The organism is Sphingobium terrigena (genome assembly GCF_003591655.1).
GTDB classification, from domain to species: domain Bacteria; phylum Pseudomonadota; class Alphaproteobacteria; order Sphingomonadales; family Sphingomonadaceae; genus Sphingobium; species Sphingobium terrigena.
In genome coordinates, this window is record NZ_QVRA01000028.1 from 1 (window position 1) to 50,727 (window position 50,727).

At 63.7% G+C, this 50,727-nt stretch carries 53 protein-coding genes and 3 pseudogenes; 28 read left to right on the forward strand and 28 right to left on the reverse strand.

All coding sequences use genetic code 11. From position 1 onward, the window contains the following. The 10 genes and pseudogenes from D0Z70_RS20350 to D0Z70_RS20395 all read left to right on the forward strand — a co-directional run. A pseudogene (locus D0Z70_RS20350) lies at nt 1–586 on the forward strand (hypothetical protein); the annotation flags it as partial. 171 nt (nt 587–757) lie between these two features. Then, nucleotides 758–2,176 carry a F0F1 ATP synthase subunit beta gene (atpD, locus tag D0Z70_RS20355; RefSeq protein WP_119749657.1) on the forward strand — a complete coding sequence of 473 codons (1,419 nt, stop codon included), beginning with the start codon at nt 758–760 and terminating at the stop codon, nt 2,174–2,176. Next, on the forward strand, nt 2,173–2,583 hold the full coding sequence (locus D0Z70_RS20360; protein ID WP_119749659.1) for a F0F1 ATP synthase subunit epsilon: 411 nt from the start codon (nt 2,173–2,175) through the stop codon (nt 2,581–2,583). Before atpD ends, D0Z70_RS20360 begins: the two co-directional genes overlap by 4 nt. Further along, a complete protein-coding gene (locus tag D0Z70_RS20365) occupies nt 2,580–2,861 on the forward strand; it encodes an AtpZ/AtpI family protein (protein ID WP_119749661.1) in 282 nt (93 codons plus the stop codon). Before D0Z70_RS20360 ends, D0Z70_RS20365 begins: the two co-directional genes overlap by 4 nt. Further along, on the forward strand, nt 2,858–3,124 hold the full coding sequence (locus tag D0Z70_RS20370; protein ID WP_119749663.1) for an N-ATPase subunit AtpR: 267 nt from the start codon (nt 2,858–2,860) through the stop codon (nt 3,122–3,124). Before D0Z70_RS20365 ends, D0Z70_RS20370 begins: the two co-directional genes overlap by 4 nt. Further along, nucleotides 3,121–3,825, forward strand: coding sequence for a F0F1 ATP synthase subunit A (locus tag D0Z70_RS20375; RefSeq protein WP_119749665.1), 705 nt, complete (start codon nt 3,121–3,123; stop codon nt 3,823–3,825). The genes D0Z70_RS20370 and D0Z70_RS20375 overlap by 4 nt, the downstream gene beginning before the upstream one ends. Beyond that, nucleotides 3,822–4,064, forward strand: a complete 243-nt coding sequence (locus D0Z70_RS20380) for a F0F1 ATP synthase subunit C (protein ID WP_010405656.1) — start codon at nt 3,822–3,824, stop codon at nt 4,062–4,064. The genes D0Z70_RS20375 and D0Z70_RS20380 overlap by 4 nt, the downstream gene beginning before the upstream one ends. Before the next feature lies 1 nt (nt 4,065). Continuing rightward, nucleotides 4,066–4,818 (forward strand): F0F1 ATP synthase subunit B, encoded by a 753-nt coding sequence (locus tag D0Z70_RS20385; RefSeq protein ID WP_119749667.1) that lies wholly within the window; start codon nt 4,066–4,068, stop codon nt 4,816–4,818. Continuing rightward, nucleotides 4,799–6,319 (forward strand): F0F1 ATP synthase subunit alpha, encoded by a 1,521-nt coding sequence (locus tag D0Z70_RS20390; RefSeq protein ID WP_119749669.1) that lies wholly within the window; start codon nt 4,799–4,801, stop codon nt 6,317–6,319. The genes D0Z70_RS20385 and D0Z70_RS20390 overlap by 20 nt, the downstream gene beginning before the upstream one ends. After that, on the forward strand, nt 6,316–7,182 hold the full coding sequence (locus tag D0Z70_RS20395) for a F0F1 ATP synthase subunit gamma (protein WP_119749671.1): 867 nt from the start codon (nt 6,316–6,318) through the stop codon (nt 7,180–7,182). Before D0Z70_RS20390 ends, D0Z70_RS20395 begins: the two co-directional genes overlap by 4 nt. A 132-nt stretch (nt 7,183–7,314) precedes the next feature. Here D0Z70_RS20395 and D0Z70_RS20400 read toward each other — a convergent pair. Further along, a pseudogene (locus D0Z70_RS20400) lies at nt 7,315–7,530 on the reverse strand (IS3 family transposase); the annotation flags it as partial. A gap of 22 nt (nt 7,531–7,552) precedes the next feature. On the opposite strand from D0Z70_RS20400, the gene D0Z70_RS20405 reads away from it, so the two are divergent. From D0Z70_RS20405 to D0Z70_RS20430, 6 genes are all read left to right on the forward strand, one after another. Beyond that, nucleotides 7,553–8,170: a ZIP family metal transporter gene (locus D0Z70_RS20405; RefSeq protein ID WP_239019054.1), complete on the forward strand. Its 618-nt coding sequence runs from the start codon at nt 7,553–7,555 to the stop codon at nt 8,168–8,170. A gap of 471 nt (nt 8,171–8,641) precedes the next feature. Continuing rightward, nucleotides 8,642–9,280, forward strand: a complete 639-nt coding sequence (locus D0Z70_RS20410) for an RNA polymerase sigma factor (protein ID WP_119749752.1) — start codon at nt 8,642–8,644, stop codon at nt 9,278–9,280. Between the two features lie 309 nt (nt 9,281–9,589). Then, on the forward strand, nt 9,590–10,069 hold the full coding sequence (locus D0Z70_RS20415; protein WP_239019055.1) for a helix-turn-helix domain-containing protein: 480 nt from the start codon (nt 9,590–9,592) through the stop codon (nt 10,067–10,069). A 59-nt stretch (nt 10,070–10,128) separates the two neighbouring features. Further along, the gene (locus tag D0Z70_RS20420; protein ID WP_119749675.1) at nt 10,129–10,614 is read left to right on the forward strand and encodes a Ros/MucR family transcriptional regulator; all 486 of its coding nucleotides are present in this window, start codon (nt 10,129–10,131) and stop codon (nt 10,612–10,614) included. A gap of 280 nt (nt 10,615–10,894) precedes the next feature. Then, the gene (locus tag D0Z70_RS20425; protein WP_119749677.1) at nt 10,895–11,911 is read left to right on the forward strand and encodes an IS110 family RNA-guided transposase; all 1,017 of its coding nucleotides are present in this window, start codon (nt 10,895–10,897) and stop codon (nt 11,909–11,911) included. Between the two features lie 316 nt (nt 11,912–12,227). Beyond that, entirely contained in the window at nt 12,228–13,439 is a 1,212-nt protein-coding gene (locus tag D0Z70_RS20430; protein ID WP_119749679.1) for a phospholipase D family protein, read from the forward strand. A 77-nt stretch (nt 13,440–13,516) separates the two neighbouring features. Here D0Z70_RS20430 and D0Z70_RS20435 read toward each other — a convergent pair. Further along, nucleotides 13,517–14,202: pseudogene (locus D0Z70_RS20435) on the reverse strand (IS5 family transposase); the annotation flags it as partial. Between the two features lie 84 nt (nt 14,203–14,286). Between D0Z70_RS20435 and D0Z70_RS20440 the strand changes: the two are divergent. Genes D0Z70_RS20440 through D0Z70_RS20460 form a run of 5 tightly spaced genes read left to right on the forward strand, consistent with a single transcriptional unit; the run spans nt 14,287 to nt 17,078 of the window. After that, entirely contained in the window at nt 14,287–14,544 is a 258-nt protein-coding gene (locus tag D0Z70_RS20440; RefSeq protein WP_147418805.1) for a hypothetical protein, read from the forward strand. 25 nt (nt 14,545–14,569) lie between these two features. Beyond that, a complete protein-coding gene (locus D0Z70_RS20445; RefSeq protein ID WP_119749685.1) occupies nt 14,570–15,100 on the forward strand; it encodes a hypothetical protein in 531 nt (176 codons plus the stop codon). A gap of 41 nt (nt 15,101–15,141) precedes the next feature. Beyond that, nucleotides 15,142–15,405 (forward strand): type II toxin-antitoxin system Phd/YefM family antitoxin, encoded by a 264-nt coding sequence (locus D0Z70_RS20450; protein WP_119749687.1) that lies wholly within the window; start codon nt 15,142–15,144, stop codon nt 15,403–15,405. Continuing rightward, a complete protein-coding gene (locus tag D0Z70_RS20455; protein ID WP_119749689.1) occupies nt 15,405–15,842 on the forward strand; it encodes a hypothetical protein in 438 nt (145 codons plus the stop codon). The genes D0Z70_RS20450 and D0Z70_RS20455 overlap by 1 nt, the downstream gene beginning before the upstream one ends. Before the next feature lie 33 nt (nt 15,843–15,875). Further along, nucleotides 15,876–17,078, forward strand: coding sequence for an SEC-C domain-containing protein (locus tag D0Z70_RS20460; RefSeq protein WP_119749691.1), 1,203 nt, complete (start codon nt 15,876–15,878; stop codon nt 17,076–17,078). A 608-nt stretch (nt 17,079–17,686) separates the two neighbouring features. Here D0Z70_RS20460 and D0Z70_RS25545 read toward each other — a convergent pair. From D0Z70_RS25545 to D0Z70_RS20485, 5 genes are all read right to left on the reverse strand, one after another. After that, nucleotides 17,687–20,581, reverse strand: a complete 2,895-nt coding sequence (locus D0Z70_RS25545) for an SEC-C metal-binding domain-containing protein (RefSeq protein ID WP_119749693.1) — start codon at nt 20,579–20,581, stop codon at nt 17,687–17,689. Nucleotides 20,582–20,815: 234 nt separating this feature from the next. Then, nucleotides 20,816–21,916 (reverse strand): DUF4238 domain-containing protein, encoded by a 1,101-nt coding sequence (locus D0Z70_RS20470; RefSeq protein ID WP_119749695.1) that lies wholly within the window; start codon nt 21,914–21,916, stop codon nt 20,816–20,818. A 213-nt stretch (nt 21,917–22,129) separates the two neighbouring features. After that, nucleotides 22,130–23,044: a HEPN domain-containing protein gene (locus D0Z70_RS20475; protein WP_119749697.1), complete on the reverse strand. Its 915-nt coding sequence runs from the start codon at nt 23,042–23,044 to the stop codon at nt 22,130–22,132. Between the two features lie 53 nt (nt 23,045–23,097). After that, nucleotides 23,098–23,658, reverse strand: coding sequence for an RES family NAD+ phosphorylase (locus D0Z70_RS20480; protein WP_119749699.1), 561 nt, complete (start codon nt 23,656–23,658; stop codon nt 23,098–23,100). Nucleotides 23,659–23,664: 6 nt separating this feature from the next. Beyond that, nucleotides 23,665–24,156 carry a hypothetical protein gene (locus tag D0Z70_RS20485; RefSeq protein ID WP_239019056.1) on the reverse strand — a complete coding sequence of 164 codons (492 nt, stop codon included), beginning with the start codon at nt 24,154–24,156 and terminating at the stop codon, nt 23,665–23,667. Between the two features lie 295 nt (nt 24,157–24,451). Between D0Z70_RS20485 and D0Z70_RS20490 the strand changes: the two genes are divergently transcribed. Then, entirely contained in the window at nt 24,452–24,985 is a 534-nt protein-coding gene (locus D0Z70_RS20490; protein ID WP_239019057.1) for a hypothetical protein, read from the forward strand. Here D0Z70_RS20490 and D0Z70_RS20495 read toward each other — a convergent pair. From D0Z70_RS20495 to D0Z70_RS20595, 21 genes are all read right to left on the reverse strand, one after another. Further along, complete coding sequence (locus D0Z70_RS20495) at nt 24,982–28,707, reverse strand: conjugal transfer protein TraG N-terminal domain-containing protein (protein ID WP_119749705.1); 3,726 nt, start codon at nt 28,705–28,707, stop codon at nt 24,982–24,984. The two genes, D0Z70_RS20490 and D0Z70_RS20495, sit on opposite strands and share 4 nt — an antisense overlap. Before the next feature lie 14 nt (nt 28,708–28,721). After that, the gene (locus D0Z70_RS20500) at nt 28,722–30,149 is read right to left on the reverse strand and encodes a conjugal transfer protein TraH (RefSeq protein ID WP_119749707.1); all 1,428 of its coding nucleotides are present in this window, start codon (nt 30,147–30,149) and stop codon (nt 28,722–28,724) included. Between the two features lie 53 nt (nt 30,150–30,202). After that, nucleotides 30,203–30,784, reverse strand: coding sequence for a hypothetical protein (locus D0Z70_RS20505; RefSeq protein ID WP_220475678.1), 582 nt, complete (start codon nt 30,782–30,784; stop codon nt 30,203–30,205). Then, the gene (locus D0Z70_RS20510) at nt 30,781–31,650 is read right to left on the reverse strand and encodes a conjugal transfer protein TraF (RefSeq protein ID WP_119749709.1); all 870 of its coding nucleotides are present in this window, start codon (nt 31,648–31,650) and stop codon (nt 30,781–30,783) included. Before D0Z70_RS20510 ends, D0Z70_RS20505 begins: the two co-directional genes overlap by 4 nt. Nucleotides 31,651–31,688: 38 nt before the next feature. Then, nucleotides 31,689–32,294, reverse strand: a complete 606-nt coding sequence (locus D0Z70_RS20515; protein WP_119749711.1) for a S26 family signal peptidase — start codon at nt 32,292–32,294, stop codon at nt 31,689–31,691. Further along, complete coding sequence (locus D0Z70_RS20520) at nt 32,266–33,123, reverse strand: type-F conjugative transfer system pilin assembly protein TrbC (protein WP_119749713.1); 858 nt, start codon at nt 33,121–33,123, stop codon at nt 32,266–32,268. The genes D0Z70_RS20515 and D0Z70_RS20520 overlap by 29 nt, the downstream gene beginning before the upstream one ends. Then, entirely contained in the window at nt 33,095–34,201 is a 1,107-nt protein-coding gene (traN, locus tag D0Z70_RS20525) for a conjugal transfer protein TraN (protein ID WP_420820395.1), read from the reverse strand. The genes D0Z70_RS20520 and traN overlap by 29 nt, the downstream gene beginning before the upstream one ends. Next, on the reverse strand, nt 34,198–36,060 hold the full coding sequence (locus D0Z70_RS20530) for a hypothetical protein (protein WP_119749760.1): 1,863 nt from the start codon (nt 36,058–36,060) through the stop codon (nt 34,198–34,200). Before D0Z70_RS20530 ends, traN begins: the two co-directional genes overlap by 4 nt. 266 nt (nt 36,061–36,326) lie before the next feature. After that, nucleotides 36,327–37,343 carry a TraU family protein gene (locus D0Z70_RS20535; RefSeq protein WP_119749715.1) on the reverse strand — a complete coding sequence of 339 codons (1,017 nt, stop codon included), beginning with the start codon at nt 37,341–37,343 and terminating at the stop codon, nt 36,327–36,329. Further along, entirely contained in the window at nt 37,340–38,038 is a 699-nt protein-coding gene (locus D0Z70_RS20540) for a conjugal transfer protein TraW (RefSeq protein ID WP_119749717.1), read from the reverse strand. The genes D0Z70_RS20535 and D0Z70_RS20540 overlap by 4 nt, the downstream gene beginning before the upstream one ends. Further along, nucleotides 38,028–38,261, reverse strand: a complete 234-nt coding sequence (locus D0Z70_RS20545) for a hypothetical protein (protein WP_147418806.1) — start codon at nt 38,259–38,261, stop codon at nt 38,028–38,030. Before D0Z70_RS20545 ends, D0Z70_RS20540 begins: the two co-directional genes overlap by 11 nt. Continuing rightward, the gene (locus D0Z70_RS20550) at nt 38,258–38,584 is read right to left on the reverse strand and encodes a hypothetical protein (RefSeq protein WP_119749762.1); all 327 of its coding nucleotides are present in this window, start codon (nt 38,582–38,584) and stop codon (nt 38,258–38,260) included. Before D0Z70_RS20550 ends, D0Z70_RS20545 begins: the two co-directional genes overlap by 4 nt. Before the next feature lie 5 nt (nt 38,585–38,589). Next, nucleotides 38,590–41,112, reverse strand: coding sequence for a TraC family protein (locus D0Z70_RS20555; protein ID WP_119749722.1), 2,523 nt, complete (start codon nt 41,110–41,112; stop codon nt 38,590–38,592). Next, on the reverse strand, nt 41,109–41,720 hold the full coding sequence (locus D0Z70_RS20560) for a TraV family lipoprotein (protein WP_119749724.1): 612 nt from the start codon (nt 41,718–41,720) through the stop codon (nt 41,109–41,111). The genes D0Z70_RS20555 and D0Z70_RS20560 overlap by 4 nt, the downstream gene beginning before the upstream one ends. Nucleotides 41,721–41,755: 35 nt before the next feature. Beyond that, entirely contained in the window at nt 41,756–43,069 is a 1,314-nt protein-coding gene (locus tag D0Z70_RS20565) for a TraB/VirB10 family protein (protein WP_239019058.1), read from the reverse strand. Beyond that, nucleotides 43,066–43,833: a type-F conjugative transfer system secretin TraK gene (locus tag D0Z70_RS20570; RefSeq protein ID WP_119749728.1), complete on the reverse strand. Its 768-nt coding sequence runs from the start codon at nt 43,831–43,833 to the stop codon at nt 43,066–43,068. Before D0Z70_RS20570 ends, D0Z70_RS20565 begins: the two co-directional genes overlap by 4 nt. After that, nucleotides 43,817–44,416: a type IV conjugative transfer system protein TraE gene (locus D0Z70_RS20575; RefSeq protein WP_220475679.1), complete on the reverse strand. Its 600-nt coding sequence runs from the start codon at nt 44,414–44,416 to the stop codon at nt 43,817–43,819. The genes D0Z70_RS20570 and D0Z70_RS20575 overlap by 17 nt, the downstream gene beginning before the upstream one ends. 41 nt (nt 44,417–44,457) lie before the next feature. Next, nucleotides 44,458–44,724, reverse strand: a complete 267-nt coding sequence (locus tag D0Z70_RS20580) for a type IV conjugative transfer system protein TraL (RefSeq protein WP_119749732.1) — start codon at nt 44,722–44,724, stop codon at nt 44,458–44,460. A gap of 112 nt (nt 44,725–44,836) precedes the next feature. Then, complete coding sequence (locus tag D0Z70_RS20585) at nt 44,837–45,154, reverse strand: hypothetical protein (RefSeq protein WP_119749734.1); 318 nt, start codon at nt 45,152–45,154, stop codon at nt 44,837–44,839. A 223-nt stretch (nt 45,155–45,377) separates the two neighbouring features. Then, nucleotides 45,378–46,154 carry a DsbC family protein gene (locus D0Z70_RS20590; RefSeq protein ID WP_119749736.1) on the reverse strand — a complete coding sequence of 259 codons (777 nt, stop codon included), beginning with the start codon at nt 46,152–46,154 and terminating at the stop codon, nt 45,378–45,380. Beyond that, on the reverse strand, nt 46,138–46,440 hold the full coding sequence (locus D0Z70_RS20595) for a hypothetical protein (RefSeq protein ID WP_119749738.1): 303 nt from the start codon (nt 46,438–46,440) through the stop codon (nt 46,138–46,140). The genes D0Z70_RS20590 and D0Z70_RS20595 overlap by 17 nt, the downstream gene beginning before the upstream one ends. A gap of 353 nt (nt 46,441–46,793) precedes the next feature. Between D0Z70_RS20595 and D0Z70_RS24690 the strand changes: the two genes are divergently transcribed. From D0Z70_RS24690 to D0Z70_RS20625, 6 genes are all read left to right on the forward strand, one after another. Next, nucleotides 46,794–47,237, forward strand: a complete 444-nt coding sequence (locus tag D0Z70_RS24690) for a hypothetical protein (protein ID WP_147418807.1) — start codon at nt 46,794–46,796, stop codon at nt 47,235–47,237. A gap of 130 nt (nt 47,238–47,367) precedes the next feature. Then, entirely contained in the window at nt 47,368–47,787 is a 420-nt protein-coding gene (locus tag D0Z70_RS20605; protein WP_119749742.1) for a helix-turn-helix domain-containing protein, read from the forward strand. After that, on the forward strand, nt 47,784–48,428 hold the full coding sequence (locus D0Z70_RS20610; protein ID WP_119749744.1) for a GntR family transcriptional regulator: 645 nt from the start codon (nt 47,784–47,786) through the stop codon (nt 48,426–48,428). The genes D0Z70_RS20605 and D0Z70_RS20610 overlap by 4 nt, the downstream gene beginning before the upstream one ends. Before the next feature lie 172 nt (nt 48,429–48,600). Next, nucleotides 48,601–48,741 (forward strand): benenodin family lasso peptide, encoded by a 141-nt coding sequence (locus tag D0Z70_RS25045; protein ID WP_182914057.1) that lies wholly within the window; start codon nt 48,601–48,603, stop codon nt 48,739–48,741. Between the two features lie 91 nt (nt 48,742–48,832). Further along, the gene (locus D0Z70_RS20620; protein WP_182914058.1) at nt 48,833–49,465 is read left to right on the forward strand and encodes a lasso peptide biosynthesis B2 protein; all 633 of its coding nucleotides are present in this window, start codon (nt 48,833–48,835) and stop codon (nt 49,463–49,465) included. Then, nucleotides 49,462–50,631 (forward strand): asparagine synthase-related protein, encoded by a 1,170-nt coding sequence (locus tag D0Z70_RS20625; protein ID WP_119749750.1) that lies wholly within the window; start codon nt 49,462–49,464, stop codon nt 50,629–50,631. The genes D0Z70_RS20620 and D0Z70_RS20625 overlap by 4 nt, the downstream gene beginning before the upstream one ends. Nucleotides 50,632–50,727: the final 96 nt, after the last annotated feature.

The window sequence follows — 50,727 nt, forward strand, 5'->3', positions numbered from 1 at the left end:
CGATCGACCCGAGCACTCGGCATTGCGAGCGGCATATCTCGACGGCTCGGTGGTCGTAACGCCCAATCCCCATGTCCACGCGAAATTCGCCGACAAGCGCAATCTCACCCTGCTGTCCGACACAGCGCTGCTGCAGGAATGGGGTTTCGACCGGGCCATTGTCGATACACTTGTTGCCGGCATTCCGGCAACCGAACGGGTCGACGAAGCTTCCGCCGAGCGGCTTTGGGCCGGCCGCAGGCAATTCTTCTTCAAGGCGGCCGGGGGGTATGGGAGCAAAGCGGCCTATCGTGGCGACAAGCTGACGAAATCGGTGTGGGCCGAAATCCTGGAGAGCGACTATGTCGCCCAAGCCTATGTGCGGCCAAGCGAGCGGACCATCCGGCTGGATGGAGAGACGGTCAAGCGCAAGATCGACGTTCGTCTCTACACCTATGATGGGGAGCCGCTTGTTGCCGCAGCGCGACTATATCAGGGCCAAACCACCAATATGCGCACCGCCGGCGGCGGTTTCGCGCCTGTTCTGCTGATGGCCGCCGACGATTCGCCGCAGGACTGCGACAGGTGCGCCACCGGCGAGGCGTGAGCCGGACAGAAGAGCGAAACTGTTGTCCTGGAATTCGGGACGCGTCAGACTTCGCCAGACCGGATTGCAATAGCGAACCGGCGAAGCCGCGGCGCAGAGACGAGCATCCGTATTGTCCCGCATATCGATGGCGCCCGATCTCGCTTTAGCTCCCGTTATGAGAAACTTGAGATGAGCAGCGCGGCAAGCGACATCGATAAGACGAGCGGACGCGTCTGCGCGATCCGCGGTCCCGTGCTCGACGTGGAATTTGCCGCCGGCTCGCTCCCGCCAGTCAACGATGCGCTGTGCATCGCAACCCCAACGGGAATGCACATCGCCGAGGTGCAGAGCCATGTCGATGCGCGCACCGTCCGAGCGGTCGCACTCCAGACCACCAGCGGACTCGCGCGCGGCGTCCATGTCGAGGCCACCGGTGCAGCGATCATGGTACCGGTCGGCGATGCGGTTCTGGGCCGCCTGCTCGATGCCACCGGCGTCATCGGCGACGGTGGGGCGGCGCTTCCCGTGGACGTTCCGCTTCGCCCAATCCATCGCCAACCGCCGCCACTCGATGTCCAGAGCACAGCGACGACGATGTTCGAGACCGGGATCAAGGTGATCGATCTGCTTGCGCCCCTCGCGCAGGGCGGCAAAGCGGCGATGTTCGGCGGCGCCGGGGTTGGCAAGACCGTGCTGGTGATGGAACTGATCAACGCGATGGTCGCGCGCTACGAGGGCGTGTCGGTGTTTGCTGGCATCGGCGAGCGCTCGCGCGAAGGGCATGAACTGCTCACTGACATGCGCACTTCCGGCGTGATCGCGAAGACCGTGCTGGTCTTCGGACAGATGAACGAGCCACCGGGCGCGCGCTGGCGGGTCGGTCTGACCGCGCTTACCATCGCCGAATATTTTCGCGACGAGCAGAAACGCAATGTGCTGCTGTTGATGGATAATGTCTTCCGCTTCGTCCAGGCGGGCAGCGAAGTGTCGGGGCTCTTGGGGCGGATGCCGTCGCGGGTCGGCTATCAGCCGACGCTCGCGAGCGAAGTCGCGGCGCTCCAGGAGCGGATCGCCTCGGTCGCGGGCGCATCGGTTACGGCGATCGAAGCGGTTTATGTGCCCGCGGATGATTTCACCGATCCGGCCGTGACGGCGATCTCGGCGCATCTCGACAGCAATGTCCTCTTGTCACGCACGATGGCTGCGGAGGGCATGTACCCGGCGATCGACCCGCTTGCCTCCACCTCGATCCTGCTCGATCCGCTGGTCGTGGGCGAGGACCATTATGCGCTGGCCCAAAAGGTCCGCGAGACGATCGCTCACTATCGCGAGCTGCAGGATATCATCGCGCTGCTCGGCATGGAGGAGCTGGGACAGGAGGATCGGCTGATCGTTGGCCGTGCCCGCCGACTCCAGCGCTTCCTGACGCAGCCTTTTGTCGTAACGCAGGCTTTTACAGGCCAGCCCGGACGATCGGTGCCGCTCCACGTCACACTCGACGGCGTGCGCGCCATCCTCGGCGGCGAAACCGACGACTGGCCCGAAAGCGCCTTCTATATGGTCGGAGACCTGGAAGAGGCGCGCGGCAAGGTGGGACCCAAGCCATGAGGCTGCGCATCACTGAACCCACTGCGATCGTGGTCGACCGGGAGGTCGCCGCGATCCGCGCCGAGGATGCGACGGGCAGCTTTGGCATCCTGAACGGCCACGCCGATTTCCTGACCGCGCTCGATATCTCGGTCGTCTCCTGGCGCGAGACGGATGGGCGCGCTGGCTACTGCGCGGTGCGCAACGGCATTCTGACGGTGAGTGGCGGCAAGGAGGTCGAGATCGCGACGCGCGAGGCGCATGTCGGCGACGATCTCGACGAACTCGAGACGGTAGTGCTTAGGGGTTACCGCGAGCGTGGCGATGCCGAACGCAGCGGCCGCACCGCCGCGACGCGGCTGCGCATGCGCGCGATCCGGCGCATGGTCGAGGCTCTGCAGGGCGGGCCGGCGGAGATCGGTCTATGACCGAGGATCTGCCACCCGAGCAGGAACGGCTCGTGGACGCCGTCAAACAGCGCGCCGAACGCCGACGCAGGGCGCGGGGATTGCCCTCCTTTGCGCGCAATTTCGGCCAGATTGGTGTGCTTGGCTGGCAGGTCGTCGTGCCGGCGCTGATCGCGCTCGCGATTGGCCGCTGGCTCGACCATCGGCTGTCCAGCGGTATCTTCTGGACCGCGCCGCTGCTGATCCTGGGCGTGAGCCTCGGCTGCTGGTCGGCCTGGAAGTGGATCGGGCGGCAATGACGCCCTGGGCGGTCCTCCTGTTTCTGCTGCTCGGCGCCGCTGCCGGAACAGCACATTACCTCGCTATCGCGAAGGATGCTGACCTGCTCGTCCATGGCGGATCGATTATGCTGTCGCTCGGCCTGCGGCTCGGTCGGATGCTTCTGACGCTCGGCGTGCTGCTCGTTGCCGCAAGGCAGGGCTGGCCGGACCTACTTGCGGCCGCGGCCGGGTTCATGGCGGCGCGACAGGTCGTCCTTCACCGACTGGGAGCGGTGTCGTGAAGATCGCCTCCCCGCTCGAAAGCCATATCCTCTTCACGATCGGACCGGTTCCGATCAGCCAGCCGGTCGTCACGACCTGGGGCATCATGGCGGTGCTGACGATCGGCTGTTGGTTTCTGACCCGGCGGCTCGGCCTTCGTCCCACCAGGACCCAGGCAGCGCTGGAACTGGTGGTCGATGTGACCGCGCGCCAGATTCGCGAGACGATGGAGGCGGAACCTCAGCCCTATCTGCCTTTGATCGGGACGCTCTTCATCTTCCTGCTCGTCGCAAACTGGTCATCGCTTTTGCCGGGCGTCGAACCGCCTACGGCGGCCCTCGAAACTGACGCGGCGCTGGCCTTGATCGTGTTCGGCGCGACGCTCTGGTTCGGTGTCCGGGCGCTTGGCGCGCGCGGTTATCTGCGCAGTTTCGCGCAGCCGTCGATCCTGCTCGCGCCGCTCAATCTCGTTGAGCTGTTCACCCGCAGCTTCTCCCTGATGGTGCGCCTGTTCGGCAATGTCATGAGCGGCGTGTTCATGATCGGCGTCGTGCTGAGCCTTGCAGGGTTGCTCGTACCGATCCCGCTGATGGCGCTCGAGATGCTGACCGGAGCCGTCCAGGCCTACATCTTCGGTGCGCTCGCCATGGTCTTTATCGGCAGCGCCATCAGCGAAACGAACCCATCCCCGAAAGCGCCGAACCACGAGGTCTCTTCATGAACTGGATCCACATCGTCAGCATCCTCGGCGCGGCGTTCGCCATCGCCATCGGCGCGATCGCGCCGGCACTCGCTCAGGGCAAGGCGGTCGCCGCAGCGATGGATGCGATCGCCCGCCAGCCAGAGGCGGCGAACACCGTCTCGCGCACCCTGTTCGTGGGCTTGGCCATGATCGAGACGATGGCGATCTATTGTCTCGTGATCGCGCTGCTGCTGCTCTTCGCAAATCCCTTCGCCTGACATGCGTATCGACTGGTGGACGCTGGCGCTGCAGGCGATCAACGTCGTCATTCTCGTTTGGCTGCTCGCACGCTTCCTGTTTCGTCCGGTGATGGGGGCTATCGCCGCGCGCCAGACTGCTACGGACCAACTTCTCGCCGATGCGGAGACTGCAAAGACAGCTGCGCTCAAGCTGGAAGCGGATCTCAAGGCGCAAACCGACGCCTTCGCCGCCGATGGAGACGCACGCCGGACAGCTTTGCTGGCCAGCATAGAGGCCGAACGCAGCCGCCTCCTTGATGCGGCCAGGACCGAGACCGATGCAAAAGCGAAGCTGGCGCTTGCTTCTGTCGAGGATGCGCAAAAGGGCATGGCGACACAGCTGGAGGAAAAAGCGGCCGTGCTCGCGGGGCAGATGGCGTCCGCGTTGCTGCACCGGCTACCGGCCGGGGGCACCACAGATATGATGTTCGCTGCCCTGCTCGAACGGATCGAACGCCTGCCGGTCGAGGAACGCCGGGCCCTGGCCGGTGACACTCCTCTCGCCATCGTGACGCCGGCCGCGCTCGATGGGGAGGCCCAAGCGCGGTGCGTGCAAAAGCTCGCAGAGGCGCTGCCGGGGCTAGCAGCACCGAACTTCACCGTCGATCCCGCGCTGATTGCCGGGTTCGAGCTCCATGGACCGCACATGCTCGTCCGCAACAGCTGGCGAGCCGATCTCGACACGCAGCTGGCGGCACTCAAGGAGGACGATCATGCCGGGCTCCGCGGATGAATGGCTTGCCCGGGCCGCGACGTGCGTGGCCGCGGCGGAAATCGGCGCACAGGTCCGCCAGATCGGCCGCGTCGAATCAATCGGCGATGGCGTAGCGCTGGTCTCGGGTTTGGCGGAGGCACGGCTCGACGAATTGCTGCAGTTTGCCGGAGGTCAGGCGGGCTTCGTACAAACGCTCGACCGCGATCGCATCGGCTGCGTGATGCTTGAGGATGCTGACAGCATCGAGGCGGGGGACATCGTCTCGGGCACCGGCGCAGTGGTGCGCACGCTGGTGGGGCGAGGACTGCTCGGCCGTATCGTCGATCCACTCGGCCGACCACTCGATGGCGGGGCGGCGATCATCGCCGAGCGGTTCGAGCCGGTGGAGCGTCCCGCGCCGTCGATCATCGATCGCGACCTCGTCGTTCAGCCGGTGCAGACCGGGATATTGGTCATCGACGCGATGTTCGCGCTCGGCCGCGGCCAGCGCGAGTTGATCCTGGGCGACCGCGCGACCGGCAAGACCGCGCTCGCCGTCGATGCGATCATCAACCAGCGGTCGAGCGACATGATATGCATCTATGTCGCGATCGGCCAGAAATCCTCCAGTGTCGCGCGCGTGATCGATCAGGTGCGCCGCCATGGCGCGCCGGAACGCTGCATCTTCGTGGTCGCGAGCCCGGCTTCCGCACCGGGGTTGCAATGGATCGCGCCGTTTGCCGCGTTCACCATGGCGGAATATTTCCGCGATCAGGGCGGTCATGCGCTCGTCGTGCTCGACGACCTCACCAGGCATGCCGCCACGCACCGCGAGATCGCGCTGCTGACCGGCCAGCCGCCGGGACGCGAAGCCTATCCGGGCGACGTTTTCTACCTCCATTCGCGGCTGCTGGAGCGCGCCGCCCGGATGTCGCCCGAAAAGGGCGGCGGCTCGCTCACGGCGCTGCCGATCGCGGAGACCGATGCCGGCAATGTCAGCGCCTATATCCCGACCAACCTGATCTCGATCACCGACGGGCAGATCGTGCTCGACACCCGGTTGTTCGCCGAAGGCCACAAACCCGCGGTCGATGTCGGCACCAGCGTCAGCCGCGTAGGCGGCAAGACGCAGGCTCGGGCGTTGCGGGATGCGAGCGGCACGATGCGGCTCGACTATGCCCAGTTCCTCGAACTCGAGATGTTCACCCGCTTCGGCGAGCAGCCAGAGCCGCGCGTGAAGGCCCAGATCGAGCGTGGGAGGCGGCTGCGCGCATTGCTCTCCCAGCCGCGCTTCCAGCCTCTGCGGGTTGTGGATCAGGTGGCGCTGGCAATCGCGCTCACCGAGGGCCTCTTGGATGCCGTGGCGATCCCCGACATCGCTGCGATCCGCGCGGCGCTGCCGTTATGGCTCGATGCCAATGCGTCCGCTCTCGTGGGGCAGGTCGAGGATAAGGGGACAATGGATGCGACGTTGCGCGCCGCATTGTTGGCGGCCGTAAAGCGGATGATCGCCAGCTCCAGCGCTGGCGCCGCGACATGAGCGATCGTCTGGCCGATGTCGGGCGACGGATCGCCACGGTGCGGCAACTCGGTGCGGTGGTCAACGCGATGCGCGGCATCGCCGGCGCCCGTGCCCAGCAGGGCCGCGCGTTGTTGCCCGCGATCCGCGCCTATGCCGCGACGGCGGGTCATGCGATAGGGAAGGCGCGGCAGCTACAGACAGGATCTTCGGCACCGCCGCTGAACACCGCAAAGGGCAAGACAGGTCTTATCGTCTTCGGCGCAGAGCAGGGCTTCGCGGGCGCCTTTCCAGAGCAGATCTTGAACGCCGCTGCGAGCGATTCCCAAGCGGCGCACATCTTCCTCGTCGGCGATCGTGCCGCCGCGCTCGCTGCCGAGCGGACACTGCCCGTTGCCTGGGCCACCAGTCTTCCCAGTCGCGCCGCTGCGTTTGCCGATATGGCAACCGAGCTGCTTGGCGCCCTTTACGACTATGTGGCCGTGGCCGGCGCGGTCCCGGTCGCAATGATCTATCCGGTGTGGACGGCAGGGCATGGTGCATCGGTCGTCCGCCGCAGTCTTTTGCCGCTCGATCCCGATATGTTTCCGCCGGAGCCAGTTGGGTCGATACCCCTGATCAATCTGCCGGCAGGCGAACTCGTCGAGCGCTTGGCCCAGGAATATGTCTTCGCCCAGTTGTGCGAAGCGGCCACCGAGGCCTTCGCCGCTGAAAACGAGGCTCGCATGGCGACGATGGCGGCCGCGAAAACCAATATCGACGCCAGACTCCAGGCGCTTGAACGCGAGGAACGGCTGACGCGTCAGGAGGAAATCACCGCCGAAGTGGTTGAGCTGGCGGCCGGGGCACGCGCGCACGGCCGAACCAGGACGGTATCGGAGTAGGGGGCTGAGCTGACGCCGGAAGCGACGGGATTGCCTGGCATAAGTGTGCGTCACTGCCATCGTCGTGATGCCTCAGTTCGCTGATCGCGTCGTAGATATAGACGAGCAGGGTGCATTGCGGCCCGCGTTGCCCGCGACTTCACGCATGACCACGCGGATACCAATGTGGTCTGGCGTGCGTTCACGCCGGACCGTCTTGGGATCGACACCAATCAGCACACAGGCCCGGCGCTGGGAAATCTGGTAGCCTCCCAGCACCTTGAGCACAGCGTCTGGCCGCTGGCCTGATGTCGTCAGGCTTTTCCCAGCAGATTCCTTGAGGATGACGTTGTCGAGCATGCTGTCAGCGCGTACTCATACGAGTGCTCGTATGAGTAGTCAGATCGAAGTTGCCGACCGGGTATCCGGTCGACGGCGGTGGAGCGTCGAGCAGAAGCTGGCGATCCTGCGCGATGCGTTTGGTCTGGATGGATCGGCCCCGGGGGTGACAGGCTACGCCGATCGACGCGCCCGCCAACCGGCAATGGTCATCCCACCTAGCTGTTCGCCGGATCGAAGGCTGGCGGCGATGCTGGGTGCCATTGGTATCGACATCCTCATCGATGGACTGGTGCTCGGGCTGGCGTTTGTTGCGGGCGCCAAGGCGGGCCTCTTGCTGACGATCGCGCTCACGCTCGAGGTGCTGTTCCTCGGACTGACGGTGACAGCCGAACTCGGGGAGACGGTCCGCTCAAGGCGCAAGGTGATCGCCATAACCGCCGCACTGGCACTGCTGCTTCCCGTCGGGGCGCTGGTCGCGACCCCGGTTGCGGCCTTTCCGCCGATCGTGATTGCGGGCTTCCTGAGTTTCGGACTCATGGCCCTGCTGTATCTGGTCACCGAGGAACTGTTGGTCGAGGCTCATGAGCGGCCCGACAGCCCGCTGATCAGCGCCATGTTCTTTGTCGGCTTCCTGGGCTTGCTGCTCATCGAGGAGATTATCGGTTAGGGCGATCCGCCGGAAAATCATCACGCTCGCACGCCATTCCGCGGGCGTGCGGGTTCAAGATGCCGACGCCGCATGTAGCCTGACCAACTTGGCCCGTAGTTATGAGGACTGCGTGCCTGCTGCGCTCAAACCTCGAATTACCACGCAATTCATGTACGATCTGGGAGGCAGAAGCTCTCGGTCGACGCAGGCACCCTGACCGCCTGTCACGTTGTATCGAGGAATAGCAGCAGCTATGTTGTTGAGATTGACTCGCAAGTTGGAGCGCGTGCCAGATTGGGAGATCGACCACGCGCTGACGCCGCTGGTCGCGCTACCCTGGAGGATGGACGTTCCCTTGCCCAATGAGCTCACAATATCGCGGCTCTGTTGCACTGGTCGGGATCTCGCGATCGACGAGCTTTGGGGCGCCCATCGCAGGAGCGGGGTCCATGCCGGACGGCCAACGAGGCGGCTATGCCGAGGGAGCCCGTGAAGGATAGTGGCGCTTTACCTTTTCGCGGGCAGCGCGGCGCTTCTGAACGGCGGGGCCTTGCGGTTTCCGGCGGCTCATCCCGTTCCGAGCCCATTGCGGACGAGACTCTCGAGCGTCTGCTTGCCCTGCTGGAGACAGAATATGATTTGCTGCTCGTCAGGCTCAGCGGCGCGTTGCGATCGCCAGATGCCGCGGCGGAGGCGCTCCATGACGCCTATCTCAAGCTCGAGAGGGGCCCGGCCGTCGGAGAGATCAGAAATCCGCTCTCCTATCTCTATCGAATGGCAATCAATCTCGCGAAGAACCGGCGACGTCATGAAATGCTGTTCACGCCTGCCGATGCCGCCGCAGTCGTCGATCTCACCGACGACGCGCCGGATCCCGAGCGTGCGGCAACCGCAAGGCTTGCGCTGGCGCGGGTGCTTGACGCGCTCGAGACCCTGCCGGCCCAGAGGCGCGACATCTTCCTGGCCGCCTGGCGAGACGAGAAAACGCAGGCCGAGATTGCCGCCAAATTCGGGCTCCACAAGCGTACCGTCCAGAAGGAACTAGCACGCGCAGAACGGCACCTGCGGACCGCTCTTTGCGGCGAGTCTTCCTGCGACTCTGCATCCGCCACCACCACACCACGGTAGTGCCGGAGCAAACTGACCGCTGACCGCAGCGCGCCGACGATGTGCAGGATTCGAGTCCTGGCGACCAGCGACTCCGCAAATACCTCTGCCTCCAAGAAATATTTGCAGCCGGAGGACCGCCTTTTCGTCTCGCCAAGTGTCAGGGACGACAGGGAGTATAGGGTCCTCACGCCGTGTCCTGACACGGACGCCCTTTCCAGGCGTCAATGTCCCACGCGTGGCGACTATTGGGATCGGCGATCAGACCGCGTTCCGCGTCCGTAGCCTGCCCATTGTCCCTCCGGGGGTCGCGATGGCGGCAAGGCGCGGTTGAAGGCCGGCGAGTATCCCAACGCGCGCGTTTCGCGGCGGGGCGAGTGCGCGCCGTCTCTTCTGGCACAGACGGGAAGGCGCGAGCGCCGGACGGCCTATTCGCCCGCAGGGCCTCGCCTGGCGTCGTGGCAGGAGCGGCTGGCGAAGGAAACCATGAGCGCGAAGCTCGGGGAAACGATTGCGATCTCCGACCTCGCGCGCGCTTGCCGGCTGTCGATGAGCTATTTCGTCCGGGCTTTCACCAACACGGTCGGGATCGCGCCGTACACCTGGTTTATCGGACAGAGGATTGTTCTCGCCAAGGACCTTCTGGCACAATCGCATTACCCGCTGGCAGAGATCGCTCTCGAATGCGGATTTGTCGATCAAAGCCATTTCACCAACACCTTTGTCCGGCGAGTTGGGACAACGCCGCTTCAGTGGCGACGAGCGGCATGGGGCGATCGATCATTGCCAAGATGCACCCGTTCGAAATAGCATCGGCTACCAAAGGCGGCTGCCTCGGCCGCGACGTTTTTCCATCACAAAGGAAGCTCATGAACGACACGACCGACAGCACGCTCGATCTTCTCGCGCTCACGGCTGACATTGTTTCGGCGCACGTCGCCAACAACAGCGTCGCGGTCGGTGATCTTCCGGTTCTCATTGCCAATGTCCACGGCTCGCTCGCCGGCCTCGGCGCTGGGCCGGTACCAGTAGCGGAGGAACAGCAGAAGCCTGCGGTTTCCGTCCGCACATCGATCAAGCCGGACTTCATCGTCTGCCTTGAGGATGGAAAGAAGCTGAAGATGCTCAAGCGGCATCTCATGACCCATTATCAGCTGACGCCCGATGCCTATCGAGCGAAGTGGAAGCTTCCTGCGGATTATCCGATGGTCGCGCCGAACTATGCCGAGCAGCGCAGGAGCCTTGCCAAGAAGATCGGTTTGGGCCGGAAAGGGCGGGGGACGGGGCCGCTCCCTGCGCCAGTTACGCCAGCGCCCAAGCGGCGCGGTCGGAAACCCAAGGCGACCGCATCCTGATCTCGGACCGAGGCTGGTAGCAGCATTACGGAAACTTCCAGAATTCGGGGTTTAACCAAGGAGAGAGCCCTTCGGGTGAGGTTCAGGATCAAATGCTCGCGACTGGTGTCGACCCTTCTTCGCCGCTCAGCGGCCAAATTTCGCTCCCAATTAGCGGACATCTCATTGCCGCGCTCGGGCCGGTCATCATGTCCGCTTTGTCGGACACCGCGTAATTGATTTAGCCACCCTCCTGGATGGTACGAAGTCGCCTTGGCGCTTCAATGCAGGAGGGTGACTGATGGCGATCTATGCGGGTTTGGATGTGAGTGACAAGACCACCCACGTGTGCGTGGTGTCGGACGATGGCGCGATTCAGAAGCGTGACGTTGTTGCCAGCGATCCGGTTGTTCTGGCCAAGTGGCTCGGCAAGCACTGCCCTGACCTGGTTCGTGTGGTTCTGGAGACGGGCCCTCTATCTACGTTCTTGTATCATGGTCTGACCGAGCGGGGAATTCCGGTCGAGTGCATCTGCGCCCGTCATGCCAAAGGCGTGCTGGCGGCTCGCGTGAACAAGAGTGATGTGCACGACGCGGAGGGGCTGGCGCAACTTGCCCGTACAGGCTGGTTCAAGCGCGTACATATGAAGGCTTCAGCGACGCACATCGATCGGGCTGCGCTGCGCATCCGCGCGCAACTAATCACAACCCGAGTGGCGATGGGCAACCAACTGCGCGGCCTCCTGAAGCTGTTCGGGCTACGCCTTGGGGCCGCCCGCACACCAGGTAAGCGGCGAGAGCGGCTCAGCGCCTTGTACCAGCAACGACCAGATCTCGAACCGCTGTTTGCGCCGCTCGTAGCATCGATAGAGGTTATCGAAGAGCAACTTCGTGCTTCTAACCGGCTACTGGAAAGCCGGGCTGCCGAAGACGCTGTTTGCAGCCGGCTGATGAGCGTTCCCGGGGTCGGCCCGATCACTGCGCTGACATTCGCGGCCAGCATCGAGGATCCGCGTCGTTTTGCACGAAGCGAGGATGTCGGTGCCTATGCCGGGCTGGTCCCACGACGTAGCCAGTCAGGCGAACGCGACGTCCGGGGCAACATCTCCAAGGCGGGCGATCCGATGCTGCGCCGATCGCTATACGAGGCCGCGAACATCATGTTGTGCCGCGTGCAACGCCCATTCGCGCTCCAGCAATGGGGCCAGCGCATCGCAGAATCGAAAGGTAACAAGCGTGCCAGGATTGCGGTTGCCCGCAAACTGGCCGTGTTGCTCCATTCGCTTTGGCTGAACGAGACGGAGTTCCGCTGGGCATGACGCCAGCGCCCTTCTTCCCGGTCAGCCATGCCAGGGTGATCTCGCCCGGACTGTAGAGGACACAACCTCGAGTTGGACCCAGAGACACCCACCCTTTTCGCCCGGCCGCGATCATGAAGGCTCGGACATAGTGTTACCAAACGCCGTCCGATGACCTCGAAGACAACCATTGGCACCGGGAAAAGGAATGCCCATGAAGAAATTAATTAGACAACATTCCGGATAGTCCGCTCACCGCGATGCTGTAAAATCCTATGCGCACCGCAGTGCGCTCGCTAAGTCTATCCTCAAGTAAAATCGGGGCAAAAGGCGAGGCATGAAAATATCTCTGGTCAACGCGGCATCGACGGCGCGCAAACTTTCAGCGCTCATCCGCAAGCATGACAGTATTTCGATTGCGGTTGCCTGGGGCGGCCTCACGGAAGTCGCCGAGACGCTCCTTGCCCATAGCGAGAAGTTCGAGTCCGTTCTCCTGGGTGTCGACTTCTCTGCAACCGAGGCCGCGCTCGTCGATTGCCTCGTTGATGTTCCCAACGCCTATGTCGCGAAGAACCGGCCGGGTTGCTTCCATCCTAAGATCTTTTACTTCGAGACGGGGGACAAGGCGGAGGCGATCGTCGGCAGTGCCAACTTCACCAAGGGCGGGCTGGGCCCGAATTTCGAGGCCGGCGTCCATGCGAAGGGAGCGACCGACAATCCTTTCTTCGTGCAGGTCCGCAGCCAGATCAAAGCCTACGCGCCGCTCCGCCTCACCATCACGCCAGAGCTTGCCGAGAGCTACAGGCGCCAGGCCAAGGCGGCTGCAGGCAAGCCGAGGCCGAAGAGCCCGATCCTGCCGGACGATCGCAAAGAGTGGGCACGGGTCAACTCGCCGCTCGCCAGGATGGAATGGCCCGAATTCGTGAAACTCGCCCGTCGCGATGAATATCATGACTTCGAGAAGCGCATGAAACTCGTGCGGGCCATCCAGCAGATCTTCTCGCGCACCTCCTCCTTCGCGAAGGTCTCGGCTGCCGAGGCCAAGGGCATCGCCGGGGTGCTCGGCAAGAATGAGGCCGAGGCAGAGGGTCTGGCCGATCTCGACTGGGGCTGGTTCGGCTCGATGGGCGGCGCTGGCACCTTTGCCGAGCTGATCGGTCTCGAAGACGGCGCACTTGCCGCCGCGCTCGATGCCATCCCGCGCCGTGGTGACGTGACCGAGGCCCAGTTCAACGACTATGTCGCGGCCTTCACGGCCGCCTTTTCGAAATCCTCGCGAGTGGCGCGGCTGGCACCGGCCACCCGGTTGCTCGCCATGAAGCGACCCGATGTCTTCGTCTGCGTGAACGGTGGCAACACCCCGGGCCTCGCCGAGGCGCTCTCCTTCGCGCCGACGACGATCAAGCTCGAAAACTATTGGGGCCGCGTGATCGAGTCCATCAGACAGGCGCCCTGGTACACGGCCGAGCGGCCCACCGGGCGCGACACCGAGCTCTGGGACGCGCGCGTCGCCATGCTCGACGCCATCTATTATCGGCCGACCAACTAGGCCGTAGACTCATAAGCGCGGAGCCACAGCCGCATTGAGGCGAGCTGGATCATAGCGAGGAAGTTGGCTGCGAGCTTGTCGTAACGAGTGGCGACGCGACGGAAGTGCTTCAGCTTGGAGAAGAACCGCTCGATCAGGTTTCGCTCACGATAGAGCCGCTTGCTGAAGCAGGGCTTCCACTTGCGGTTGCTCTTTGGCGGGATGTTAGGCGTTGCACCCTGGTGCTGGATCAGTTCGCGGATGCGGTCGGCGTCGTAGGCCTTGTCCGCCAGGACGATCGTGCGCGGGCCGAGATGGTCGAGAAGGCGGTCGGCGATCTGTCCATCATGCGTCTGCCCTGCGGTCAGGCCGAGCCGGATCGGGAGCCCTTGCGCATCGACGACGACGTGGATTTTGGTCGTGAGCCCGCCTCGGCTGCGACCGAGACAATGATCTGGACCCCCTTTTTTGCCGTCGCAGCCTGCTGGTGCGCCCGGATGGAAGTGCTGTCGATCATCTGGATGGCGCCGTCGTGCGCGGCGCTGATGGCGTCCATCAGCCGGTCCCACACACCTGCCTGCCGCCATCGGTTGAAGCGGTTGTAGCAGGTGGTGCGAGGGCCATAGCGCTCCGGCAGGTCGCGCCACGGTGCGCCCGATCGCAGCACCCAGAAGATGCCGTTCAGCACCCGGCGGTCATCGACGCGCGGCACACCTCGCGGTTTGTTAGGCAGCAGCGGCTCGATCACGCGCCACTCGAAGTCGGTCAGGTCATATCGGCTCATACCGATGTTGAATCAGAACCGGGCCAAGAAGAAAAGCTCAAGCGCGTGTTGCCGCTGTATGCGCACCGCCCTTATGATATCAAGATGACAGACCCGGAGCAGGTTGCGAACGATGCATGGCAGACCGCCTTCCATGAAGCGGCCTACCGCTTCTCGGTAGCGCTGAAGGAACTGCATAAAACCAATCCTTGGCCAGAAACTCAGGTCTTGGCCCCAGCCATTAATCTGCTTGCAACCGAGCTATGGGACCGGTGCTTTAGCCTGACCGAGATCACCTCCGCCCTGAAGGACGCAGCCGCCGATCTCCCTCGTTATGCGGCCGGCGAAGAGGTCCGACCCTGACCCCCGTTTATGGGTTCACGGCCTAATGAGTGGCGTTCCCGAAACCGGGAGCGGGCTGGCGCGCTGGTTCGGCAGCTTTGCTGACCTGAGCCTTGCCGACCAGCGTGCGGGCGCCGAACTCGTCAAAGCAGGCGGCGCCATTCAGGGCAGCGTCGAGGACATCCTGCCGAGGCTTCGTCGGACCAGAATGATGGCCCTACTGCGCGAAGGCGAGGGGGGCCGCATCGTTGGCGCCGGCGCTCTCAAGACACCGCTGCGGCACTATCGCCAGGGCCGGTTCGCCAACGCCGGTGCATCGATCGCCGGCTTCGAGGAGGCGCCCGAGCTTGGATATGTCGTCGTGCATAGCGATCGGCGCGGCCAGATGCTCTCTGGTGATCTCGTCGAGGCGATTTCCGCGGCAATCCATGAACCCGCTTTCGCCACGACCGACAGCAACACCATGCGCAACAACCTTGAACGGTCGGGCTTCCTGAGGGTCGGGACAGACTGGCAGGGCAGCAAGGGCACCCTATCGCTGTGGGTCATTGATCCGGGCCGCAGCCAATCCTTGTAATTTCTCCGGAAACTCCGTACTTTCCGGATAGGAGAATCGCCATGCCCCATTCTGTCAGTTCCGTTGAGGCCTCGAAGTCGTTCGGCCGCATCAGCCGCCAGGCGCTCGAAGCCCCTCTCACCATCACGCATCACGGCCATGACAGCCTGGTCCTCATGTCGCACGCTGAATATCAGCGGCTCAAGAGCCGCGATCGCGAGGTCATGACCCTCAGCGACTTCACCGATGACGACCGCGCCGCCGTCGCCGCCGCGCGCGTACCGTCCGAGGCCGCCCAGTTCGATGACGAGACCCGGGATCACTGATGCCGCTTCCAGTCCCGGTACCTGGTCTCGTGATTCGTTACTCGTTTCTCTGGAGCCATGAAGCCAAGGCTGGCGTCGAAGACGGCAGCAAGGACCGGCCGTGCGCCGTCCTGCTCACCACGACGACCAGGGACGGCCAGCAGATCGTCACTGCGCTCCCGATCACCCACACGCCGCCGGCTGACGACCGCTTTGCGGTGGAGATCCCGACGCGCACCAAGACGCGCCTCGGGCTCGATGATTCACGCTCGTGGATCGTCCTGACCGAAGCCAACCGATTCCAGTGGCCCGGGCCCGACCTGCGGCCAGTGCCCGGCGACAAGGATGGCGCTGTGGCCTACGGTATGTTGCCCGCGAGCCTCTACGATCTCGTGCGCACCAAATGGCTTGCGGCCTATGACGCGGGCCGCGCTGGCCAGATCAAGCGCACGTCCTGAGCCCCGGCGCATCCTCCAGGACAGACTATCGCCATGACAAGTTCGCCACCTCCTCCGCACGCATCGCTGACTCAACCCTTCAGCCGGCTCGCCAGGGTTTACCGGCCGAAGAGGATCGGCCGGAACGATCCGTGCTGGTGCGGAGCGCCCAAGAAATTCAAGGCCTGCCATGACGGGCGCGAGCATATGCCGCTCTTCAATCACCATCAGGCGGCCGCTCTCTACATGAAGGAGCTGCAGCGTCGCTACTGCTCCCATGCCAACGCCTTGGGCCAGCCCTGCGGCGGCCAGATCGTGAAGGCGCACACCGTCCAGAAGAGCGGCGGCCTGGAAGCCATCGCGCGCGACAGCCATGTCTATTCGCTGATCACAACCATGCCCGACCTGGAGAAGAACGGGGGCAAGCTCGTGCCTCGCCTTGTCGGCATCGGTCAGGCCTCGGTCTTCCCCGGCTTCTGCGCTGAGCATGATCGCGACCTCTTCCTGCCCATCGAAGGCAAAAACTGCACTATCGGCCCGGCGGAAGCGTTGCTCTTTACCTATCGGGCGGCCTACTTTGAGGCCTATTTCAAGCGGGCGCAGCTCGCCGCATCTGACGTCTTCTTCCGGCTCGACGAAGGCTCACCGATCGAAGAGCACGAGATGGTTCAGAATATGGCCCGCAACTTTCAGCATAGCGCGCGAAGCAGCGAAGCGAGGACGCGTGCGCGAAAGGAAGCCTATGATGCGCGCCTGGCCGCGCAGGACTTCACTGGCTTCGCCTATTCCTGGACCCGCTTCGACAAGCTCCTCCCGATCGCCTGCTGCGGCGCATTCCTCCCGGACAATGATCTCGACGGCACGCCCCTGCAGCGGCTCGCCCACGGGTCCGACCCGTTCGAACAGGTGACGCTCAACGTCACCTCCTTCGCCGGACAATCGGTCATCATCTTCGGGTGGACCGGCGCCGACACAGGGCCTGCCGCCCGTTTCGTGCAGTCATTCGATGCGCTGGACGACGATCTCAAGGCGGCGGCCGCGACCCGGCTCGCCCTCGAATATCTCGAGAACAGCTACATCACACCCGACTGGTGGGAAGCACTCTCGGGCGCCGACAAGCGCGGACTCATTCGCCATGACGCGGTCCGCAACGTCTACCAGCGGCCGCCGGCGGTCTCGCTCGGTCTGCGGCTGCCAATCGCTTCCCTCAGTGCAACCGTCATAGCCAAAAGTAGCCGGGCCGCAGGCACCGTCTGAGCTGGCAGGCGGTGGCTGTCGGCTCGCCGTGCGCGCTCTATACCGGAGATTGGCCGGAGATAGGTCTCTGAAGTGACTTCTCGATCTCGTTCGCACCATCTGGCCGTCAGCGATCCATCAATGGCGTCCTGCATTTCTCGGCATGCAGTCCATCGATATCCATGTTCTCGACCTTGGTTTGGCGATCGAATATCAGGGCCTGCCGTATATGAGCCGGTCGCGCTGTTCGGCGGGCAGGAGGGTTTCGATCTCACCCGCGCGCGCGATGAGAAGAAGCGCGTTCTCCTTGCCCGCCATGGGGTGCGGCTGCTCGAATGGCTGTTCAACGTGCCGATTGCTAGAACCGAGCTGATCGGGCAGCTCGCGGCGATTGGGATCCTAATTCCCGACTAGACGGCCAGCTACTCTATGATGCTCACCATGGAGCCTGAGGAGGACGTCAAACCCTACCACAAGCGGCAGATTATTGCGCTCCCGCGCGATCGCTGGGCCGACTGGCTCAATCCCGCGTCCCAGCAAGCGAAGCGTTGCGCGTCATACTCAAGGGCAGGCTGAACGTGTCGCAGATCTATCCACCGCCCGAACTCCAGCCATCGCTGACCTGAGGCCTAGCGGCCGTGACACCGTTTGTATTTCTGTCCTGAGCCGCAAGGGCAGCGCTCATTCCGGCCAATCTTCTTGCGTGGCTCAACGGACGGCGTTGCGCCCCTCCGCTGGTCGAACAGCGCTTGGAGCGGCGGGGGAATATCGACACGACGCTGGGGAGGCCCTCCATAGCGCCGGACATCACTGATGATCTGCTTCTGGTCCTGAAAGGCGGCGCGATGGTTGGGATCCATCGCTTCCTCATAGGGACGAAGGCGCTCGACCTCATTTGCAGCCGCCTGATGGTCGCCGCAGTAGGCCAGTACCACCGCATAGAGCGCTCGAAGTTCGAGCACGTCGGAGGTGAGGCCGATGGCCTGGATGACCGGGAAGATATTGCGTTCGATGGTGTACCGGGCGGACTCGAAGTCATTCACCCAAACAAGTTCGTCGACCAGGTCCATCCCGACGCGAACGAAGGATGAGTATGCCTGCGCTAGCTCGTAGAATTTCATCGCATGAATGCGCGCCATGGTGGAGCGCTGGCTCTTCCGGCCGGCTGCCTGCGCGAGGAGATCGAGCGTGTCAGCCAGATGTTTCAGCTGATCGGTATTATCACGGCCCTTGGGAAGGAGCGGCCGCAGCTGCGGTGGATTACGGCCCATGACATCCGCTGGTGTTAACCCCAGCGCGTCGTAATATTCTTCCACCAACTTGCCCGCTTCGGCGACAGCTGTCGTGTTGTCTCCCAGCTTGAAAAAGGCGAGAGCCCGATTGTAGCGGAATACGCGCATATGCTCGGCCTTGGCGGGCACCCGGCCTTCGACGAGCCCAAGCATTTCCTGAACCCCGGCGGCATCGCCGACCATGGACATGAGCAGCATGCGCTTCATGCCCCAGGCAAGCCACTCATCCTCACCGAGATCATGCTCGTCGAGAAGAGCCTTCATCGCATCGATACGGGTCTCGCCTGGCTCGAATTGCCCTGTGCGAAGATCGTTGAAGACAAGGCCGTCGAGCGCCCAAAGCCGGATTTCGGCTTCACCATCGACATCGGCGGCGATCGCCAGCAGGTAGGGTTCAATCTCAGGCCAGACGCCCATTTCATGAAAAAGCTCGTCAGTAGCGAACTCGACCAGGATCCTCGCATCCCCCAGTTGGCCGAACAGACGAATGAGAAGGCCGAGCTTTCCGATGCTCCAGTCCTGCCGGATTGAGCGAATGATGATGCCGCGAAGAACCTCCTGCACCTTCTTCTCAAGGTCAGGACCGCGCGCCGCCAGCTCGGCTTTGCCGAGCATCCTCACAGCGTCGTGGATCTTGAGGCCCGTCATGCCAAATAGCTCGAGCGTCCCGGTAGAGGGCAGCGCTCGCAGGCGGGCAGCTGCACCCTTCGCATCAAGACCACACGTCTCTTGCAGCAGCTGGGTCCCCTCGTCCTTGGAGAGGGCGACATCGGCAACGCTCAGTAGGGCAATGGCTTCGCGCGCGTCGGCGGGGAGACCCTCGAACGCCCTTTTCAGAATGATTTCCTGCGCCGTTTCGACGATGTGTGTCTGTGCTTCCACATCCTCGCAGAAGGCGCGGATCGCTCCGCCATAGTCACGCGCGGCGACGGTTGCCGCGTTGAGGACATAGAAGGGCAGGCCGCCCGTCAGCCGCGAAAGGCGCTCACAGTCCGCGAAATTCGCAAGGCAGCCAGCGTCGTGCGCGGCCGCTGCAATCGTATCCTCATCCCAGCCGTTGAGCGCTTCGGCCTGGATATTGAATCTGGCCTCAAGCGCAGCGACCCCTGGGCCAGGCTGACAGAGGAGCAGCAGACGCAAGTGCGGCGCCCGGCTGACGATCGCCTCAATGTCAGAGGCAGGGATGCGATGGGCGTTGTCGATGACAACGTCGGCATGCAGGCCCTCCTGGCCGAGCGTGACGCTCAAGGTCCCCAGCATGTCGAGACCACTGGCGCCCGGTAGCAATATCTCACCGAGCTTGCCGCTCGAACGCCCGTACATCCTCCCGGCGACCTCACGCGCGACTGCAGAGGCAAGCGCGGCACCGGGCATCTCGACGACATCAATATAGGTGACAGGAAGGGGGGCGTGCTGCGCGGCTTCTGCGAGCCAGGCTGTCTTGCCGGCACCAGAAAGCCCCGCGATGATGCGGACTGGCTTCTCTGCCAGCAGCGCTGGCTCGTTCATCTGCGCGCGGTAGACTGGTGGGGGTGCCGGCAACTCCTGCATCTGAACGACAAGCTGCTCGAACAGGCCGGGCAGCTCTGCCCTTGAGAAGCTGTGATCCTTGCGTGGTGGCGATCCGGCCGATGCGAGCATGACGAGGCTCGCCAGCTTCCAGGTCAGTGTCTCGGGCCGTAGCAGCGCGAACGGGAGCTGGCCCGCGAGCTCCGAGCAAACCGAGAGCGCGTCGGCGAGATCGCGTGGCGGACGGGGCAAGCAAGGCAGCGTCCGCTCTGGACCGTCGGGCCAGTGCAACTCGACATCTTCCGGCCAATCGGACGAGGCAATCTGCTTTTCCAAGGGGCCGTTCGGCGCAGCATTGGAAGCGATCACGAAACTCGGGATGCCGGGACGAGCTCCCTTGCGATGCTCCTCCCTGATGTCCTCGAAACGCTCGAGTGCGCCCGAAATGTCGCCCGCAGCGAGTTTACCGTTACGCGTCTTGATCTGAACATAGATCCGGCGGTCGGGCAGAACGATCTCAATGTCCTCGTCGCCTTCGACGACGATCCGTTGCACCTCGCCTGCTCCCGCGAGCAGCAGGCATGCCGCGCCATACAGGTGCTGATAGAGAAAGCCGCGATGGACTGCCTCGATCCGAATGAGCTGCTTTTCGTCGATGACCGAAATGCCATAAACGGGGGAAATTTCGCCGCTGGAAGTCGCGGCCTCTGAGTCTTCGGCCAAACGAACCTCGTGATCGAACAGATGGTCAGCGGAGAGTAGCGCAAGACCCCGATCATGTCACGATCCCACGGGAATGTTACGCCTCAGTTCCATTTTCTAACCTTTTTTCACAGCTATTCATCTTCTCTCGGGTCTTCGCGCTGGCGACCAGTTCGCCGCGGCTTTTCGTCGGCTGCCCTTCAAAGCCTCCTTTCAATCCTACTTCGCACAGCAAAGGAGAACGCCGTAAATGGGCTAGACCGACACCTTGCGATATCCGTCGCCGCGCACAAAACCGGCCGCCAGGCACCACTCACGCGTGAGGCCGGCACCAGTGTTGTTCGAATAGGCGCTGGCGTTTGACCGGAATCGCAAAAATGATGGCCATGAGGCGGGGCAGGGGTGGTTGGTCTTGACGTGGACCATCGCCTTTTCGCCGTTCCGGATGTCCGTTATCGGCTTTACCGAATAATATTCACCCCAATCATTGGTTTCCTCAAGCACAAGATGCGTGACGGTGTGGCGGCTTGAGGAGCGTCGATCCGCGACGAGTTTCGCGGCCGCAAGATGGTCCTCTCTGCGGTTCCAGTGTCGGAAATAGACGTTCGAGGCGCAGCCGAGGACCTGCAAGGCGTTGAGCGCTGCGATATCGACAGGCTTCGCTGCGTCGATCCAGTGCTCGCGCCCATCGTAGCTGTAGACGGCTCCGTCATATAGGATCGCGCAAAGCTGCGAGTTCAGCGGCAAGACGAAGATCGCGCCGGCCGATTTCACTCCGAAGCTGTTCGATGCCTTGTGCCGGCGTTGGAGATGCAGTCGGTTGGTCAGGATCGCAGGGTTGTCCGACGTGACGAAGGGCATGTCCGTGTGATTGCGGACCAGGCAAAGCTTCAGGTCATCGACGATCTTCATGGTGTCATTGAAGTGCAGCATCGCTGCCTGCACGGCCGCCAACATAGCCTCTCGCATCGGTGGCATCGAGATGTCGGAGCCCGGTACGTCCTGCAGCGCCAGAACCATTTCGCTAGCGGCTCGTGAAGCGGCTTCAGTCCTAAGATACTGGAGATAGGCAAAGCGCTTCAGCACGATGTTTACCCGGCCATCGACGGTTGGGTGGCCATCCTCAAGAAGCCGGACCGCTTCGCCATAATGGTTCTCGACGAAATTTATCGCGCTCTCGAGCTTTGGGTCTTTCCCGTAGAAATAATCGCTCGAACACTGGTTTTTGACCGGGGCATTCGGGATCGGCTTCATCTGGCGCAGATTAATCAGACTGATCGCCAGATTCTCACCGTCGAGGCTGAACGGCCGCAGATGAACCTTCGGTACGAAATGCTGATTCTTGTTGAACGCCATTTTCCCGCCCGCCGCTATTTCAGAGTGATATGGGCAGCACGGCGTGGGTATCCAAGCTCACCCTTGGCACCTCAACGAAGAGCGAAGGGCCTGATGTTTATGCCTCGGCCGCCCGAGCGGGGATGCTTCCCGACCAAAAGGCGAACCGACTGTATCGTGCGGGCTGGCCACATGGGGTGGGGACTGCAGTCGCCATGGTCACGACTGATCTGATCACAATGCTGCGCGTAGCTCAGCGATGCGCGCGGTGCAGACCTCATGGACGAGCGCGCCTAGCTCCTCGACACGTTCGGCAAGCCAGGACAATTCCTCCTCGGTGATACGGTAATGTTTTGAGAAGCGCGCCTTCACATATGCATCCCTCAGCTGGATGAACTGAGCCTTTTGCTGCCGTGTTTCTCTCGGCCATGCGTGGATAAGGCGTGCCGAGGTACGCTCTGCCTGCGTTCGCAGGAACTTCAGATTGTGGACGTGGGGGGTATAGAAATTCATCACCAACAGCACGCAATGGTAGAGCCGCTCGCACGCCTGATTGAGAGTGAAGGCGGCATCTCGATACGCCTTCTGGGAAAGGAAGAAGTGGTATCCCTTCTGCGCATCTGTCGCCGCGGAAAACCAGTCATCGAAATATTCCTGGGCCAATTCGTAGGCTTGTTCCGGCGTCTTGGGTTTTGGCAGGAGAAGCTCCGTATCGTCGACCTCATAGAGCACAATGCCGTCGCGCCTGACGTCGATGAAGAAGGATCGACCGTGAGCGAGGCCATCATTCACCTCCTGCAAGGTGTGGATGATGAAGTTTACCGGCGTCTTCAAATTCTGAGTGATCGTTCGTTCACGGTCCAGGCGTTCGTCTGCCTTCTCCCAGTAATCAAACCGATCGGTCAGTTCCTTCTGGTTGACGATAATCAACAGGTCGAAATCCGACTGATATCCTTTCGCCGTATGCGGTTCATCGACCCAGCCGCCCCGTGCGTATGAACCATAGAGGATGATTTTCAGGATACGGCCAAGCTTGCGTTGCCCATCCGGCTTGCCGTGCGCGTCTTCGAATTCTTCGAACAGAATCTGAACCACGCGATCGAGTTCGCGTCGCTTCGCCAGTGGGAGATGATCGAGTTCTGTTCGCATGGTGATCCTGATTCTAGCTCTTCGCGACTATGCCGCATTCCTCCGGTGTCGCATCATGGTTCGATATATTGTTTGCCAAAATGCTCGGCGAGTTGCGTTGCCTGCGCTGGTGTTAGGGGTATCTTCCGGATCGCGGTTTCGGCGATGGCGTCCGATGCCCGGTCGAACAGGGCGACACAGCGCTGATTGTCGAAGCGGGACGTGTAAAGGATGCCATCGGCCATGGTCGTGGCATAAACCTCCGCACTTACCGCCCAGGTCTTCTTGTATGCGTCGCCATGCAGGTCCGTGAAGGACAGGCCATGCGCCGACACGCCGGCATCGACCAAGGGATAAAGTTTGAGCGCCCTCGTCGTTTCGAGTTCGCTGCGGACACGCACTTCGACCGCACTGGACAACACATAGGAAACCGCGGGCAAGCGGACCAGGGTCTCGCCAAAGGCTGTCTCAAGCGATCGCGCCGCGTAAAGTACCTTGTAGCTGCCGTCCGGAGAATCAAATCGGAACTCGGGGAGAACACCCGTTGGACCGAAGAAAATCGGATCATGGGCGATGCGGTGGATGCGATGCAGGCGCACCCCGGCATCGATCCGCCGCAGTCGAACTCCTGCCACGGGCGGCTAGGCCGACCAGCTTGAGGCCAACGCGACAAGCTGGCGCAGAGCCCCGGCATCCGGTCGCTTGGCCAGCAGTTGCAGCATCGTTTCGGACTGCTCGCCATAGCCGTCGAGCGGTGTCGTCAGCAGCATAAGCTGCTCCCAGGGGTTCATATCGCCGAGGGCTTCCAGCACGAGCTTGAGACTGCTGACCGTCTCGCCGTCCACGAACTGGGCGGCCGGATAACGAGTCTCGGTCCCATAGGGCACGCCCAGGATTTGGCGGCGCTGGCGTTGCTTGTCGATGGCGGCCGCGCTCACGCCAAGCATCGTGGCAACATGCGCGCGATCGAGCATCCCACCCGCTCGATCCGCCATTTCCTCGCGGACCCTGGCGGTCTTGTCGCGCGCAGCCTTGATGGCGTCCAGATCGGAAGGTGAGTCCGGTGCAATATCCCTACGCGCCACGCTGAGCGCGTGCCGCGGGTCGGCGTCGCTACCGACAATATCGGCCAACGTATCCTCGCTGGCAGACTCGACGGCCTTTGCGATAGCCTTGGTCAGCACCTCAAGCGCCCGACGACGGAGCGTATCATTTGCCCCAACTGACGCCGTAAGGCGCGATCGGGAGACTGGGCGACGTGCCGGTATGGGTGCGGTAGTGGCCATATCTGTCCTTCCTGTCTTCCATATAGCAACAGATGACAGGTGGGACAAGTGCATTGGCTCAGCCATGGCTGGCCACGCGAGCGCATTGCATCGACCAGATATCCGGAGGGGAGGGAGCGGTCGTGGCTTGAGGAGGTTGGCTATGCGCCACGAATTTTTCCCCTCGAATCCAGATCGGCGATTCCAAAAGCGTGCGGATTTTGCTACAGCCGTCACGCACAGGAATGCGGATCAAATGTCGCCAGATTCTGCCACGAATACAGATGAACCGGTCGCCCCGGCCGAGGAGGGGGTTCGGCCGCGCGCCTCGGACTATCTGTGGCGGCCGTGGTACGCGAAGCTTTGGTGGGCTGCGATCCCGATCTATTGGGCCGGGATGGCAGCGTCCTTGAAGGTTCCGCCACTGCAGGACTTCTACGCAAGCGCGCTCGCCGGATATTTCAACGTCTTGTTCTTCCCGATGACCGCGCTGATGGTGTTGGGCGTTGGATATGCGCGTGTCGTCCTCGATCGCTTGGCAGAGGAATCCGTTCCCGGCGAGCCAAGTGATCATGACTTCGGACCAGGGCGTCGAGTTGGAGCGCCACCTCCGGGTTTCGATCCACTGGATCCACGCTCTGGTGCGCTTTGGATCGGCAACCCGTCGAATATTTTGAGGCAGTACCCGCGCCACTAACGCTTCTTGAATTCGGGATCGCCATCGAACGGCCCGTTAGCCAGGTCGTTGGAAAAGCGGCCGCTACCAAGCACCGACGATTGCTCAATCGACGTTAGCGGTCCAGTCAGGTCAGCAGTTCCGCGGCCTGAATCAGCTTCCCCAAGATAGCGGTTCCGAAGTCCCTCTGGTCCCAAAATCCGGCCGGACAACGTGTCGGTGAAAGTCTGCTCCGGATTTGGGCTACGCGCTGCGGCACGTTCAGCCTCAGCAATCGCATTCCGAACATCATAGTTTATGATATCGAGATTGGCCTGAGCCGTTTCACTCGTCGCCCCCGTATCGGTGCTGCTGAATCCTAATTCGCCTCCGATCTTCCCTGATGTTGATTTTGCTGTTTTTCCCTGGCCACCGCGACCGCCCGATGTTTGTGTCGTGTCGACACTCCCACCAATCTGAGCACCAACCGTCGTTCCCATGATCGTTTGGTCCTGAGCGCTCCGTGTGACGGACCGCTGCCAACCGGTCTGGGCGATCACGGCCTGAACATCACGCTGAAGCGTGTCGGCAACCTGCGGCTTCAGCCGCCAATCGCCCTTTCGGTCCATCTCGAACCCGCCGCGAAGCCAATTCGCCATGGCTGCGTGGCCTTCCTCGCCGCCGCCCATGAAATGCTCGATCGTGTCCGGGCCAGCCTGCTTGCCTGCCTCGAACCGTGTGCTCGTATCGCTGCGTGCCGACTGCTGGAACCCCGCGCTGCTCGAGACCAGCAGGTCGTTCTCCGCAAAGCTGAAGCGGGCGGACCCACCATTCGCGAGCGCTCCAGCCTGGCTCTCGTTGATGAGGCCAGCACGAAGGAGCTGCCCCGCTTGGTCCGGCGTGACGTTCATCGCGAGATCGCCATTTTGCGCCATCGCCAACTCGCGCTTCGACATGGTGATGCCGTGGCCGCGTAGTAGCCCCTGCATTCGGCTGAGCCGCTCGTTCTCGACGATACGCGACATGCGTTCGTTGCCGGCGCGATCGGCGATACCGGCGGCGCCGCCTTCCGCCATATCGACCTGATTGCCGGCCGTTCGGCTCAGCGCCTGGATGAAGCTGTCGAGGCGCGCAGCCTCGCGCGTCGAGACGCCGGCCGCTGCGGCACCCTCGGCAAACCCGAAATTGTCGGACTGCCGGCGCTGCTCTCCGATCCGCGCCGCCGCGCGCGTGCCACCGGTTCCCACCTCGCGCTGGGCATCAAGCTTGCCCGAGCGCTCCGCAAAGTCATAGCCAGCGGCCTCGCGGGTCCGGCCATAGACACTGGTGCCCTCACGGGCTGCCTCGGAGGTCGCACCGTCCGCGGTGCCGACCTGGGTCGCAGCATTGTAGGTTTCGAGGGCGTGAAGCACCTGCGCCTCGTTGCGGCCAGTTGCGCGGGAGAGCTGGGAGATGGCGGAGCTGCGGGCTTCGCCGGAAAGCGCGTTGACGAAGCTGATGCGGCGCGCGGTTTCCTGCGGCGAGAGGCCGAGCATCTGCGCGGCGTCGCGTTGACCCTGGTTGGTCCCGGTGCGCAGCGCCTGCTCGGTCGCGACATTGCCGCGCTCGATGCCTGCGACATTGTCTCCGGCGAAGTCCCGCCGGCCTTCCATCGCACCGACGTGGACCTGCGCCGACGTCAGATCGTTGGCGAGCATCTGTTCCTGGTCATAGGTATTGGCGATCAGCTTGGCGAAGGTCGGATCGGATTGCGCCTCGCCGATCACGCCCGACGCCTTCAACTCGGCATCCTTCGCCGAATAGCCGCCGCGCTCGAAATGCCGCGTCGCCGCCTGCATCATCATCCCGTAAGCGCGCTGGTCGCCGAACGCGCGCCATTGGACCAGGTTCTGCGCAAATGCGCCGAACGCCTTCTCGCCCGCCTCGCCCCCGCCGAAATAATTGGTGCCAAGACGCCGGAGCGCGTCCTTCTCCGCGAACTGGTGGATCGCGCTGGTTGCGGCATTGGCCTGGACCGCGCGCGCTACCTGCGGGTCGCCCAGGTCGCGACCGTTCAACGCGGGCGCCAGGCTGCCCATCTGCCGAGCACCCTCGATGCCGCCGAGCGCGAACGCCGTGCCTCCGGCCGTGCCGGGCCGCTCCCCGAGGATTCGGTTGGCTTCGCCGAAGGCGCGGTTGGTGCCGAAGGTGGAACGCTCGCCGAAATCCCCGAAGCTCGCAGCCGCACCAGCCCGGGCGCGGGTGCCGGAGGCCGACGCCTGGCTCTCAAGCGCCGACGCATAGCCCTCGGTGGTTGCCATGGGAGCCGCCGCGGCGGTGCCCTGGCCGGCGACACCAAGCGCACCGCTGGTGAAGGACGTGAACACATTGCCCGAGAACCGGAACACCGTGAACACGAACGCGCCGGCGAGGCCCGCTGCCGCCGTGCGGAAACTGCCGAAGATCGCCAGAGCCTTCATCGCAGCTGAAGGCGCCAGCAGCCAGGCATTGGCGCCGAGCGCGTTCGACCGCATTTCCTCGAGCACGTCGGCAGAGCGGCCGAGCGTCAGCTGATAAATCCCGGCATCGATTACGCCCCAGAGCGCGACGAACACGAACAGGCCGAGAGCGAAGCTTGCGACGCGCAGGTTTATCGGCGTCAGGATGAACAGCAGCGCGACCGGGATCATGAACAGCATGATCCCGAACACGGTCGCGCGGATCGTCGGCATCCACTCGTTCGCGACCGACATGGTCGCCAGCCCGTTCGATACCACTGCGCGATTGGCCATCACGCGCGCCGCCGTTGCCGGTGAATCCTCGAACAGCACGTCGCCCACGGTGTTGCCGAGCAGGATATGGGTCATCAGCGCCTGGGTGGTGAGCGGACGCCCGAGCATCATCTGGCCCATCTCGCCCAGTTGCTCGCGGCATCGCGCGAGCTGTTGGGCGTTGCCGGTGTCGAACCCGGTCCGCGCGCAGACCTGGCGGCTATAGCCCTCGAACAGGGCCGGGTCGGACAGCCGATCCGAAATATGCGCCCAGGCGTCGGTACAGCTCACCGTCGTGCCGCCCTTGTCGGTCTCCGTATAGACCGTCGAGAAGGTCGCAGGTCCTGCCATCGCCGCAAATGCTGCTGGCAGGTCGGTGGTGGTGCGGAACAGCTTGTCATCGTCGACGCCATAGGCAGCCGAGACGCGCGCAACCGGATAGCATTGGCGGACATAGTCCTTGATCGTCGCGTCGAGGAAGGTGTCGGTCATGGGACCGCGTGGACTGACGGCGTTGAGGAAAAGATCGAACGAATGGCCGCCGGCGCCGAACTCGATTTTCGCATCCGGATCGAGCGTATTGTCGTCGATCGTCTCGACCAGCGCGCGCTCGATCATGTTGGTCGCGCCCGCCACCAGCACCAGCAGGACGGGCACGTCGCCGACCGGCTGATAAGCATTGCGGACGCGGTCATAGACATGGACCGTCCCGGTGGTGGCGACGAGCCCGACGAACAGCCCGACGCCGATGAGGATCTGAAATCCGAACGCGACCAATCCCATGCCGGAACCCCGGACGCTGGCGAGCAGCGCGCCCAGACCGATGCCGACAGTCGCGACGATCAGCACCAGCGTCTCGTAACGCGGATCGGCGAAAATCATCGAGACCAAGCGGAACGCATCGACGGTCTCGGCGAAACCGTCATAGGTGTGGAAGCTGGTATCGACCGCCAGGGCCGGGGTCGCGGCAAGCAGCGCGGGCAGGGGGGCGAGAGCTCTGGTGAGGCGGCGCACGGCGATCTCCTCGGCTATTGGTTGCGTGCGGCGGCGGCGCCGGCGGCGTCGCGCGCATCGCGGTCGCGCTGGCGGATCAGGCCCGCATAGTTGGCGGAGAGGTTCGCCTGGTTGAGCGCCGCCATGTAGCTCTGGCGCATCTGCGCGCGCTGACGCAGCACCTCATCGCGCAGGTCGCGCAGCTGCTCGATCCCTTTGACGAGAATCCGCGTCTGACAAATATTGGCGCTGTTGCCGTCCGCGGCACCCGCCGCGCTGGCGCCCCGCTCGGCATTGCTCACGGCGAAGTCGATGGAGCGCGTGAGATCGTTGAGCATCTGATAGGCGAGGGTCAGCGCCACCAGCTCATCGGTGTCGCCGATCACCGAATCCACCACGCCCTGGCGAACGCCCCATTCCAGCATGCGATAAACGGGCAGCGTCCGGACATTGGCGACGAACTGCCGCTCCTCGGCAGAGAGCGCGGCGCGCGTGCGGATCTTGGTGGCGATCGACTGCATCCGCTCGCGCGCAAGGACCAGCGCGCCGCGGCCGGGGCCATCCTGCGAACAATCGGCGCCGGTCGGCGGCACGTTCAATGTTCGCTTCTGCACGCGTCCAGTCAGGAAATCCTGCGCACTTTCGGTGTCTTGCGCCGGGCATTGGGGAATAGCCGTGAACAGCGGAACTTTGTCCGCGGGGTCCCAGCGCATATAGACGTCGCCGACCCTGGCGCGCATCACGCTCGCCCAGTCGCCCGCGCCGACGCGAGTGGCGGCATGGCTCAAGAGCGAACCGGTGCGGAAGATCTCGGTCACTTCGGCCGGGCAGTTGGTCAGAGAATCGCGCAGATCCTCGGTCGGATTATTGTTGTTAGCCTCGATCCGCTCGCGGCTCTGCTGATAGCTCTTCGAGAAGCCTTGCTTGACCGAGCGATAGCCGGTCATCTCCTCGATGATGCCGGACATATTGTCGTCGCCCTTGGCGATCTGGACCATGCGGTTGGCGAGCCGGCAATCATTGACCTGGATCGAATTGAGGAAGTTGGTCGCCGCTTCCATCTTCGAGATGATGTTCCCCATTTTCTCGTCGAGCGTTTCGAGCAGGTACTGAAAGGCGACGGCGGGGGCGGCCTGAAGGATGCTCTCCAGCTTCTGGACCAGATAATCGGGATCGAGGAACGACATGCCGCCCAGGAACATGTCGATGCCGCCGCAGCCGGCCTTCACCTTGGGCAACGTCACCGACATCAGATAGTCGTTGTGGACATCGACCCGGCCCGACATCCCGCCGGCCGTCACATAGCCGCGGGTCTGATCCTCGAAGCTGCCGGGGCTCGTGTAGGTGACATTGTCGAACCAGCTCTCGGCCCAACTCTGCGCGCTCGCCGGTGCGGCACTCGCGCCGATCGCGAGGATGAGCCCCGTGAAGAGGATGCGGACGCGGGGAAGCGCTAGAAACATGGCGGGCTCCTGTTGAGATCAAAGGGGAGGGGAGGTGCTGCGCCCGCCATTGCTCAGCGCCTTCCTTGCGGTCGCGCCGGCACCCCGACGATGCCGGTGAACTTCGACATGGCGCGCACGCCCACTGCGGGCCGGACGCCCGTCAGCATCTTCGCCGCCAGATAGAGGTTGCGCGCGAGATTGGGTCCGTGATCGGTTCCGACCGCGATCGGCACGACGCGCCCTGCGTCGGCGATCGGCCGCGCCCAGGCGACCGGGTTCCCGACCCAGGGCAGGCCCAGCCGTCCCGAGCGGATCATCGCTTCCTGGGCGCTGATCGTTCGGACCTGCCAGCCATATCGCTGTCCGAGCGTGGTGAGCTTGGTCCAGAGATCGCCACATGGAACGCAACCCGGGCTCGTGGTCATCTCGATGACGAACGCCGGTCCCTGACCACGCAGCGTGGCGTTGAAATCGTCCGGGAAATCACGCGTCACCGGAACCCGCGACAACCAGGCCTGCATGGTATTGCTGTCCGCGACCGGATGGATCGCGGCCCGCATGGCCTGCTCGCGCGTAACAGTCTGGGCAGCCGCAGCCGACCCGGTGGCGATCACGATGCCGGGAATGCCGATCAGGACGGCGAGCTTGATCATCGATCCGGCCTCACACTGGCATCGACAAGGTCGCCACCCAAGGCGCGTGGATCGGTCGCCGAGACCGGTCCGTTGCCGAGCGCGTCGAAAAATCCGTCATCCTCGCCGGGACCGGTCAGGAACTGTTCGGGGCGGATGTTGCCGCGCAGCAGCCGCACCGCCTGATAGGCCATTTGCGCTAGATTGGGGTATGCCTCGACGCCGCTCGCAATCACCATGCGCTGCGGGCTGCCGCGGCGGATGACCATCGTGGTCGGCGTGATCTCGACGCCGAACCGTTGCCCGACCTCGGGCCGCTTGCCGACGTCCATCAAGGTGACCTGCCAGCCCATCTCCTCCTGGAAGCGCTGGACGATGGGCCATTGGACGCGGCAATAGCCGCAGGTCGATCGCGAAAACATGACCAGCGCAAATTCGCCCGCATGCGCCCGAAGATAAGCACGGCGGATCGCGTCCTTTTCCGCAGTGAGTTCGGCGCGGGCATCGCCGACCATCGGGTTGGCCGACTTCGAATTAAGCTCGGGATGCTGGAGCATCGCCAATTGTGTCACGCCGGCGAATGCCCGTGCCTTTCGTCGCGCAAAGTCCTGCAGCCGCCAGAAGTCGGCGACCGCGTCGACCGTCAGCACGGTTGCGGCATAATCGCGCTGCTGCTCGATCAGCTTGCGGATCTTGGGCGGGGTCCAGGTCGCGAGCTCCGCCATTGGCGGGATGGCCGGCTTCTGCAGCGCGTCTGGGTCATCCGACGGCGGCGAGGCCGGTTTGGGCGCTTCGTACCACCAATAGCCCTGCTTGAGTGTCGGGCGCGGCGCGGGCGCGGCGGTAGAGCTTTGCGCAAGCGCGGGCGTGGCTGAGAGCAGACCCATGGCAGCAGTCGCCACGATGATGTGAGTATGGCGCGCGTTCACAGCAGCCGCTCCATCCGCGTCAGCTTGGCTGCGGGCACCAGGCCGAAATAGCGGCTGTCGAACCCGCGGGGATGATGCGAGCCGACATAGATCATGCCGGGCGGGATCACGCCGCTCCACTGCATATGCTCGAGCTTCACGCCGTGGATGCCATAGGGAAGACTGACGCCGAGTAGATGGCCGTTGCAGAAATAGTGACCGTCCCATGCCTTGGGCGCGCCGATCGACGGCGTCACGATCATGGTCAGGCGCTCACCTGGCATGCACAGGGCATATTTGGTCACATTGACGGGCTTGGGTCCGGTGATCGGGTGGCGGAGCGTGAACATCACATAGTCGCCCTTGGCGATTGGCCCGGGCGCTTTGCGCACCGCAAAGGCCTCGATCGAAGGGCTCATCACCAGGCTGACCTTGGGAAGGGCGATTGCTGCGAGGAGGGCCACCGGCAGCACGAAGGCGAGCGCCCGCCACAGGCGGGTCGGTCGCGCCGGCTCGCCAAGGCCGGGCGCGCCAAGCGCGATTGCCGCCTTGCCCGGCAATCGCCGGAGCCGCGGCCAAAGCCCGAGGATGGCGCTAGCGAGCGCCCAGAAGAGCCTGAGCATCACGCACCTCCTTGTCGCCGCCCAACCGGGCATATTCCTCGAACAGACCCGAGAGCGCGCTGTCGCCATAGACGACGTGGCGTGCTCTCGGGCTCTCATCCTCCCGCTCGCAATAGGCCTGGATCGGGTCGCCCGGAATCATCGCCAGTGCCGGCACCCTGCTGACGCCGTGCTGACGGAACACGATAGGATCGACGATGAGCTGGACGCCCCGCATCGCGCAAGACGGCCCCTCGCAGCCGGGATCGATCCGTAGAATCTCAGCCGACAATTTCGCCATCGGCCCCACCTTATGGAGGCCGCCCGGCATCCCGCGAAAGGCGAGCACGCCATGCACACGCTCGAGCTGCGCGGCGTAGGTTCGCAGGATCGGCACAGGAATCGACGAGGAGACGAACAGCACCGGCACCCACGCCTTGATCGCGGGGGAGGGGCCTGCCTTGGCCACTGCCTCCATCTCGGCCGGTTCAAGCCCGAGTGCCTGGCGCAAGCGCTTGGCCTGCGCCTCACGCTCTTGCGCCATCCGCGCCTCGCCGGCGGCCAGGGCGGCGCGGGCGCGCGCGTCGAGTGCCGGCGACGAAACGCGGCTGCGAAGCCCTTCAAACGCGCGTCGACGCTCTGCCTCGCTGGGGTTGGGTGGCAGTTTTGGGTCCGGCACGTCCGCGTGCCCCTCCTTTGCGCGCGTGACAGCGCCTTTCACGCGCTCCATCGCAGCGTCGCCCTGATCCTGGATGCGCTCGCGCGCGGAATCCTGGGCGAGCGCCGCGGTCGCTATGGCAAGGCCAGCCAGGGCAAGGGCGCTATTCGCCGACCGCCTTGAGATACGCATCGACGCGCTCCTTCATATCGATCTGGATGTCGGACTGGGCGCGGGCCTCGATGTCCGCATAATATTCGGAGAGATCCATCTTGCTGAAATCCAGCGCCTGGAACTCTTCGGGCGTGAAACCCCGGCACATCGGTTTCTTGGGCGTGCCCCACAGATTACCGTTGAACGCCTTGAGCTGGGGGCGGCCCTGCTCCTGGATGATCCGGCCGAGCTTGGTATTGAAGCAGCAATGGCCGCGCGCCTTTTGCAGGCAGATGCCGAGAAAGCTTGAGGTGCAATAGCTGCCGACCTCGTGGCACATGCCCGAGCCGCGCAGCATGCCGACCTCCATATCCTGTTGGTCGCAGCCCTGGAGCAGCACCTCGATCATGAAGTTGACCGCGAGGCTGATCGCGATCGAGGTCGGATCAAGGCCGATGATCAGCGCATTGGCGCCGGCGTTCGCCGCCTGGCCTGCCGTCGCCCCGGCACGGAAGGCTGTATAAGCCGCGCTCATGCCGGTGAAGACGCCCTTGGCGACCGCGATCTTGGTGCCGATCGAACCGACTGACGACCCCATGCCGTCCTTGACGATCTTGCCCTTGTCCTTGCAGCAGTTTGAAAGGGTGGTGCTGATCCCAGGGGGCCGGCAGCGCATCGCGCGGCCGCCGAAGATCTCGACCGTGCCCATGCAATTGCCATCGGCATCGACTGGACCGTCGGGCGCCGTCCCGGGATCCTCGATCGGGGGCTCCTCGACGATCGGATTGCTCGCGACATCGGCGCAGGCGTGCGGTGAGCAGGTCGCACCGCCATTTTTGGGCAAGCAGGAAAATTGTGGCCCGAGGGGGCAGCTAAAGTCGCCGCTAGGCGCAGCCAGGCAGGCGGTCTCCTCGAGTGGGCACTGATGCTGACCGCTTGTCGTGATGCTGCAATAGGCCATCTCGCCGGCATCGGCCGCGTCGCCGTTTCCGTTCAGATCGGCAGCGCACATCTGCTGTGCGTAGGCCGGGCGCGCCTGGCACGCCGCGACAAGGGCGCAGGCGAAGAGCATGGCATGCGCCGCGCCGCGCGGCGAGAGGAGCCAGCGCGCGATCATCGCACTGTTCCCGTGCAGACCAGGTCAGCGCCGCCGAGGCGCACGGTCTGCATCATGACGACAGCCTCGGGAAAATCGTCGAGACAGCCGCAGGCCGAGACGATCTCCTCGCCAGGGCCGGTTGGACAGACATTGTCGGTTCCGCAAGCATGATAGAAGGTGTCGTAGGCAGCGGGATTGTTCTGCAGGTTGCCGACGACCCCGGCAGGGGCCGCGGCGGTATTCACGCGCGGGGCGCGGGTCTTGCAGATGGGTTCGCAGGCCGGCACGCTGCCGCGATCGGGCAGGCTGAATGGCCGTGTCGTTTCCGCGAAACTGCCATCGCCCTGGCGTGCCCGGTCGGCCAGCATCGTCTCGGTCGAATGGTCGATGATGTACGTGCCGCGGCTTGTGTCTGGTTTCGGTAGTGCGTTGCTGTCGATCTCGCAGCGATAGGTCCGGTCCTTCTGGAAGAAGTCCCGCGTGAGCGATACCGGGCAGGTTTCCGTGCCGAGGAGTCGCGTCTGGGGCAGCGGGCGTAGTCCCGTACTGATGCCGTTGCGGAAAGTCTGGACGCCGTCGACCAACTCGCTGTCGACCTTGCATTTGGGATCGGCGGCGATCGCGCCGCAGCGATCGACCAGTTGCTCGACGGTCTTGCAGCTATCGTCGACAACGACATGGACCTGTGCCGAGCCCTCGCCGCCCTCGCCGACGGCCACGCGCAGCCAGATTTCGTGGTCACCGGGGGTAAGCCAGGGTTTCAGATCGAGATTGGGATAGGCGTAGAAGGTCTTCTTCTTCTCGCATCCGCTAGGCGGGAAGCCGGTCGACGTCCATGGGCTCGGACCGGACGCGACAAGCGTCCCGTCGATCCGGACCTGCGCCCAATCGTCCGCATAATATTGCGCAAGCCGTGCTTCGACGATGCGATCAGGGTCCCCGACGCGCAACGTCATCCTGAAGTCGAATAGCCGGCAGCTTCCGCCCGCGAGGCTGTTGTCATTGGGTGAGCCGAGATAGAAATCGAGCGAAGTGCCGTCCTTGATCGTCGCATAGCCACCACTCGTGCGGCTGATGACGTCGTCGGCGCCGGTCTTGATCACGGTCACCTGGCGCTCGATCGTGCAGTGACGCATCTGCTGGGCGGTGCTCATCCCGACGGGCGACCCGGCAAGCGCCTGGAAGATTGTGTTGCCGCTCGACGCGACGAAGGCATCGCCGGCCAGCGCGGAAGGGTTGGCGCGATAGCCGGTCTGGGCAAGCGAGGGATCGCTGGTGCAAGCGGTCGACTGGGCGCCGACATAGCGGATCGCGGGTCCGTCGATCACCGCTTGCGCGACACCAATGCGCGGGTCAGCCGTGGTGAGGGCGCCGATCATGCCGCCGCCCAGGTCCCCGAGCACCGACGGCATGTTGGACCAGGCGAGATTGGCGCCGCAGCTATTGTTGATGCAGTAGCAGCCGCCGAGCGCGGGCATGTCGACCTGTGTGAGCTTCAGGTTGCGGGCGCTATCGACGTCCCACCGGAAATAGTTGCACTGGTTCCACGTGCCGGGCTGGCACGAGATCACCCCATTCGCGCAAATCCCCGAAACCGGCACGGGCAGGTTGATGCGGCTGTCGACCGTGCCATCGAGATCGGTATCACGCGCGATCTGGACCATTCCGAGATCGCCGGAGGATGCCGGCTGCACCAGCACCTCCATCAGCGTCGCCGTCTTCTGGCAGGCGAGATTAGGCGTAAATGCCTTGCTGGAATCGACCGTCGTGATCGGCTGGCCCGACAGACCCGGCGTCACATAGTTGCGCTGGATCGCCTCGCTGTCCCCGGATTTGGCGCGCGCGGCTTCAGCCGCGGTACGCGCGCGTTCCTCCATCGTCTGGGCGAGCAATGGTGCTGTGGAGAAAAGGGTGGCCAGCGCGGTCGCCTTCACGGTCCAGACCAGGGGGAGCAGCCCGGACCGCCAGGGGAGCGTGACGGCCGCGCTGGCCGTAGGTGGAGCGACGCCGCGGGGGGACATCGGCGCCGCTCCCGCCTCGCGTGCGCGCCAGCGGCCGTAGAGGCCTTGGCGGACAGACCCCCGGTTATTGCCGGCAGCGTGCGCGAGACGTTCGAGATGGGATTTGGGGGGAAGCTTGTCCGTCATGGCACCGGGATTCCGGCGCAGCAGATCATTTTTTCGAAAAGCATGAACTGGGCGTTGTCCTTGCCGGGCGCGTGCTTGCCGCTCGTCCAGAGCGCACCGGGCCGCCCGATATTGACGCATTTTCCGCCTTTGACGGGCTCCATCAGCTGGAGCTTGTAGCGGGACTTGGTCCAGATCGGGCTGGGCTTGAACGAGCAGCCATCGGACGAGCTGATCGTAAGCGCGCCCAGGCGGCCCATCATGAACGTGCCGCGCGCAGCGAGCCCGGCCCAGGCCTCGACGCTGTCGTCGAAATGAATGTCGCCGGCGATCGGATAGGTCGCGCCCCACGACCCCATGCACCAGAAGAGCGGATCGATCACCTTGCCAGCGGCGGCGGCTGCGCTGTCGCCCATGCACGCGAGGCCGGCCGCGGGGTTTCCGAACAATATGCCCTCGGGCTGGATGATCGCGCCCAATGTGCCCGACTGCCAGGTCGGCAGGATTTCGGTGATCAGCGCCACGTCGAACCCGTCATCTTCCAGGCATGGGAGATCGGTGAACATGTCGAGCATCGCCCAGACCGGCGAGATGTAATAATGCATCTGCGCGAACATCTTGCGCGTGTTGGTTCCATCCGAGATCGAGGATTGGCTGCCCTGGAGCTTGCCGCCGGTGGGCATGAGATCGGCGCCGAGCGCCATCATGCAGCCCGGCTCGGTCACCACATCGACCATACGGTTGGGCGACCAGTAGGAGACCTTGACGCCGAACCAGAACTGGACGCCCTTGCGGCAGGCGCAAAGCGGCTTCGACGCAGACTGTGCATCCAGCGCCTTGTCGAGCTTGTCGAAGCTGCCGATGCGAACGCCACCGACCGTGATCGGGAAGATGCAGGTCCAGCGCACCTTGGTGATCGGATTGAAGACCGTGCCGGTCTCGCATTTCGAGGCATGGGCCTGGCTCGGCCAGGCGAGCGTGCCCGCGAGGCCAATGGCGAGGCCGATGAGGAAGATCTGCCAGCGCCGGATCATTGCGCGCCTCCCGCGGCACCGAGGGGCAGCCTTCGGCTGCGCGGCCCGAACTCGGTCAGCACCAGCTTCTGGCCTGCCTGCGCGACCACGACCGGCGCGACCGTCAGCCCGAGCCGTTCCTTCACGCGCTCCTCCAGGATGTAGATCGCGCGGCCCGTCTTCTCGGTGAGCGTGATCGGATCACCGCTCTCGCCGCCCAGCGCCGTCAGCAGGATGAAGTCGCTCGGCCGTGCGGTCCGAAGCGCCCAGCCAAGGTCGCGCGGATGCACCACCACCAGCCGCTGCGGTAGCTTGACGAAGGTGAGAGGGTTGAAGGTGAAGCCCTTAGGGTAGAGCGTCTTGCCGTCCGGCAATTGGATGTCGAAGTCGAGCGTATAGAAGGGGACCACGGTCCGCACCCGATCGGCGGTAGCCGGCGCCAGCGCCGCGGATTTAAGGGCGCTCCACTTCGCCCGCGGACCGAAAGCCTTGGACATGTCGCGCGGCAATGTGGCGACCTTGGCTTCGATTTCGGAGAGCGCGTCGGGCTCGGCGATCAGCCAGGTCCTACCAATCGTGCTTCGTCCGGTCGGCGCCGTCTGCGCGTCCGCGGCAATGGCGAGTGCGCCTGCCGCGAGGATGAGCGCTGCGACGGTTGCCGCCTGGCCCAGCGCGACAAGACGCACGCGGGGCGGGAAGGGGAGATCAGCGGCCATTGCGGCGTCTCCAGTCGGTGGGAGGAGGATCCGGCAGGCCGACGAGCGCGCCGATCAACGATGCCCCGGAGACGAAGGTCACGAGCCAGACGATCATCCGCAGGTGCGTCGCAATGCCGGGCGCGAGCATCAGCAGATAGGTCTGCACAAACATCAGCACGAACCCGCCAACGGCGAGACGCACCGAGCTCGGCGACGGCTTTCCAGACAAAAGACCGCTCATGACGCCCTCCACCGCTTGAACCGGGTCAGCAGGCGCGCGCTCCAGGCCGAGAGGCCGAGCAGCAACAGGCCGCTCGCGAAGCACGAGGCCGCGACCAGTATGGCGGCGCGGGCGACCATCATGCCGGGCTGGTCAAGGGCGATCCCCGCGGCGGCGACAAGCGCGCCCATCATCACGGTCTCGATCGCGACCAGACGGAACTTCCAGCGGACCGACTCCGCTTCGCAGCGCGCCGCGACACGGGCCTCGATCTCGCGTTCGAGCCCGTCGGCAGACAGCTCGAGCGGCAACTGGTCGGGGTGGGACAAGTGGGAGCGGCCCATGGCGATCACTCCGCCGCCTGCCGGACTGTGTCCGGCGTGCCGAGGATCTCGGCGGGATCGACACCCGCCAGGCGGCAGACCGCCTCGAGGGGAGAGAAACCCTGTCGCAACAGGCCTTCGAACGCCGCCACTTCCTCTGGCGCCGAGGTGTTGATCCAATAGGAGAAGGGATCGACGACCAGCCGCGCGATGCCCAGACCCAGCGGGGAGTCGATGAACACCTCGCTATAGTTCGGCTTGGAGTTGCGGACCGATTTCAGCAGGTCGAGCACGAACCCCGAATAGTCGAGAATCTTGTTCTCGACGGCGCGGTCATAGGTCGACCCCTGCAGCAGGAACCGGGTCGCGGCATTCTCGAGGATCACCTGGCCCGTGCCGCCAAACAGCATCAGGTCGTTCATTGACTGCAGCACGATGCCGAACGATCCGCGATATTTGCGTGCGCGCCGATAACCCTGGCCGAACGCCTCGGCGAGGCGGCTGAGATCCTGCCCTTCGGTCCGCGTCATGAACTGCGCGGCCTCGTCACACAGGACAAAGCGCGGGCGGTCGCGGGCCGAAAGGTAGAGTTCCTGGGTGACGGCGTTCACCACCACCATGACGATGACGTTGAACAGGTCTGGCATGGACTTGAGGCGCTCGAGTTCGAGCACGACAAACTCGTCCGAGCGGATGTCGAGCGTGGAGGGGCCGTTGAAATAATGGCCATAGGCGCCGTCGGAGCCGAAATCGCGAAGATTGAAGGCCAGCTCCCGCGCGACGGGTACGAGATGTTCGACCCGGTCGAGATCGCTTCCCGCATGGGCAGGATAAGTGCCGAGCCACTCGCGGACGGAGTCGATGCCATGGTCGGCACGGCCAGTGTCGATCGTCCATTGAACTGCCGATTTCAGCAGGTTCCATTCGGAGGTCGAGACGCCTTTGCGGGTCGAGGCATTGGCCATTTCGGCGACGATCGCCACCGCCATGGTGATCGCGGACTGTTTGTCGTCCCCGTCGAGCGCGAGACCCATATCGAATGGGTTGAGGACCAGTTGCTCCTCGCCGATGTCGATATAGCGGCCCGAGCACAGCGTGCAGAGCTTGCGGTAGCTCCCGCCGATGTCGATGATGCGGATGAGAGCGCCGCACGCGAAATATTGCTGGCAGAGATTATTGAGCAGGAAGCTCTTGCCCGCGCCGGATTCCGCCGAGACGATGAAATTGTAATTGTTGATGCGCGGGTCGAATAGATCGAGCGTGATGAGCTGGCCCTTGCGCCCCGTATAGAGCAGCGCCGGCCGCCCGCCGCCCCGGAAGTCGGTCTGGATCGGCGCCATCAGGACCGCCGCCTTGACCGGCATCCGGAAGTCGCGCTCGAGCATGCGCAGCGTCGTCCGGTCTGGGTAGAGCCCGAAGGGCAGGCTCATCGCGAGCAGCGTCGGATTGAGATAGCTCTCCTCCTGCATCGAGAAGGGAAGCGGCTCGCTCTCCCACAAGCGCTTGGCGCGCGCGGCAAGATCGCGGGCATGGGCACGGTCGCGGCCGAACACCCAGACCGTCGGGATAACGCGGACGAACTTCGAATTGCCCGCCTCGTCGAGGATCCAGCCAATCTCCTCGATCTGCTTGCCGACCTCCACCGCGAATGATCCCGCCGCCTTCTGGGCCGAGAGGATCTGCGCGCGCTTGTGGATCTCGAACTGCGAATGATCGAACAGGATGTTGAGCGTGTAGAGGAACGGCCCGCCGATCTGGTCGCTGTCCTCTGCCGAGCCGCGCATGCCGCCCAGCAAGCGGTTGGCGCGCTCGGCGGTAATGCGCCGCGCCGGCGCCTTGGGCGTCAGGCAGCGCGCGACCTGGTTGCCGAGGAAAACCTCCTGACCTTCGAACACCAGGTCGGGACCTGCGTCGATGATCTGCTTGGCGAGCGGCGGGGCGCCGATCGTCGTGCCGTCGGCGAACACACCGGGCGCGGGCTGCGCGACGCCGTTGAAGATGCGCCGGTAGAAGGCGATCATCTCCTCGGGCTCAAGCCGACGGATGCCGAGCTTGGCGAGCTGCTCCTCGACCTGGCGGCGCAAGTCCTCGCCCAGCGGCCGACGGGTCTTGATCGACAGCAAGGTCCGGAAGTTGCGGACGGGAATACCGTGCAGCGCCTTCAGGCCATGGCGGCCTTGGCTCAGATATTCGCGGGTCCGGCGCGCGGACGCCTGGATCAGTGGGTCGTCGCGGGTCTTGAGGTCGAGAAAGGCATCGAGCGCGTCATCGATCAGCGGATCGGCGAAGGTGTGGAGCTGGAGGACCGTGCCGTCGGGGAAATGGATGTTGAGCAAGCCCTGAAGCGCACCCTGGACATGTGCGAACAGGTAGGCGGTTGGCACGATCTCCCAGGCATGGCCCCAGCAGTCGTCGATGCACAGGAACGCCTCGGTCTCCGCGTCCCAGGCAACAAGCGGCAGATAGTCCGAATAGGCATCGCGGCGGACCGCATTGCGCATCCGCGCGTAGGTGAGCCCGCCACCGCCCTTGGATCCAAGCGCGCTCATTGCCGCGGCTCCGTCGCGGAGGCGATCGGCGCTTCGGGCGCATCACTGGCCGCCGCCGCCGGTTCCTGGACCTGGCCGAGGATTGGAGCTTTCGACGCCTGGCTCGGCGGGGCGACGAGCGTGCCCCCGACCACCCAGACGGGTTTATCGACGATCGAATAGACGTAGCGCGGCATATAAAGCCGGTCGAGCCGCTGGCGGTCGGCATAGGGCAGGATCAGCGTGCGGACAGTGCGCGCGGGCTTGAGCATCGGCGTCACCGGCGCCTCGATCAGCCCCTTGAGCTCCTGATAGACACTGTCGCGGTAGCTGCCATACGCACTCGGTGCCGTGGCCCGGCCGCCGCTTCGTGCACGCTCTGCTGCGGGTTGGTCGTGCAGCATCTTGCGGTCGTTGGTGACAGCGGGATCCGACTTCGATGCGACGCCGGCGACCGCATCTTCGTAGGCGCGCTCGGGATGGATGCACTGGCCGTGATCGTCATTCTTGCACGAGAATTTCTCGCTATAGGGCGACATGAGCGAACCCATGGTCGCGCAGCCTGAAAGGAGCAGGCTGGTTCCGGCGGCGAGCGCAAGCGCTCCGCCGCGCAAGGCGTGCTTGGGCATGGATGGTGCTCCCTGGAGTATGCTTGGCTGGCGCATCAGAATTTGCTCCCAACCGAGGGCTTGATCTCGAGGGCCAGGCCCTCCTGGATGACGACCACGACGTCCTTGGCAGCGCCGACTTCGACCACCGGCCCGGCCTGGCGAGCAAGATCGAGATAGAAATCGGTGAGCTTGTCGGATGAGCGTGAGAGGCCACCGGCGACGCCGGTTTTGGCCGCGTCGCCCGCATCGAGGGTCCGCACGCTGCCGAGCGCCGATGTCGAGACGTCGCCGAACGTGCCCTCGACCGACTGCGCGATCCCCGCGATCGTGCCGGCGATGAACGAGCGCGCGAGTGTCGCACCGGCGCGCGTCACGACCTTGCCGGAGAGGCCCTTCTTGCCGTCGGCATCGACGAAGAAGCCCTTGATGGGTTGGTCGACCACGGCGTGTTCGTCGAAATCGACGCACGAGATCGAGACGAGCTGGATCTCGACCCGCTCCTTGGCGAGGCTGCCGGTCGCATTGCCGATGACGAAGCATCCGGACAGGTTGGCTTTCACGTCATTCGGCAGAACGGCGGGGGCCTGGACACGTGCGATGATTGGTTCCGGATTGCTTGTCGCATCGCGGCTCGCGAGCGCGTCGACCCCGGTCAGCAGCCGCGCCTTCATGAAACCAGGCGGCAAATAGATCGTCCGATTGGCTTTTTTTGATCGCGCCCCGCCGGCCGCGCCTCCCTCGCCAGCAGCCGTGATCGCGGCGCCGATTGCACCGACCTGGCGCTCGGTCGGCGGCGCTGGTGGCGCCGGGGGTGACGTGGGGGCTGCGGGCGGGGGTGGCAGCGACCCGCCATCCGAATTCGCCTCGGGCGGTGCGGGCGGATAGGCGGGAGCCTCCCCGGGCAAGGCTGGCGGCAATCCCGCGTCGGTGCCATCGGGCAGTGCGTGGCCCGCGGCGCCCGCGCCCGGTACGATCTTGCCTTCCTCGATCGCGGTGACACGGTCGCCGAGCAGGGACTGGCCATCGAGGATCTTCTGCAGGTCGCCCCGCATCTTCACCTCGAGGCTGTCGCCGCGCAGGCCGGCGCCCATGTCCAATTTGGAGGCCTCGGGCACTGGCGCCAGATCCTTGGTGCCGCTGGAGCTCGCCGAGTAGAGGCCGTAACCGACCAAGGCGATCGTCGCCGCGACACTGATCTGCTTTGCCCGCAGCTTTTGGTCGGAGGTCATGCGCGACCATTGCGCGCGCAGGTCGAGCATGGCCGGGCGGTCGGTATCAGCCTCGATGGGTGCGCCTGTGGAAGCTCCGCCGAGCGGTTCGGGCTGGGGCGCGGCGCCTGACGCGCCGGGGTCCATTGACGCGGTCATTGGCCGACGCTCCGGCGCACGACAATCAGACGCGCGCTATCGCCCTGGCCAAGCGCGAGCCGGTCGAGTGTCACTGCGAAAATGTCCGGGCCGAACGCGCTGTCGAGAAAATTGCGCTCTTCGAGCGCCACCTGACGGCTCGTGCTCACCAGATACTCGCTGGCCGACAGCCCCGCCCCCTCGATATCGAGACGGCGCCGCTCGCTGATGGTGATGCTCGGCAGGTCGGGAAGTGTTAGCCGGTCGCGGCTCGGCGCCACCTCGGAGAAGGAGGCGGGAACGCGGTCCTGTAACAGCGCCAGCACGACGCCGACCGCGCGCTCTTCCTCGACCAGCGGGCCCAGCAGCGCGTCATTGGCCCGCGCCCGCTGGGCGGCGCCTGGCACCAAAGTCACCGTCTGGGCCGGCATGTCCGCCGGCTCGGCATAGAGCGGATAGATTGCGCCGTTGCACGAGACGAAGAATTCGGACGGCGTCGTCACATAGGTTCGGGTTTTCGCGCCCATGTCATCGGTCTCGAGCACCAGGAACTTGACCCAGGCGTCCGACCCTCCGCGCTCGACGGCCAGGCCCTTCTCCGCGGAGAATTTGACGTCCTCGATGTCGCCGCCGACACACACGATATGATTGACGTCGCGGTTGGACAGCCGGATGCGGCTGGTCTGGTCGGGCAGGGCCGCGACCGATTGGGCGAGCGCCGGTCCGGTGGCGGTGAATGCCGCCAGGGCGCAGGCAAGCCTCAGGCTTCTACCGAATCTCGGCATTGAAATTCTCCTCCTGAAGGGCGGTCAGCCAGAAGCGGCCGTTGTCGATGGCGTAGCGAATGCGCAGATTTCCGCGGAATTTGCGGATGACGCCGCCGATGACGCGAACCTTCTCCACCGGCACGACGATCTCGGTATCGGTGTAGGTCACCGGTTGATCGGCCCGGATGTAGGTGGCGATCGAGAGCGTCGGATTGCTGTTGAGCTCGTCGAGCAGCCGGTTCAGGCTGTCCCGCAGGCCATTGAAGGCGCTCGGATGGACGAGGCTCAGCAGTTCCTGGAATTGCCGGTCGGCCGAATAGGATGAATAGGTTCCCGCCATGCTGACGATGTTGCGGGTGATGGTGCGCAGATAGGTCGCCGACGGCTTGTTGCCGGTGACATAAAGGTCGCCGCCCGCGCCGAACGGAACGATCACGGTCCGCTGGTTCTGGTTCGACGTGTAGAGGACCGTGCCGAGCACCGCGGTGATCCCGAACAGGCCGGCGATCGCGAACTTCAACAGCCGGTTCTCTTCGAACAGGTTCGCCGAGCCCTGCAGATAGCGGTGAAGGTGCCAGCTGGGTCGCGTGTCGCCGATCATGTCGGCAGCGACCTTGCGCCTGAATGGATGCCCCATGCGCTCTACTCGAAGAAGCGGGTCTGTGTCGGACCCGGATAGTTGCGAAATTTGAGCAGGCCCCAGCGCCAGGCGAGGTGCGGGATGAAGCCCCGCGGCTTGCTCCGTTTCCAGGGAATGAAGAGGAGAAGGACGCCGAGGAGCGCCCAGCCGATCATCCCGCCGACAATCACGGCGACGAAGATGGTCGACATGACCACGATGAATTCCTGAGAGTCGAACCAGAGGATCTGGACCGGCCGGTGCAGGAATTGTGGAAGACGTTCGTCCAACGCCCTTCTCCCTTGCTTCATCACGCGTCAGCGTGACCTCCGAGGGATGACCACCACCCCCCGTCTCGGAAGGCGTGACCGCACCGGCAGCGCCGGCCCGGCACGCCGATGCTCAGATCACCATGCCGAAGGTCTGGAGGATGCTGTCCGCCTTGATCAGGCAGACGGCAGCCACGATCGTCGGAATGCCGATCATGATGTTGCTGAACAGGCGACTGACGCCGAACAGGAAGGCGGCGACGCCCGCTACGAAACCGAGCGGACCCTTGACCCCCTGGTTCACGACTATGTCGTAGATGTCGTAGCCGAGGTCGCCCGCGGCGGGCGCCGTGAACGCATGGGCAACGGTGGTGCCGGCCAGCGCGGCCAGAAGGATCAGGACGGCCGCATCGATCGTGCGGAAGGTCCTGCCCCGAAGCAGTTTGAGCATTGATGGTCTCCTTGGAAGCGGAGCCGTCCGAACACATGCCTGCCGGCACCGATTGAAATCGTTGTCGGCCGACGGCGACGCTGGACGGCTCCGAAGGAGCGCGACCGCCGGCATCCCGGCCCTCGCACCACCCGGCGCGCGCTCGGGGGAGCTGTCGCGCGGGGCGGGGACGAGGCCCGCCAGATCGAAGTCAACGCGGCCGCTTACGACCGCGAACCGGGTGTCAGGGGCGCGCATCTGCGTTCCCCTGCTTTTGCTCGAGGAACGCCTCGAGTTCGGCCTGTTGAAAGCCGGAGATCAGCTTGCCGTCGACGAACAATGTCGGTGTCCCCGAGACACCCATCTTCTTGACGGTCAGCGCGTCCTTGGTGACCTTATCCGCGCCCGCTGCGCATTTGAGCAGTTCGGCGGGTCGGGCACCGGCATAGACTGACCTGAAGGCCGCGACCTTGTCGGGCGAACACAGAATGTGCTCGGCTTTCGCCGCGGCGTCCAGATGGATGCCGCTGACGAAATAGATCAGACGTTGCACGACCTTGCCCTCGGCAGCCTTCACGGCCCAGAACCGCTCGAGCGCTTGGCAATATGGACAGTCGGGATCGGTGAACTCGATGACCTTCGGCGCGCCGGCCGGGCCGATGACGAGTGCCTCGTTGGGGTCGATGGCCCCGAGACGCTTCCGCGCGCTCGCATCCTGCGCCATCGCGGTGACGTTGAGGCCGTTCTTGTCGTAAACGGCAGCAAACAGCAGGTGCTCGCTCTCCGGCGCGAAATAGATGATGCGCCCGCCTGCGGTCGCCTGATAGATTGGTCCCTTGACGGGCGCCGGTCCGAAATCCTCGAAGCTGAGGTTGGTGAAGGTCTGGCGCAATTGACGCTGGGCGTCCGCAGCCGCCGCGGGCAGGGGATCGGTCGCCGGCGCCACCGATGCATCCTGCGCAAAAGCGGATGTCCCGGCGATCAGCAGCGAAGCTGCCAACAGTTCAGCGGCGCGGCGCACGCGAAGCCTCCTTCGCGGTGCTGGCGGCGAGCGCGAAGATCTTCGCGTCTACCGTGAGCGCTGCGCCGATCGGGATGGCGGACGCAGCCGCCACCTTGTCGACCTGCGTGAGCGACTGGTGGCGGATCGAGTAGCCCTGATCGTCCTGAACGATCGCCAGGCGGCCGCGAGCGGCACAGGGATAACCTTCGGCGTCAGGCCGATAATTTTGAGCCTGAGCCTGGGGCGCGAGTAGGCTGGTCGCCAGGATCGCAACAAGCCCGGTCGATGGGCGTGGAAAGGTCATGAGACACGTCTCCTCGTGGCGCGAATCCGCGCTTTGGCTTCAGGGTTTGGAGGTACGGATCGAGGGACTGCGGGCGTTCGCTAGAGCCGTCCATGACCACCGATCCGGTGTGCCACGAGCAATGCCGATGTCTTGAAATGCCTGCAATAGGGAGGGCACTGAAGTGCCGAAGCGGCGAAAGAAAGCTTATAAGTCCACAACTTGAATATTGGAGACCATCACGCGCTCAAATGGACGCTAAACGGACCCGAGCGGCACTGAAGTGCCGCTTTGGTCATGGTTGGAGTAGGGTGCAGGCCGACTTTCGCCCCGAAACAGCAGCAAATCGCCATCGGGAAGGGGGTAGCAAGCGAATGGGCCGAGCAACACGAACCTTCAAACTCCGGCTCTCGTCGGCCGGGATGGATGTGCTCATCGACTCGCACTGCCATCTGATTCGCACGACACGCTGTCTGCTTGCGTGGGGCACTACGCTGCATGTGGCCGTGAACTATCTCGATACGGTCCCTGCGAGCGCAATCGTCGATTCTTTGAATGCCCTCCGAGCAGCACCATTGAGCGGATCGGAAGAGCATCACGTCGGTGCGCCGCATCGCCTATGGGATATTGCTTCTCAGATTGCCGAGCGCGTTCGACGTGCCGCGCCGGATCATGAGGCGCCCTCCCTTGGGAGCATCTACATTCTCGCGCTTCAGCATCTTGCGCGGGCGGATGGCGCACAGCTCCTGGCTGCCTTCGAACGCGCACGACCGCCGGTTAAGAGGCCGCCCATCGCCGATGGCGAGATTGCTGAATGATTTCAGAAAGCTGGCAGCCAATGCTTGGCCAAACTGGCGGCGGTTCCGTTTGACAGTGGTGGTATGCACACCTAGCAATAGGGTCCGGAATGGCCTTGGCGGGCGGTATCTCCCGTAAGGAGACGCGGAAATGTCGCTGGATTGCGCGGCTTCCGTTGCTGATGCACCGCTCTCGTATGTCAAAGAACAGTCGGGACGGCAGATCGAGGAAGCACGGAAGAAGATAGGTATCACGCAGCGCGAGCTGGCAAGGAATCTCGGTATGGGAGTCCGCTGGTTGCGTGAGATCGAGTCGGGAAATCCAAAGTCGAAGCTCGATGATCATCTGCGCTGTACATATCGGCTTGGCCTGTCGACCGGCCACATTCTTATCCCCCTGCTGTTCGCGGGCCAACGCATGTGCTTCCCTAGGCAGCTCGCGGCCGGCGATCTTTGCGATCTCGAGCGGCTGTGCGTTGAAGTTGTCGCGGAGCGGAATCTCAGCCAACTGACCAATGCCTTGACGCCTCGCTGGCAGTCGCCGCCGCTCATGGCGGGAGCGAGTTCATGATGTCTGCCGCCGATCCGATCACGCAAGAACGCGTCTATCGGGCCTTGAAAGCAGATTATCTGGCGGGGCTGTTCCACGCCGGCGAGAAGCTCGAAATCCAGGATATCGCAGACCGCCATGGGGCGAGCAAAACACCCGTGCGAGAAGCGGCTTGTCGACTGATGGGAGAGGGCCTGGTTGAGCCGGATAGCGCCGGCGGATTTCGGGTCACGCTCGCGACCCCGCCAGCATTGATCCACCTCTATGCCTGGAACACGCACCTGCTGCTGGGCTTAGCCCAAAGGCTGAAGAAATCAGTTCTCAGCCAGACGCTGGACCGATTCTCGAATGCCGAGTTCGGCAGCACCCCCGTCGAGATCGCCACACTTACCGGGGCGATCTTCTTGGCGTTTGCCGAAGCCACAGGCAATTCGGAAGCGATGGCCACGATCACGCAAATCAACGAGCGTCTATTCTATCCGCGAGTCGCTGGAGTGGCCAAGGTCAAGGAGGCCGCCAGAGAGCTTCGTACAATGACAAACTCCGCTGTGACCGATGTCCATAAGAGCGTCCATCGGCGCATTGAATCTTACCACGAGCGGAGAATCGTCCATCAACAGAGCATTATCCAGAAGCACGCTCCAATATCGTTAGATAGCTAAGTCAGACACTTAGTAGGCATATATCCCAGCGGCCCTCAAATTTCGGTCAATTCCAATGGCCGTTCGCGGATATCGCGCCATTTTGTCCAGATATACTTGCAACATCTGCGGTATTGGACGGAGTAACTCGGGATTGTCGTGGATTCACACGGCAGATCAAGAGGAGCATATCATGCAGCGCAACGACCAACATCGCGACGACGAGCTGATCGACCTCGGCGGTGTCATCGAAGAGACCAAGGGTGGCGCCCCGAATCTCAACGATACCGCGGGTCAGCAGCAGCCTTTCGGCGGCGCGCTCACCGACGACTGAAACCTTGCGTGCGCTCTCCGTGCGGAGAGCGCACGTTTGCAGGTTTGATGCTGACATGCGCCTTAGTCTCGGTCACGATCTCCACAGCTGCATGGTCAATGGGAAGGTCATCTTTCTCGATGCCGCGGCCGGTCGCTACTTTTGTCTTCCCGATCGATTGGAGGGCGTTTTCGTTGACGCGGCCCGGCTTGGGCCGATCAACGAACGCGGGCCCGAAATTCAGGAGATGATCGGAAGAGGCCTGCTCGTTGTGGACACGCCGAATCCAAAGCCGCTATTGCCCGATTCAGATCTCCCCGCTCTGTATCGCGATCTTTCCGACAATCGCTCTCGCCCTTCCTTGTCGGATGTGGCCACGGCTGCCGCAGCACAGGCCCGTGCGGCCATCGTTCTGCGAACCAAGCGTTTTCAACAGATTTTGCGCATGTTGCAGAGCTCGCGCAATGCAGCCCAAGCGCTGCAGCCTGGGAATGACGGTGCAACGGCCATACGGCTTGCAACAGCGCTTCAAGCAACCAGTCTGCTGTTTGGTTCATCTGACCGATGCTTGAATCGTTCGCTGGCATTGCTGCAGTTATGTTACCGGCGCGGAAGCACGCCAACATTCGTCATAGGTGTTCGCACCAACCCGTTTGTGGCCCACTGTTGGGTGCAGCAGGGCGATCTCGTCTTGAACGATCGATCAGAACATGCCCGACTTTTTGCGCGCATTTTCGCCCTATGACGAACCTCCGGTATCTCCTCATCATCTTTCGAGACGAAACCAGTCGACATGACAAAATCGCCGAAATCCTGAATCGCACGGGGCTGGCTGCGAGCCACTCTGCAGGCCCGATCACCGCAGTCGTCAGTGACCCGCGTTGGCTGTTGGCCCTTCCGCTAGGCATCGCGGTCGGCACGCTGTTTCCTCGCCGCGGCCCGGGCCGCGCGATCGATCATGATGATGCCCACCTCTTGGCTGACATCCAACGGTACGGAGAATCGGCGCTGCTAGACCACTATTGGGGCAATTACGTCGTTGCGCTCCAGACTTCTGGGCGCGTCTATATTCAGCCCGATCCCACTGGAACGATGCCGAGCTACTTTGTAGACCATGGTTCGTTTGTAGCGTTCTCCTCGGACCCGGCTCTCCTGCAGGATGCGGGCTTGCTCGACGTGGCAATCGACTGGGAGGGGCTCTCAAAATATCTCTACTTCGCAGATCTTCCTATCCAACAGACCGCACTTGATGGGTTGTCCCGTGTCCTTGCAGGATCAGCGGTCATAGTGACGCCCAACGGGCTTCGGGTAGAGGAGTGCTGGTCGCCATGGGAATTCGTCGATCGGGCTCCATCTGACCGGCCTGAGCAATATGCCGAACGACTTGAACGGACGGTTTCGACATGCGTCACGGCGCTAAGCTCTCCGCATTCCTCGCTTCTGCTCGCCGTTTCAGGCGGACTCGATTCCTCGATAATTGCAGCCTCGCTGTCTGCCCGATCTGAAAAAGCATGTCTTACCGTCGCGACGGATGATCCTTCGGGCGATGAGCGATACTATGCGAGAGCGCTGTGCGAGTGGCTTGAGACAAAACTGCTTGAGGATTTTTACTCGATCGACGACATTGATCTGCGCCGCTCCTGTGTCGCTCACAAGCCCTATCCCTGCGGCCGTTCGCAATCACTCGCCTACAACGCTGCGGTCAGAAGGGCGGTGACGGCAACTGGCTCAAAGGCCGTGTTGACCGGAAATGGCGGAGATAATGTTTTCTTCCACAGCCAATCGGCAAGGCCCATTATCGATCGGTTTCAGGCCGAAGGGCTCAGCCTGGGCATGCTCAGGACGCTTAGCGAAATTTGCTCGTTGACGGGGTGCAGTGCTTTCGTAAGCGCCGACGGAAGGTGGCGTTGACGCGGCCTGTCAGGCTTTTCGGCGTGTCCGTGGCGCCCATTTTTTCGCAAGCGCTTCCAGCCTTGCCTCGATCAGGGGGATATCGGGCTTGGCGTT

Coding starts and splice junctions, on each gene's coding strand:
- atpD (WP_119749657.1), top strand. CDS start 758: ATGAGCAGCGCGGCAAGCGACATCGATAAGACGAGCGGACGCGTCTGC.
- D0Z70_RS20360 (WP_119749659.1), top strand. CDS start 2,173: ATGAGGCTGCGCATCACTGAACCCACTGCGATCGTGGTCGACCGGGAG.
- D0Z70_RS20365 (WP_119749661.1), top strand. CDS start 2,580: ATGACCGAGGATCTGCCACCCGAGCAGGAACGGCTCGTGGACGCCGTC.
- D0Z70_RS20370 (WP_119749663.1), top strand. CDS start 2,858: ATGACGCCCTGGGCGGTCCTCCTGTTTCTGCTGCTCGGCGCCGCTGCC.
- D0Z70_RS20380 (WP_010405656.1), top strand. CDS start 3,822: ATGAACTGGATCCACATCGTCAGCATCCTCGGCGCGGCGTTCGCCATC.
- D0Z70_RS20385 (WP_119749667.1), top strand. CDS start 4,066: ATGCGTATCGACTGGTGGACGCTGGCGCTGCAGGCGATCAACGTCGTC.
- D0Z70_RS20390 (WP_119749669.1), top strand. CDS start 4,799: ATGCCGGGCTCCGCGGATGAATGGCTTGCCCGGGCCGCGACGTGCGTG.
- D0Z70_RS20395 (WP_119749671.1), top strand. CDS start 6,316: ATGAGCGATCGTCTGGCCGATGTCGGGCGACGGATCGCCACGGTGCGG.
- D0Z70_RS20405 (WP_239019054.1), top strand. CDS start 7,553: ATGAGTAGTCAGATCGAAGTTGCCGACCGGGTATCCGGTCGACGGCGG.
- D0Z70_RS20420 (WP_119749675.1), top strand. CDS start 10,129: ATGAACGACACGACCGACAGCACGCTCGATCTTCTCGCGCTCACGGCT.
- D0Z70_RS20425 (WP_119749677.1), top strand. CDS start 10,895: ATGGCGATCTATGCGGGTTTGGATGTGAGTGACAAGACCACCCACGTG.
- D0Z70_RS20430 (WP_119749679.1), top strand. CDS start 12,228: ATGAAAATATCTCTGGTCAACGCGGCATCGACGGCGCGCAAACTTTCA.
- D0Z70_RS20440 (WP_147418805.1), top strand. CDS start 14,287: ATGACAGACCCGGAGCAGGTTGCGAACGATGCATGGCAGACCGCCTTC.
- D0Z70_RS20445 (WP_119749685.1), top strand. CDS start 14,570: ATGAGTGGCGTTCCCGAAACCGGGAGCGGGCTGGCGCGCTGGTTCGGC.
- D0Z70_RS20450 (WP_119749687.1), top strand. CDS start 15,142: ATGCCCCATTCTGTCAGTTCCGTTGAGGCCTCGAAGTCGTTCGGCCGC.
- D0Z70_RS20455 (WP_119749689.1), top strand. CDS start 15,405: ATGCCGCTTCCAGTCCCGGTACCTGGTCTCGTGATTCGTTACTCGTTT.
- D0Z70_RS20460 (WP_119749691.1), top strand. CDS start 15,876: ATGACAAGTTCGCCACCTCCTCCGCACGCATCGCTGACTCAACCCTTC.
- D0Z70_RS20470 (WP_119749695.1), bottom strand. CDS start 21,916: ATGGCGTTCAACAAGAATCAGCATTTCGTACCGAAGGTTCATCTGCGG.
- D0Z70_RS20475 (WP_119749697.1), bottom strand. CDS start 23,044: ATGCGAACAGAACTCGATCATCTCCCACTGGCGAAGCGACGCGAACTC.
- D0Z70_RS20490 (WP_239019057.1), top strand. CDS start 24,452: ATGCGCCACGAATTTTTCCCCTCGAATCCAGATCGGCGATTCCAAAAG.
- D0Z70_RS20500 (WP_119749707.1), bottom strand. CDS start 30,149: ATGTTTCTAGCGCTTCCCCGCGTCCGCATCCTCTTCACGGGGCTCATC.
- D0Z70_RS20505 (WP_220475678.1), bottom strand. CDS start 30,784: ATGATCAAGCTCGCCGTCCTGATCGGCATTCCCGGCATCGTGATCGCC.
- D0Z70_RS20510 (WP_119749709.1), bottom strand. CDS start 31,650: ATGGGTCTGCTCTCAGCCACGCCCGCGCTTGCGCAAAGCTCTACCGCC.
- D0Z70_RS20515 (WP_119749711.1), bottom strand. CDS start 32,294: ATGCTCAGGCTCTTCTGGGCGCTCGCTAGCGCCATCCTCGGGCTTTGG.
- D0Z70_RS20520 (WP_119749713.1), bottom strand. CDS start 33,123: ATGCGTATCTCAAGGCGGTCGGCGAATAGCGCCCTTGCCCTGGCTGGC.
- traN (WP_420820395.1), bottom strand. CDS start 34,201: ATGATCGCGCGCTGGCTCCTCTCGCCGCGCGGCGCGGCGCATGCCATG.
- D0Z70_RS20530 (WP_119749760.1), bottom strand. CDS start 36,060: ATGGAGGAACGCGCGCGTACCGCGGCTGAAGCCGCGCGCGCCAAATCC.
- D0Z70_RS20535 (WP_119749715.1), bottom strand. CDS start 37,343: ATGATCCGGCGCTGGCAGATCTTCCTCATCGGCCTCGCCATTGGCCTC.
- D0Z70_RS20540 (WP_119749717.1), bottom strand. CDS start 38,038: ATGGCCGCTGATCTCCCCTTCCCGCCCCGCGTGCGTCTTGTCGCGCTG.
- D0Z70_RS20545 (WP_147418806.1), bottom strand. CDS start 38,261: ATGAGCGGTCTTTTGTCTGGAAAGCCGTCGCCGAGCTCGGTGCGTCTC.
- D0Z70_RS20550 (WP_119749762.1), bottom strand. CDS start 38,584: ATGGGCCGCTCCCACTTGTCCCACCCCGACCAGTTGCCGCTCGAGCTG.
- D0Z70_RS20555 (WP_119749722.1), bottom strand. CDS start 41,112: ATGAGCGCGCTTGGATCCAAGGGCGGTGGCGGGCTCACCTACGCGCGG.
- D0Z70_RS20560 (WP_119749724.1), bottom strand. CDS start 41,720: ATGCCCAAGCACGCCTTGCGCGGCGGAGCGCTTGCGCTCGCCGCCGGA.
- D0Z70_RS20565 (WP_239019058.1), bottom strand. CDS start 43,069: ATGACCGCGTCAATGGACCCCGGCGCGTCAGGCGCCGCGCCCCAGCCC.
- D0Z70_RS20570 (WP_119749728.1), bottom strand. CDS start 43,833: ATGCCGAGATTCGGTAGAAGCCTGAGGCTTGCCTGCGCCCTGGCGGCA.
- D0Z70_RS20575 (WP_220475679.1), bottom strand. CDS start 44,416: ATGATCGGCGACACGCGACCCAGCTGGCACCTTCACCGCTATCTGCAG.
- D0Z70_RS20585 (WP_119749734.1), bottom strand. CDS start 45,154: ATGCTCAAACTGCTTCGGGGCAGGACCTTCCGCACGATCGATGCGGCC.
- D0Z70_RS20595 (WP_119749738.1), bottom strand. CDS start 46,440: ATGACCTTTCCACGCCCATCGACCGGGCTTGTTGCGATCCTGGCGACC.
- D0Z70_RS24690 (WP_147418807.1), top strand. CDS start 46,794: ATGGGCCGAGCAACACGAACCTTCAAACTCCGGCTCTCGTCGGCCGGG.
- D0Z70_RS20605 (WP_119749742.1), top strand. CDS start 47,368: ATGTCGCTGGATTGCGCGGCTTCCGTTGCTGATGCACCGCTCTCGTAT.
- D0Z70_RS20610 (WP_119749744.1), top strand. CDS start 47,784: ATGATGTCTGCCGCCGATCCGATCACGCAAGAACGCGTCTATCGGGCC.
- D0Z70_RS25045 (WP_182914057.1), top strand. CDS start 48,601: ATGCAGCGCAACGACCAACATCGCGACGACGAGCTGATCGACCTCGGC.
- D0Z70_RS20620 (WP_182914058.1), top strand. CDS start 48,833: ATGGTCAATGGGAAGGTCATCTTTCTCGATGCCGCGGCCGGTCGCTAC.
- D0Z70_RS20625 (WP_119749750.1), top strand. CDS start 49,462: ATGACGAACCTCCGGTATCTCCTCATCATCTTTCGAGACGAAACCAGT.